This window comes from Pseudomonas sp. PA-6-3C, from assembly GCF_021605825.1.
GTDB lineage: Bacteria > Pseudomonadota > Gammaproteobacteria > Pseudomonadales > Pseudomonadaceae > Aquipseudomonas > Aquipseudomonas edaphica.
This window is the reverse complement of the sequence record NZ_WKDV01000019.1, coordinates 57672-112150: the sequence shown is the minus strand read 5'-3', so window position 1 is coordinate 112150 and position 54479 is coordinate 57672. Positions and strand designations below refer to the sequence as shown.

The window sequence follows — 54479 nt, the reverse complement described above, 5'->3', positions numbered from 1 at the left end:
AACTAGGGGGGGGGGCAGGTAACCCCTGGTGGGGCGAAGGCCCCCCTCTAAACCCGTTCCATCCGTGCAGCCCAACGGGAGCAAGCTCCCTCGCCACAGTGATGGTGTTGCGCCTTGCGTCAGTAATTGGCGTTGGGATTTCCCACGTCCACCTTCTCGCAGTGTGTCTTTCACGCCACTCTGGGAAGGATTATTGGAGCGTAAGTGCAACAGTCTTGTTACAAACAAAATAATTAGGCGCGCGCAAGCATATCGCCACTACTGATGGCGACTTAGAAGTATCAACATGGATATATATTTATTGATATCAGCTTAAAAAATCCGCCGCAGAGCCTGCGGCGGCAAACCAAAGGTTTTGTCGAAGCAGAGCGGCTAAGACCCTGTCAACGCTACACCCATGGGACATTAAAAGAGGTGAAGTTTAATTAATCGAGTTTAATCCTCGGCACCGCTGCAGCCCTCGAAAAATATGATAAAAATCAGCTTCGACAACCACGTCGAGCACAATAAAAACAGCATTACGCTCACCTGAAACATCTGCCATACAACCTTAAGCGCTATCCAAGCATGCGGTGTTTCTGTGCACGCGTTAATTATTCCGGGGAACTAACAACATGATCAAACAGTGGAGCCTGTTAACGCTGGCGGTGTGCGCCAGTATCAGCCAAGCGGCCCTCGCCGAGTCAGTCAGCGACCAGGCCGATTCCAAAGGTTTTATCGACGGCAGTAGCATTACCGGGTTATTGCGTAACTATTACTTCGACCGCGACCGCCAAAGTGGCAAGGCCGACAACCGCGACTGGACCCAAGGCGCGATGCTCAACTACGCCTCGGGCTTTACCCAGGGCACCATCGGTTTTGGCGTGGATGCCTACGCCTACGGCGCGATGAAACTCGACGCCACCCACGCCGATGCCGGCACCGGTGAATTACCGACCAACCGCAATGGCGACCCGGAAAATGGCTATGGCTCAGTGGGCGCTGCGGTAAAGATCAAGGTTTCCAAAACCCAGCTTAAATTCGGTGACATGCAACCCACCGCGCCGGTATTCGCCACCGGCGGCACGCGCATTCTGCCGCAGACCGCCACCGGATTTGACCTGACCAGCAGCGAAATCGCAGGCCTGGACCTGGAAGCCGGGCACTTCACCAGCACCAACAGCGGCATGACCAGCAACCATGACCACGATATCTACGCGACCTACGCCAACGTGGCGGCCAACAGCGCAAGTTTTGTCGGCGGCAAATACACCTTTACCCCATCGTTGAGCGCGACCCTGTATGCCGGTGAGCTGGAAGACATCTGGCGCCAGTACTACACCAACCTCAACTACGTGATCCCACTGGGGCATGACCAGTCACTCGCGCTGGACGGCAACCTGTACCGCACCCTCGACACCGGCAGCGCCAAGGCCGGGGCCATCAACAACACCACCTACTCGGTGGCGGCGGCCTACTCGTTCCTGGCGTCGCATACCCTGACGCTGTCGTTCCAGAAAGTCCACGGCGACACGCCGTTCGACTACATCGGTACCGGCAACAACGGCGCGGGCGAAGGCGGCGACTCGGTGTTCCTGGCCAACTCGATCCAGTGGGGCGACTTCAACGGGCCGGGCGAGCAGTCGTGGGGCATCCGTTATGACCTGAACATGGCCAGCTACGGCGTACCGGGCCTGAGCTTCATGACCCGCTACGTCAACGGTTCGGACATCAATGGCACCCACACTCCGACCAACAGTGCCTACGCCGGCGACTATGGCGCCGACGGCGACCACCACGAGACCGATGTGGAAGCCAAATACGTACTGCAAAGCGGCCCGGCGAAGAACCTGTCGTTTCGTGTGCGTGACGCCATGGTTTCATCCAACGCCGACCAACGCGACGGCAAGTTGAATGAGCTGCGGGTGATCGTCGACTATCCGTTTACTCTGTTGTAAGTGACTTGGATGCGCGGGCCGATGGTTTCGTGGCCCGCGCAGACCGGTCTGGGGCTGTGCAGCACGTTTTCAAACGTCTCACGACCTGACAATGAACCCGCTGTAATCGGTGGACGGCTGCATTTCATAGTAAGTCTGCTGAGCATTGAGCGTAGGAACAGGACCATGCAGGAATAATCTCACGTGCTGGCCACTGGTCCAGCCTTCAGCCACAGGGTCATTGGGTTTGATTTTCACACGGATGGGCACGGGCTTATTGGCTGTCTCGAACTTCAGCCAAGTCACGACCAAGATGGCTTTGTCCAGGACAGTGGCAGTCGCTTGGGCATACATGACCTTCTGATCACATCCCAGCAGCGCAATGTTCTTTTGGGATGCGTTCATCTGAGCGAAAGCATCGAAGTAAGTCAGTTGTTGCCCGGCGATCGATAACGGCACTTGCTGATGTTTACTCACTGACATTGCGGACCATGCGTCGACCACTTCGGCCAATGTGCCCGGGTGCATGGCAGGCGCCTTACTTACCTGCGCTACCAAAGCCTGCTTTTGCATCTGCGAAGGCTTGGCTCCTTTACGTCGCTTGGCCAGTTTGCCCAGATGACTGGGAATCAACGGCGGCGCTATATGGGCAGGTCTTGGAGTGAGTTGCACAGGAACGTCGGACGCTTGAGTTTTCTCCTTTTCGTGGGCGCAGCCCGGCTCGTGTGAATTCAGGGCTTTGAAAAAAAAGTTATTCCTTTTCGAAATTGAAGCTACAACTTCTTCGAGGCAACAATCGCAAAAATAGAAGAGTTCTCTGTCGCTATGGGCAAAGCTGGCTGACACCTTCGCATCCATGTCCCAACACACTGCCACCGTCATCAGTTCTTTTGCCATTAGGTGTGCTTCCGTTCACTTAACGTTGTTTAGCACACCAGCTTACCCATCAACGTTGTGAACGACCACCGCAACGGACGCCGTGACCTTGCCGTCCCCTGTGTTTAAACTGCGCGCCAACGTTCGTTCAAACTTTTATGAGGCGCCCATGGCCAACCACGACCTGTCCTTCACCCCCGACCCGGATGCCGACTCCATCTCCAGCGACGTCATCGGCTTCAATGGCATCCTGGTTTCCACCCAAATCCCGACGCACGCCGACGGCAGCCTGGAACTGGGCGATATCACCCTGCAAAGCGAATGCACCCTGCAAGCGCTGAAGGTCGCGCTGGAGAAAGCCGGCAGCTCCATGGACCGGGTGATGCACCTGACCATCTACCTCACCGACATGGCTGACCGCGCGGCATTCAACGAAGTCTACAAACGCTTTTTCGCCAAGCCCTGGCCCGTTCGTGCCGCCGTTGGCGTGGCTGCCTTGGCGGTAGAAGGCATGCGCGTGGAAGTCACCGCGATGGCCGCCAAAGCCTGAGTTCCAAGCCTCAGCACACATCCACTGTGGGAGCTGGCTTGCCTGCGATGGCATCACCTCGGTATGCCTGATGTACCGGGTTGCCTGCATCGCAGGCAAGCCAGTTCCTACATGACAGCCCTGCGGTAGATGCCGGTCAGGCATTTCACAGCTACAATGCGCGCCTCAACCGTGACAAGCCTGACTAAAAAAACTATGTCCTTGCCCAAGCACCACCTGGAATTGCTCAGCCCTGCCCGTGATGTCGCCATTGCGCGCGAGGCTATCTTGCATGGCGCCGACGCCATCTACATCGGCGGCCCAAGCTTCGGCGCGCGCCATAATGCGTGCAACGAGGTGAGCGATATCGCTCAACTGGTGGAATTCGCCCGCCGTTACCACGCCCGCGTGTTCACCACCATCAACACCATCCTGCATGACAACGAGCTGGAACCTGCGCGCAAGCTGATCCATCAGCTCTACGACGCTGGTGTCGATGCCTTGATCGTGCAAGACCTGGGCGTGATGGAGCTGGATATTCCGCCCATCGAGTTGCACGCCAGCACCCAGACCGATATCCGCACCCTGGCCCGCGCCAAGTTTCTCGACCAGGCCGGTTTCTCGCAGTTGGTATTGGCCCGTGAGCTGAACCTGCAAGAGATCCGCGCCATCGCTGACGAGACCGATGCCGCCATCGAGTTCTTCATTCACGGTGCGCTGTGCGTGGCGTTCTCCGGGCAGTGCAATATCTCCCACGCACAAAATGGCCGCAGCGCCAACCGTGGCGACTGCTCCCAGGCCTGCCGCCTGCCGTACACCTTGAAAGATGACCAGGGCCGCGTCGTGGCCTTTGAAAAGCACCTGCTGTCGATGAAAGACAATAACCAGAGCGCCAACATCCGCGCCCTGGTCGAAGCCGGCGTGCGTTCGTTCAAGATCGAAGGTCGCTACAAAGACATGGGCTATGTGAAGAACATCACCGCCTATTACCGCCAGCGCCTTGATGATGTGCTCGAAGACCGCACGGACCTGGCCCGTGCCTCCAGCGGCCGTACCGCGCACTTCTTCCTGCCCGACCCGGAAAAAACCTTCCACCGTGGCAGCACCGACTATTTCGTCAGCGACCGCAAGATCGACATCGGCGCCTTCGACACCCCAACCTTTACCGGCCTGCCGGTGGGTGTGGTGGAAAAAGCCGGCAAGCGCGACTTGCAGGTGGTCACCCATGAGCCGCTGTCCAATGGCGACGGTCTCAATGTGCTGATCAAGCGTGAAGTGGTGGGCTTCCGTGCCAACATCGCCGAAGCCAAGGGCGAGTTCGAGGAAGACGGCCAGAAGCGCTATCGCTACCGCGTCGAGCCAAATGAAATGCCGGCCGGCCTGCATCAACTGCGCCCGAACCATCCGCTGAACCGCAACCTCGACCATAACTGGCAACAAGCGCTGCTCAAAACCTCCGCCGAGCGCCGCATCGGCCTGGCCTGGGTGGCACGCCTGCGTGAAGACCAGCTTGAAGTCACCGCCACCAGCGAAGAAGGCATCAGCGCCAGCGTCATCCTGCCCGGCCCGTTTGGCGTGGCCAACAAGCCGGAACAGGCGCTCGACACCCTGCGCGATCTGCTCGGCCAACTCGGCACCACCGAATACCACGCCACGCACATCGAGCTGGATGCGCCGCAGGCGTTCTTCATCCCCAACTCGCAGCTCAAGGCCTTGCGCCGTGAAGTGATCGAAGCACTGACTGCCGCACGCGTTGCCGCGCACCCGCGTGGCGGGCGCAAAGCTGAAACCTCACCGCCGCCGGTCTACCCGGAAGCGCACTTGTCGTTCCTGGCCAACGTCTACAACCAGAAGGCCCGTGATTTTTATCACCGTCACGGCGTCAAGCTGATCGACGCGGCCTTCGAAGCCCACGAAGAAACCGGCGAGGTGCCGGTGATGATCACCAAGCACTGCCTGCGTTTCTCGTTCAACCTGTGCCCTAAACAGGCCAAGGGTGTGACCGGCGTGAAAACCAAGGTGGCGCCGATGCAGTTGATTCACGGCGACGAAGTGCTGACCCTCAAGTTCGACTGCAAGCCATGCGAGATGCACGTGGTGGGCAAGATCAAGGGGCATATCCTTGGGTTACCGCAGCCGGGCAGTAAGGTGGAGCATTTCAACCCGGAAAACATCATCTTTCAGGGCACGCACTAGCCCTTGGGGCGCGGGGCCACCACCAGCCCCGCTGCAACCCCGCTGCCGCCAGCAGGATTGCGGCCACGCCCAGCCATTGCAGCCAGCCCAGGCGATGGCCGAACGCAATCCAGTCAACAAAAATCGCCGCAATCGGATAGATAAACGACAGTGCCCCGGTGATGGCGGTGGGCAGTTTCTGGATCGCGCCGTACAACAACACGTACATCAAACCGGTGTGCACCACCCCAAGCGTCACCAGTGCAGCCCACGCATTGGTTGACACCGGCAAGCTGTTCCAGGGCACCAGCGGCGCGAGTAACAGTGCGCCGGTTGTCACCTGGATCAACGCCATCAAATGCGGCGGCACTTCCTTCAGGCGCTTGATGATCAGCGCGGCAATCGCATACAAAAATGCCGCGCCCAAGGCCAGCGCAATACCTGCCAGGTAAGCCTCGCCACCGCTTTGCTGCTCACCATGGGCGGTGACAATCGCCAACATGCCGAGGAACGCGACGCTCAACCACGCCATTTTCTGCACGGTGATTTTCTCACCGAGAAATACCGCGGCCAGCATCACCAACATAAACGGCTGCACGTTGTAGACCGCCGTGCTGATGGCAATTGAGGCGTGGGAATAGGATTCGAACAACAGCAGCCAGTTGCCGACGATGGCCACGCCACTGAGCATCGCCAGGCCGAACTTGGCCCAGGTGAGCAATTCCAGGCGCAGATAACCCAACAATGCGCAGACCAGCAACAAGGCCAGTGCGCCGATCACGCAGCGCCAGAACACCACCTCGATCACCGATACACCAGAGACCAATACAAACCAGCCGATGGTGCCCGAAATCAGCATGGCGGCGACCATTTCCCACGACCCGCGACGGATAGATGTGTCCACGATGAAAGCTCCTCAAGTGAGGCGCAATTATGGCAATCTGCTGGTCAGCGGCTCCAGCGACTAAAAAAGGCAAAACCCTTTATTCACCTTTTGTTATTAGGCAGGCAGCATGATTGACACCATCGACCAGCAACTGATCAGCGCCTTGATGGACGACTCGCGCCTGTCGCTCAAGGCCTTGGCGGGCATTACCGGGCTGTCATCGCCCAGTGTCGGCGAGCGCTTGCGGCGCCTTGAAGAGCGCGGCGTGCTCACCCACTACACGGTTGACATTGACCCCAAACACTTCGGCTACCTGCTGCAAGCCATCGTGCGTATCCGCCCCCTGCCCGGCAAGTTGCAGGAGGTGGAGCGCCAGATCCAGGCGATCCCCGAGTTCACCGAGTGCGACAAGGTCACCGGCGACGACTGCTTTATCGCGCGCCTGCATGTGCGCACCATGGACCAACTCGACAGCCTGCTCGACCGCCTTAACGTGTATGCCGAAACCAACACAGCCATCGTCAAGAAAACCCCGGTAAAACGCCGTTTGCCGCCTCTCGCCGATTAGTGATTTTGCGTCATTAAAGCAGTGACGCAATCGCTATTCTGTCATCACTGGCCGATCTTTATGCTGGGCTCCACTCAATGGAAACCACAGGTATAAAGCTCATGTATGTGATTACGGGTATTACCGGCAAAGTCGGCGGCGCACTCGCGCGTAACCTCATCAAAGCTGGCCAGCCGGTGCGCGCGGTGATTCGCGATGCGGGCAAAGCAGCTTTTTGGGCCGATCAAGGTTGCGAAGTAGTGTTTGCGCAGATGGACGACGCACAGGCATTAACCGAAGCGTTCATGGGCGCAACCGGCGTGTTTATCCTGCCGCCTCCCGGGTTTGATCCGCAGCCGGGTTTTCCCGAAGCCCGTGCGGTGATTGCCGCAGTCAGCCAGGCGTTGCAGGCAGCTGCGCCGAACAAGGTGCTGTGCCTCTCGACCATCGGTGCCCAGGCTACTGAGGTCAACTTGCTGACCCAACGCACCCTGATGGAACAGGCCCTGAGCGCGCTGGACCTCCCGGTCACCTTCCTGCGCCCCGCGTGGTTTATGGAAAATGCGGCGTACGACCTGATTGCTGCGCGGGAAACCGGCGTGATCCACAGCTTTCTGCAACCTCTGGACAAGTCGGTGCCGATGATCGCCACGGCGGATATCGGCACCCTCGCCGCGCAGTTGCTGCAACAGGCGTGGGCCGGCCATCGGGTGGTTGAACTGGAAGGCCAATGGGTCAGCCCCAACGACATCGCCCAAGGCTTGTCACAGGTGCTCGGCCGCGACGTGCACGCTGAAGGGGTGGCGCGTGACACCTGGGAAGCCTTGTTGCGCGCCCAGGGCGCTCAGAACCCACTGCCACGTATGCGCATGGTCGATGGATTCAATGAAGGCTGGATCTGTTTTGAGCATGAGCAGGTGCTTAAGGGGGAAACATCGTTGCTGACCGTACTGCGCGAGCTGGTGGATAACACCCACTGAGTATTGCAAACAGGCTTCCCGTGGCGAGCAGGCTTGCCCTGCGTTGGGCTGCGCAGCAGCCCTAAAACAGTCACCGCGTATTTCCAGGTGTATTGCATCGTCAGATGCAGGGGCCGCTTCGCGCCCCAACGCAGGGCAAGCCTGCTCGCCACAACACGCCAATTCAACACAGGGGGATGGGGGTAGAAATATCGGGACATGCAAGTCTCCCGGGCTGGGCCAATTGCACTGCTAGCGTCAAAGTCTCTTATTCATGCAAGGAACAACGGCGTGTCTCCTCAACCCAACTCCCATCTGTTACGTCGTGGCCGCTATTCAGAAACCGGTCGTGCTTATTTGGTCACTGCCGTGGTACATCAGCGTCTGCCCTTGTTTCGAGATTTCCAGCTAGGCCGTTTGTTGGTCGCAGAATTTAAACGAACTCACGAAGCGGGCCAGGTCAACTCACTGGCGTGGGTGGTGATGCCGGATCATTTTCATTGGTTGTTCGACCTGAACAACTCAACTCTGCGCGATGTGATGCGCCAGACCAAGTCGCGCAGCACACTCAGCATCAATCGAGCCCGAGGCAGTCGAGAAAGATTCTGGCAGCGTGGTTACCATGACCGCGCCGTTCGAGCCGATGAAGATGTTCTGAAAATGGCCCGCTATATCATTGCTAACCCGCTAAGAGCCGGGCTGGTGGAACACATTGGCGATTATCCGTTATGGGATGCGGCCTGGTTATAAAAAGCTTACTGGATGCACCGACCTGTTCTACCAAACAGGCTCCCTGTGGCGAGCAGGCTTGTTGTGGCAAGCAGGCTTGCCCTGCGTTGGGCTGCGTAGCAGCCCCAAAACAGTCACCGCGTATTTCCAGGTGTATTGCGTCGTCAGTTATAGGGGCCGCTTCGCGCCCCAGCGCAGGGCAAGCCTGCTCGCCACAAGAGCTGTGTTCGCAGTGTTAGTCGTGCAACGCTTTTGCAGCAGTCAGCAAGCCTTGGAATTTGCAGTATCGGGCCTTCAGCGTCATTTGTTGCCGGGTATCCGGGATGTAGCGCATTTTCACCCTCATCCCTGCGGCCAACAGGTCTATGCCAATCGCCATAAACCCCAGCTTCGCCGCCCCCACAGACGCGCTCAATTCACTGCCGTGCAGCGTGAAGATCTCCCGCTGGAGGATATTGGCCAGCAACTGCGCCCAATACGCACTCCGGGCCCCGCCGCCGACCAAGGCGCAGGCGGTCACGTCGGCACCGGTCGATTGCACCGCACGCAGCGCATCGAGCAAGCCGAAACCTACGCCTTCCATCACCGCATAACCGAGCATCGCCGGGGTGCAGTCATGCCCCAGGTTCATAAACCCACCGCGCAATAACGGGTCGTTGTGCGGCGTGCGTTCACCGGCCAGGTACGGCAGAAACAACGGCGTCGACAGCGGCGCCGGCTGCTCGATGGGCAGCTGCGCCTGCACCTGATCCAGCAATGTTTGTTCATCCGGCTGGCCAGTCAAGCGCGTCACCCAGCGCAAGCAACTGGCGCCGGCGAGCATGGCGCCCATGGTGTACCAGCGGTTGGGCAAGGCGTGGCAGAAACTGTGCACGGCGCTGGCCGGGTTGCCGGCGGCGTGGTCGGTGATGGCGACGATAGCCGCGCTGGTGCCCAAGGTGATAAAGCCGTCACCGGCATTGACCGCACCGATGCCGACCGCCGCCACCGGGTTATCGCCACCACCACCGGCAATCACCACCTCGGGCGACAGGCCCAACCCGCTTACATTCAGTACACCGCTCGCCGCACCGCCTTCCACCAGCCGGGGCATGTGTGCCAACGTCAGGCCGGTGGCGTGGAGCATCGGCGCAAACCATTCGCGCTGCGCGACGTCCAGCCACAGGGTGCCGGCGGCATCCGACATATCGCTGATGCGCTCGCCTGTCAGGCGTAACCGCAGGTAATCCTTGGGCGACAGCACACACTCAATCGCCTTGAATACCTCGGGTTCATGCTGTTGCAGCCACAGCAGTTTGGGCGCCGTCAGCCCGGCCATTGGCAGGCTGCCGGTGGTTTCGGCAAACCCGCTGCCCAGTTGCGCGGCCTGGGCCACTGCGCGCGCGTCATCCCACAGGATGGCCGGGTACAACACGCGGTCATATTTGCCCAGCAATACCGCGCCATGCATCTGCCCGGACAGGCCGATGCACGCCACACGGGCAAACGCCGCATGCTCGCGCAGCTGCGCCAGCGCTTGCAAACAGGCTTGCCACCAGTCTTCGGGGGCCTGTTCGGACCAGCCGCTGTGGCGCCGTGAAACGCCAAGGCGCACACCGACGTGGGCCAGCACGCTGCCGTCGACGTCCATCAAAATCGCCTTGAGCTCTGACGTGCCGAGGTCTATGCCGAGGGAAACAGGGTTGCGCATACGTAGATTATTCCACTTCAATACAGCCACAAGAGTCACGCCGTTGCAGGCTCGGCGCCAGGCGCACGCTTTGGGTGGGTGCGCCGGGCGTGGCCATGCGTTGCAGCAGCATATGCACCGCGCGGGCGCCCAGTTCCTTGACCGGCTGGGCGATCAGGGTCAGGCGTGGCACGAAGAAGTCCGCCCAGTCAAAATCATCAAAGCCCACCAGGGCCATCTGGCCTGGCACCTCGATGCGCGCGTCACGCAGAGCGTGCATGGCGCCCAGCGTCATCAGGTTATTGCCGGCCATGATTGCCGTGGGTGGCACCGGTAACGCCAACAACTGCGCGGTTGCTTGTCGCGCAGGCGCGCTGTTGGAACCGCCGTTGACCAGTAACTGTGGGTCGAACACCAGCCCCGCTGCCTGTAACGCCGCACGGTAACCGGCCACGCGTTCATCGGTAGTGCTCAGCCCTTCGCGCCCGGCAATAAAGCCGATGCGCCGGTGCCCATGTTCAATCAAGTGTGCGACCAGCGCCTGGGTGGACTGGGTGTTCTCCACCCCAACCTGATCAAACTGCTCGCTCATCATGCGGTCCACCAGCACCGTCGGCATCTCGTTGGCCTGCAGATATTCCAACGCGCTGGAGCCGGTCGACGGCGCCAATAAAATCCCGTCGACCCGCCGGTGATGCAGCGCCGTGACCACCCGCAATTCCTGCTCCGGGTCGTCGTGCGGGTCGGCAAACAGCATCATGTAGCCGTGGCGCACGCACTCGGTTTCAATCGCTTGCACGGTTTCGCTGAAGTAATGGTTGGACAGCGCCGAGATCGCCACGCCAATGGTATTGGTGCTCGAGCGCGCCAGCGAGCGCGCCAGGGTATTGGGGATATAGCCCAACGCCTGAATCGCGCGCTGCACCGCCTGCACCGTGGCCGGGCTGACCTTGCGGGTGCCGTTCAACACGTGGGACACGGTCGAGGTGGACACCCCGGCCCGGCTTGCCACGTCATCCATGGTGACCACGACGCTTTCCCCTTTAACTCAATGTTTACTCGACCAGCCGCTGTACGTCGCAACGTTGTCGCGGGTGATCAGTTTTGGCGTGAGCAGGGTAACCGCTTCGGCCGGGGCTCTGTCATTGAGAATGTCATTGCCGACGTTGACGGCAGTCTGGGCCATGGCCCAAGGGTCCTGGCTGGCAGAGGCCTGGATCTGGGTGTCGGTCTTCAGCGCGTTTTCGATATCCGGCGCACCGTCCACCGAAGTAATAATGATGCCGCTGCGCTTGAGCTGTTTGGCCGCCAGGTCGCTGCCGATGGCTTGTGGGTCATTGATCGCGAACAAGCCGTCGATTTTCGGGAAACGCGTGAGGTAACCCTGCATCACATTCAAGCCACCTTCGCGTGAGCCTTTGCCGTCCTGGTCATCGGACAGCACCTTGATGTCCGGTGCACCGGCCAATGCCGCCTTGCAGCCTTTGACGCGGTCGGTCACGGCGGTCACTTGCGGGCCGTTCTGGATAATCACATTGCCCTTGCCCGCCAGCTTGTCCACCAGGAACTGGCAGGCCAGCTTGCCAGCTTCGACATTGTCGGTTTGCACCGTGGCGTTTACGCCTTTGGCGTCCACATCCACCGCCACTACCACAATGCCGGCATCCCTGGCTTTCTTGATCGCCGAGGCCATGGCCGATGGGTCGACGGCATTAAGCAGGATCAGGTCAACCTTGGATGAGATGAAGTTGTCGATCTGGGAAAACTGCTTGCTCAAGTCATAGTCGGCCGACACCGAGGTGACCTTCACAGCAGGGTTCAGCTCTTTGGCCCGCGCAGTGGCGCCGTCGGCCAGGGTCACGAAATACGGGTTGCCGAGCGAGCCCATGCTGATGCCCAGGGCTTTGAGTTCGCGGGCTTCGACGCCATGGGACATCAGGGCAGCCAAGGCCATAACGGGAAAGATACGTTTGAAGTTCATACCGGTCTCTCTTGTGATTGTTGTTGAGGTGAATCAGGTTCGTGCGCCGGACTGGCGATAGCGATCCAGCGCCACCGCGCCGATGATCACGATGCCCTTGATGATGTACTGCCAGATATCCGATACCCCCAGCAGCACCAGGCCGTTGGTGAGTACCGCGATAATCAGTGCGCCGATCAGCGTGCCACCGATGGTGCCCACGCCGCCGGTAAAACTGGTGCCACCCAGGATCACCGCCGCAATGGCATCCAGCTCATAGGATTGCCCCAGTTGCAGGCCGTTGGCGGCGAACAGGCGCGAGGCGCTCATCACGGCGCCAAGCCCGGCCAAAGCGCCGGACATGGCATACACAAACAGCAGCACTTTCCACACCTTGATGCCCGACAGCCGCGCCGCCTCCGGGTTGCCGCCCACCGAATAGATCTGCACGCCCATCACGGTGCGGCGCAATATGAACCAGGACAGCAGCACCACAGCCACGGCGATGATCACCAGCCACGGCACGCCGAGCACGGAGTCATTGCCGATAAACGCAAACGGCAGGTCGGGGTTGAACACGGTCTTGTCATCGGCCAATAACCGCGCCAGGCCACGCATGGCGGTCAGCGCCCCCAGGGTGACGATAAACGGCGGCAGCCGCATGAAAGCGATCAGCCCGCCGTTGACCAAGCCCAGCAACAGGCCAAAACCAATGCCCGCCGCAATCCCGAACATGCCGAACTGCGGCGACATCGATGCCTGCAAGGCCACCACTGCAGACGCCGCCAGAATCGCGCCCACCGACAGGTCAATACCCGCCGTCAGGATCACAAAGGTCATGCCCGCCGCCAACACCACATTCACCGAGGCTTGCTGGGTGATGATCGACAGGTTCTGCACCGTGAGGAAGTTTTCGCTGGCCAGGGCAAAGCCCACCAGCAGCAAGACCAGCACGGGCAGCATGCCGACGGTGCGCATCAGCTCACGCACGCGTTCGGCCTTGCCAGTTGTTGCAATCATTGAATCAGCCATGGGCAGCCACCTGATCGCCACCAGTGGCGAGGTCGATAATTCGTTCCTGGGAAATGACGTGGCCCGAAGCCCCGCCGACTTCGGCCACTAACTGGCCTTCGCGCATGATCAGCACACGGTCGCAGGTGCCGATGATTTCCGGCAGCTCGCTGGAGATCACCACAATGCCCACACCGGCCAGCGCCAGTTGATTGATGATGCGGTAGATCTCGGACTTGGAGCCGATGTCCACGCCGCGAGTCGGCTCGTCGAGGATCAGCACATGCGGCTTGACCTCCAGCAGCCGCGCCAACAGCACCTTTTGTTGATTGCCGCCGGACAGTGCGCCGACATTGACCTTGCCCGACGCCACGCGAATCGACAGTGACTTGATCGCATCATTGGCACGTTGCGCCGCGTGCCCACGGTCCAGCACGCCACCGGCATGCGCATCCGGCACACAGGCGCACACGTTGATGTTGTCGGCCACGCTCATGTCCAGGAACAGGCCTTGAGCCTTGCGGTCTTCGGTGAGGTAGACGACACCTGCGCGAATCGCATCCGCCGGGTTTCGCAGTTGGGTGACGGTCTTGCCGACCACTTCCAGGGTGCCGCAAGTGCGCGGGTCGGCGCCGAAGATCAGCCGTGCCAGTTCCGTGCGCCCTGCCCCGACCAGCCCGGCAATGCCCAGCACTTCACCGGCATGCAGGTCAAAACTGCACTGGCGCACGCGTTTGCCGTCGGCCATGTCGCGCACACGCATCACCACGTTGCCGGGGTTGTACGCGGCGTGTTCCTTCTTGTAGAAGCCTGACAGATCGCGGCCGACCATCATCTTCACCAGCACTTCGGCCGACAGCGCATCGCGAGTCAGTTCGCCGATGTACTGGCCGTCGCGCAGCACCGAGACCCGGTCCGACAACTCGTAGATCTCGGCCATGCGGTGGCTGATATAGATGATCGCCAGGCCCTGGCTGCGCAGTTGTTTGATCAAGGCAAACAGGCGGTCGGTTTCGCGCGATGACAGCGGCGTGGTCGGCTCGTCCATCACCAGAATGCGTGCGTGGGCATGCAGGGCGCGGGCGATTTCAACCAATTGGCGCTCGGCAATCGACAGGTTGCTGACGGGCGTGGCGGGTTTGAACTCGGCGCCCAGGCGTTGCAACACTTCGATGCAACCTTCCTGCATACCTTTGCGGTCGATGGTCCAGCCACGCCGCAGTTCGCGGCCCAGGTAGATGTTCTCGGCCACGCTTAGGTTTGGGCACAGGCTCAGTTCCTGGTAGATCACGGCGATGCCGAGGGTCTTGGCTGTGGCGGGGTCGAAGGTGGCGACGGGCTGGCCGTCGATGCGGATTTCGCCGCCGGGGTCGGCCTGGTAAGCGCCGGAAAGGATTTTCATCAAGGTTGACTTACCGGCGCCGTTCTCACCCATCAAGGCGTGGATTTCACCGGGGTAAACCTTCAGGCCGACATTCTTGAGCACGCGCAAACCATTAAAGGTTTTGCTGATGCCCTGCATCTCAAGCAAGGGTTCAAGGCTCATGGATGAGCTCCTGGATTTATTATTTTTGTAATCGAGTGTTCCCGACTCTATGCCAGATGCATTTCCGTACGCAAGCGCTTGCGCGTGCATTTTTTTGTTTGATTAAACGTTTCATCAAGCGCAAAACGAAGAAATTCGCCCTGCGCGCCCGAAAATGATTACCCGATCACGCCGGCGCTCCACGCCCACATTTGACCGGCTCGAGCCAATAGCCTTCAGCCGCGCTCACGCGGGATCAGGCTCTGCAGTTGCGTGGCCAGGAAGTTGGCATCGAAGGCAAAGGTGTCCGGGTCTTTCAAACCATTGGTTTTCTTCCACAGCCAATCGTTTTTATCGGCCGGCAGCACCAGCGACACACTGCCGTGCCGAGCAGCGGTAAGGCCCATCACCGACACCGATATCAAACCACCGGCCCCCATCACTTCCGGGACAAACTCCACGGGCTTGCCGGTGATATGCACGGTGAGTTTTTCGGTCTTGAAGGTCGAACTCTCGGCCGGCAGGCCCGGGCCGCTGGCGACGTAGGCTTCACGCTGAACCTCGAGCAAACCAACGCGCTTGACCGGTTCCAGCCACTGTTCGATCTGCCCGAACAACTCACCGAGCTTTTGTGCCCAGCGCGCTGACTGCAGGTCAAATTGCTGTTTTTTATGCGCTTCGCTGTCGGCGTAATGACGAAGCATCTCGCCCAGTTGCTGTACATCGTCCATTGCCATTTTCCTTGGGTTAACCAGGTTGCGAGCGGTGATCATGGCAGATGCGGCGGCTGACCGTTTGATTAACGCCTGCGCAACTGCACCGGTGATTTCGCCGGCAACTGCGTATGACTAATCCGTGGCCTGTGGGTAAGGTGAGGCAACATTTCTGTTCCGGAGCATCGCATGCGCACCATCGGCCTTATCGGCGGCATGAGCTGGGAGTCCAGCGCCGAGTATTACCGCATCATCAACCAGCGGGTGCGCGACCAGCTCGGGCCGCTGCGCTCGGCGCAACTGTTGATGTACAGCGTGGACTTCGGTCCGGTGGAACAAGCCCAGCACGCCGGGCGCTGGGATGACACCGCGCTGATCCTCGAAGACGCCGCGCGCCGCCTGCAAGCGGGTGGCGCCGACTGTGTGGTGCTGTGTACCAACACCATGCATTTGGTGGCGCCGCGTATCGAGGCGGCGGTGTCGATTCCGTTCCTGCATATTGCCGATGCGGCGGGAGCGGCAGCGGTCGAAGCCGGCACCCTGACGGTCGGCTTGCTGGGCACCGCGTTCACCATGGAACAGGACTTTCTCAAGGCCCGCCTGGCCGCGCAGGGCTTGACCGTACTCGTGCCCGACGCGCGCGAGCGCGAGGCCGTGCACCGGATCATTTATGAGGAGTTGTGTGTCGGGGTGATCAGCGAGGCTTCGCGCCAGGTTTATCAACGCGTGATCGAGTCATTGGCGGCACAGGGTGCCCAGGCGATCATTCTTGGCTGTACGGAAATCGGCCTGCTGATCAAGCCACAACACAGCCACCTGCCGTTGCTGGACACCACCGAGCTGCATGCGCAGGCTGCGGTGGCGTTTGCACTGGCGGATTAGGCCGATTGGCGCAGGCGCGCCATGCTGACGGTGTCGACAAACTTGCCATCACGCAAAGCGTAATCGCGCAACAGGCCTTCGACTTCGAAGCCGAACTTTCGGTACAGGCCTTGCGCGGCTTGATTGTCGGCGTACACCGTGAGTTCCACGCGGTGCAGGTTCATCCAGTTGTCCGCCACGTCCAGCGCGGCCGCCAACAACCTGGAACCTACACCCTTGCCCTGCCAGGCCGTGGCCACGCCCATGCCGAACGAGCCGACATGGCTGCGCCGCACCCGCAGGGTCTGCTCCAGGCCAAGCTGGCCGATGACCTCGCCGCCATGCACCGCCACCAGCTGTAGCCGCCGCTCATTATCCAACGCCAGCTTGTTGCGCCAGGCCTCCACCGATTGGTAAGGCATTTGCAGCACCTGACGGCACACGGCCGGTTCGTTATAGAGCGCAGCGACGCCTTCGAGGTGGGCTTCGGTAAAGCGCTGGATCACGATATGGGGTTCAGGTGTGTGCATTGCGTTTCATCCTATGAAAGACAAGTGGCCGGCCAGTGTAGGCGGCAAGGTTGCATGCTGGCTAGGGTGGGAGCTGGCTTGTTAACTGCGCTGGCTGAACGCTGTGCGCCATACCCGCGCTATGTCCGCCGCGCGCTCGCGCAACAGACGCGGCGCCTCGCTGCAAGCCTGTTCCAGGCTCATCGGGCCTGACGGCAAGGCGAAGGCGGCGTCAACACCATGGGCGTACATTTGCTCATAGCCTTCGCCCAAGGTGCCGGCAATCACGATGACCGGCACGCCATGACGTTGAGCAATCCGTGCCACACCAAAAGGTGTTTTGCCGCGCAAGGTCTGGGCGTCGAAGCGGCCTTCGCCAGTGATGACCAGGTCCGCACCACGCACGGCCGAGTCCAGGCCGACCAGCTCGGCGACCACCTCCACGCCTGCACGAAACTGTGCGCCGAGAAAGGCCTTGGCGGCAAACCCCAAACCGCCTGCCGCGCCGCTGCCCGGTTCATCGCGCACGTCTTTGGGCAGCACCTGGGCGCAGTGATCGGCAAAGTGCCCAAGCGCCGCGTCAAGCTGTTCGACTTGCTGTGGGTTGGCGCCTTTTTGTGGGCCGAAAATGGCAGAGGCGCCCTGCGGCCCGCACAGTGGATTGTTGACGTCGGCCGCGATTTCAAAACGCACCTGGGCCAAACGTGGGTCCAGGTGTTCCAGGCTGATGCTCGCCAGGTTTGCCAAGGCCAGGCCGCCGGGCGCAAGGGCCAGACCCTGAGCGTCGAACAACTGCACGCCAAGCGCCTGCATCGCGCCCGCGCCGCCGTCGTTGGTGGCGCTGCCGCCAATCGCCAGGATGATGCGCTGCGCACCGGCATCCAGGGCGGCGCGGATCAGCTCGCCGGTGCCGAATGTGCTGCTGATGCAAGCATCACGCTGGCCCGTCGGTACACGTTGCAAGCCACTGGCTTCAGCCATTTCGATCATCGCAGTATGGCTGTCGGCAAGCCAGCCCCAGCGTGCCTCCACCGCCTCGCCCAGTGGCCCGCTCACCGTTTCGCGACGCAGCTCGCCATGGCAGGCGGCGAGAACCGAGTCCACCGTGCCTTCACCGCCGTCGGCCATCGGGCACTGGACTACCTGTGCATCCGGCCACACCTGCGCGAGGCCGTCGGCAATCGCCTGGGCTACGCCTTCGGCACTCAGGCTGTCCTTGAATGAGTCGGGGGCGATGATGATTTTCATGGGCTTTCTCCGGTTTTTATAACGCCCATGCTGCCAGTTGCCATCGGCAATGACGCCGGTCCGATGCACAAGTGCGGGAGAGGTTTGTTGTTCATTGCGACAAAGCCTGGGGCAATAGCTGCACGCCAAGGTACAGCGCGAGCATGCCGTCAAGGGTCAGCGGGTCGACGCCGCTGAGTTCGGCAATGCGTTCCATGCGGTAACGCAGGCTGTTGCGATGAATGCCCAGGGCGTCGGCACAGGCCTGGCTTTGGCCATCGTGTTCACACCAGCTGCGCAAAGTAGCCAACAGCTGGCCGTTGGTGTCCCTGGCCAGGACTTTGCGCAAGGGGTTGAGCAGTTCGTCCAAGGCATCGTCGTTGCGATGACGCCAAAGCATCACCGGCAGGCGGTAGCGATTGAGGGTCAACAGCTGCGATTGCGGCAGGATATCGCGACCATAGGCCAGCAAATCCCCCACACGCCGGTAACAACGACGCAGCCCGGCGAGGCCATCGGCCTGCCCGCCGACGGCGACCCGCAAGATATTCCAGCCCAGACCCTGAAGCTTTTCCAGCAGCCTTGGGTTATCCACTTGAGCCAACGCAGGCCGGCACCACAACAACGAGAATTGTGCGGAACTCACGCACCAGCTGTCCGGGTAACGGCTGGTCAGCCAGGCACTCAATGCCTCCGCCGATTGGCCTGCGCCTAACTCGAACAGGTAGGGCGTGCGGGCCAGCTGAGGCTTGAGCCCCAACTGCTGGGCTTCATCCACCAGGCGCGGCGAGTTACCGCTGTCGGCCAGCAGCAAGGCCAGCAGGTCATCACAGCGTTGGCGCCGCCATTGCTGCTCGGCTTGCTGATGGCGATGGCTCACCAGCATTTCGGCGGTCATGCGCACCAGTTGCGCATAGGTGCGCAGCAACGCCGGCTCGCCGGTAATGCCCAGCACGCCGATCAGGCGCTGGTCGTGCATCAACGGCAAGTTGATACCGGGCAGCACGCCCTTCAGGTGTTTGGCGGTCTGGCCGTCGATTTCCACTACGCGACCATTGGCCAGCACTAACTGCGCGCCTTCATGGCGAGTGTTGATTCGCTCCGGCTCGCCACTGCCCAGAATCAGCCCCTGGCTGTCCATGACGTTGACGTTATAGGGCAGGATCGCCATGGTGCGATTGACGATATCCTGCGCCAGGTCATGATCGAGCTCGAACATGAGGCTAAGTTCCTTGAAAGGCGCGGTTGTTCATGGGGTGTTCATGCTGTTGTTCATGCTGTTGTTCAGAGGCACAGCGCAAAGCCTGCTTGACTGTGCGCGGGCACAAAGACAGCACCCAGCAAGGTGGCCGAGACTCTTTGGGCGATCAACGTTACCCTCGCATCGCGAAAAATCATAATAAAGAGAGACTGCCATGTCACAGAGCGCCGCTGCCACACTGGCCACCGATGACGATAAAAACGCCATCTACAAGCGCATTACCCTGCGCCTGATCCCCTTCATTTTTATCTGCTACTTGTTCAACTACCTGGACCGGGTGAACGTTGGCTTTGCCAAGTTGCAGATGCTCGATGCGTTGAAATTCAGCGAGACCGTGTACGGCCTGGGGGCCGGGATCTTCTTTATCGGCTACGTGCTGTGTGGTGTACCGAGCAACCTGGCGCTGACCAGGTTCGGCCCTCGGCGCTGGATTGCACTGATGATGATCGTCTGGGGCACTCTTTCCACCTGCCTGCTGTTCGTCACCACTCCCAGCCACTTCTACGGCTTGCGCCTGTTGACCGGTGCCGCAGAAGCCGGGTTCTTCCCCGGCGTGGTGCTGTACCTCTCGCAGTGGTTCCCGACCTTTCGCCGTGGGCGGATCATGGCGTTGTTCATGTCGGCAATTCCGGTGTCCGGCCTGCTGGGCAGCCCATTTTCCGGCTGGATCCTCAACCACTTCGCCGCCGGCCAAGGCGGCCTTGCGGGCTGGCAGTGGATGTTCCTGCTGCAAGGCATTCCCACGGTGATCCTGGGCGCCCTCGCCTACTTCCTGCTCAGCGACAGCTTTGCCAACGCCAAGTGGCTCACGCCCCATGAACGTGCAGTGCTGGAAGCCGATCAGGCGACGGACTTGGCCAACAAACCGAAAACCACCACCGATTCGCTCGGCGAAGTGTTCAAGAACCCGGCGATCTGGGCGTTCGGCCTGATCTACTTCTGTATCCAGAGCGGCGTGTATGCCATCAACTTCTGGCTGCCATCCATCATCAAGAACCTGGGCTTCAGCGATAACCTGGTGATTGGCTGGCTGAGTGCGATTCCGTACCTGCTGGCCGCCGTGTTCATGCTGTTGGTGGGCCGCTCCGCCGACTTGCGCAAGGAACGTCGCTGGCACTTGGTGGTGCCGATGTTGATGGGTGCGATTGGCTTGGTGATTGCGGTGAACTTCGCCACCACCCCGGCGCTTGCGATTCTCGGCCTGACCATCGCCACCATGGGTGCCCTTACCGGCCTGCCGATGTTCTGGCCGGTACCCACTGCCCTGCTCAGCGCGGGTGCGGCGGCTGGCGGCCTGGCGCTGATCAACTCCATGGGGCAGATGGCAGGGTTCTTGAGCCCGTATATCGTCGGCTTTGTGAAGGATGCCACCGGGTCCACGGACATGGCGCTGTACCTGCTGGCGGCGGTGATTGTGGCCGGCAGTGTGTTGGCGTTGCGCATGACCCGCACCTTGAAGGTATAACGCGGTCTCTTTGAGGGCTGGCTTGCCTGTGATGCGCGTGGGTATCTAGGTAAGTCTTGGCCTCGGCTGGGCTGCTCTATCGCAAGAGTGGCAGGCGTAACCGTTATTGGGGTGATGGCGCAACTCTACGCCGCGGTTACCCCAATACCAGTTATGCACCTCGCCCAACCGCCCACCAGCGCGGCAACAACTGCCGCACACGGGCCTCGCCAAAGCGGTCATCGATCAACATCACCACGCCTTGGTCCTGCTGGCTGCGGATCACCCGTCCCGCCGCCTGTACGACCTTCTGGATACCCGGATACAAATAGGTGTAGTCATAGCCCGCGCCGAAAATCGCGCCCATGCGCGCTTTCATTTGCTCGTTGACCGGGTTCAGTTGCGGCAAGCCCAGTGTGGCGATAAAAGCGCCGATCAAGCGCGTGCCGGGCAAATCGATGCCTTCGCCAAACGCGCCGCCCAGCACGGCAAAGCCAATGCCCCGGCTGTGCTGGGTGAACTGGTCCAGAAACCCTTGGCGTTCGGCTTCGGCCATGCCGCGTGACTGCAGCCACAGCACAATCTGCGGGTGCCGCTCGGCCATCAACTGCGCCACTTGTTGCAGGTAATCAAAACTTGAGAAAAACGCCAGGTAGTTGCCCGGTTGCGTGGCAAATTGCTCGGCAATCAGCTCGACAATCGGCGCCAAGGAGGCTTGGCGATGCACAAAACGCGTGGAGATCGCATCGACGATGCGCACCTGCAGTTGCTCGGCCTGGAACGGTGATTCCACATCGACCCACGCAGTATCGGCAGGCAATCCGAGCAAGTCGGCGTAATAGTGGCGCGGGCTCAGGGTGGCGGAGAACAGCACGCTGCTGCGGGCGGCGGTCAGCCTGGGGCGGATGAATTCGGCGGGCACCACGTTGCGCAGGCACAGGGTCGAGGCGCTGCGCTTGCCGAACTGGCGCTTGCTGATATCGAAGATGAAGTGTTCATTGAACAGCTCCGCCACCTTGGCAAACTGCAACGCCTCGAAATAGAAGGTTTGCAGGTCGCCGCTGAGGGCCTCGGGGTGGTCGTTGAAGTAATCGCCCATGGCGCTGGTGCACAGGCTTAAGGCCTGCAGCAGCTTGTCGGGTTTGCTGGCGTAGGCCTGGTACGGTGCGACTTGGTCCTTGTGCACGGCATTCCATTCGCGGTTCAGGCGCTGCAACGGTTTTTTCAACGGCTCAGGCGCGCTGTCGCGCAGGGTCTTGAGGCTGTACTGATCAAGGCTGGCGCTGTACATCGAGCGGGCGCGCTCCACCAGGTTGTGGGCTTCGTCCACCAGCACGGCGGCGCGCCATTGGTTCAACTGGGCCAGGCCGAACAGCATGGCGCCGAAGTCGAAATAGTAGTTGTAGTCGGCGACCACCAGGTCGGCCCAGCGCGCCATTTCCTGGCTCAGGTAATACGGGCAGACGTCATGGGCCAACGCCACCTCGCGCAGGTTGCGCTGGTCCAACAGGCGCACCTTGGACGCCGCCACGCGTGCCGCCGGCAAGCGATCATAAAAGCCCTTGGCCAACGGGCAGGAATCACCGTGACAGGCTTTGTCCAGGTGCTCGCAGGCCTTGTCACGCGCCACCAGTTCGAGCACGCGCAGCGGCAAATCGGGGCTGCTGGTGTAGAGCACGTGCGCGGCGTCGAGGGCCAACTTGCGCCCGGGCGTCTTGGCGGTGAGGAAGAACACCTTGTCCAGCTGCTGCGGCGCCAACGCCTTGAGCAGCGGGAAGATCGTGCCGACGGTCTTGCCAATGCCGGTAGGCGCCTGGGCCATCAGGCAGCGGCCCGTGCTGACGGCCTTGTAGACCGACTCGGCCAACGCACGCTGGCCGGTGCGAAACTGCGCATGGGGAAACGCCAGCGCCCGCGCGGCGTCGTTGCGCGCCGCGCGGTGCTGCATTTCCTGGCGTGCCCAGCCGAGGAACAGCGCACATTGCTGGTTAAAGAACTGCTCAAGGTCGGCCGCTTGAAAGCGCTGGTTCAGCAAGGTTTCACCTTCGCCAACAATATCGAAGTACACCAACGCCAGGTCGATCTCTTGCAGGCCGAGTTTGTGGCACATCAGCCAGCCGTACACCTTGACCTGCGCCCAATGCAATTGGCGATGGTTGGCGGGTTGCGCGTCGAGGTCGCCGCGATAGGTTTTGACTTCTTCCAGGCGATTGCTGTCCGGATCGTAGCCGTCTGCCCTGCCCCGCACTTTGAGCTGCTGGTATTCGCCTTCCAGGGCCACTTCATTCTGGTAATGGGCACTGCGTCGTGAGGCCACCGTGCGATGGCCGATAATGCCTTCCTGGGCGCTGGGCGATGGCGTAAAGCGCAGGTCCAGGTCGCCGACCTTGGCCGTGAACTCGCACAGCGCACGCACCGCAACGCTATAGCTCAAGCGGTTTGCGCCCAGCGCACATAACAGACAGTCACCGGCATCTGGTATTCGCCGCAGAACTCCAGCCAGCGCAGTTGGTTGTCCTGCAGTCGGTCACCAGGGCCTTTGACTTCGATCATGCGGTAGGTCTTTTGCGCCGGCCAGAACTGGATCAGGTCCGGCATGCCGGCGCGGTTGGCGCGGATATCCAGCAGCAGGCGTTCAAACCAGTAACGCAGGTGTTCGGCCGGCAGGCACGTCAGGGCTTGCTCCAGCAGCTCTTCGCTGAGCAGGTTCCAGAACACGAACGGCGACTGGATGCCCCATTTGTCCACGTAGCGCTGGCGGATGGTGGTTTTGTAACGCTCATCCGTAAGCTGTTCGAAGCACGCGGCGAACAACACAGCCCGACGTTGATGAAAGTCTTCGCTGTGCAGGTCCACCGGCCCGCGCTGGAACGGGTGGAAAAACGACCCTGGCAGCGGCGCGAAAATCGCCTCCCAGCACAACAGCCCGAACAGCGAATTGATCAGCCCATTTTCGACGTAATGCACCGGCGCATCGGGCGCGCTCAGGTGCGCCTGCACGCAGGATTCCACCGACATCAGCGGCGCCTGCACCAGCGCCAGGTCCAGGCGCGTGACCTCACGCGGCTTGACCTTGGGCAGCGCCGGTTCACCGAGCTTGCGCCGCAGGCGTGGCAGCACGCGCAGCAGGTGTTGCTGTTCGGCAGCGCTTTGCGGTGCTTGCTGCGCCGCGCACGCCAGGGCCATGGCTTGAGCGTAATCCTCCTGGCGTTCGAGCACGCGAATCAACCGCGAGCGCGCGCCGGGATAGGTGCAATCACGGTAGATCTGCGCCGCCAATTCCAGCTCGGCACTGCGTTCGCAATAGTGGCCGATCTGGAACAGCAATTTAGCCCGACGTTTTTCCAGCCACGGGTTATCGGTGGCAAGCAGCACGATCTGCGCCAGTACCTCGTCCAACGCCTGGCCGGCTTCGAAGGCCTGCTGGCATTGGTGCAGGAACAGAAAACCGTGCACATCGTCACGGCTACGCAGGCCACGGGATTCGGCGCAGAACTCGACTTTTTCGTAGGTGTAGATGCCCAGGTCAGCCAGCACGAACTCCGACCAATCCTGGTGCAGGTTGCCGAAGAACATCAGCCGCAGGCGGTCGCACAGGTCCATCACGGTGAGGCTGTAGAGCGTGTCGCTCAGTTCGGGGCACCACTGGGCAAAGCTGCGTGACTCAGTGAACTGCGCCGCCAGCCCTTCCAGCCAGTCGGCCTTCTTGCCTTTGGGCTGGTCAATCCACGGCGCGAAGGCGGCGAGGATTTCGCCTTTTTGCAGCAGTGCGAACAGCTCATCAAAACCCAGTTGGCTCTGCTGAGCCACCCAGCCCTGCTGCACCAGTGCAAGCGCCGCCGCGTGAGTGCAGCCAATTTCGAGGTAATTGAGTTTGCTCGCACGAAAATGCGCGCCCTTGCGCATCACCATGCGCACCAATAACGCCTGGGACGGCTGCGGTAACCTGTCAAATTGCTGAATAAACTGCATTTCATCCGGGTCGAGCAAATCGGCATAACGCTGCCCCAGCCACAGCAGGACTTGGCGGAAGTTATGCAGGTAATACAAGGGATCGTCGAGGGGATTGGCCATGTCGCGCACTGATCAAATACTGGTTATGCATACAGAGTGCCGCCAGCGGCGGGCTGTTGCAATCAGTAATAGATAAATGGCCCACGCAACTTTTTGTATAAAAGTGATCAGATAGGACAGTTGATGGCGTAACATTTGTGGCCCGAAGCCTTAGGCGCGGGACTTTTCAGGGTTAAAGGTAAGGGTAATGAACATGAAGAATTTGGGTCTGCCGCTGGTTGCACTCACTTTTCTGCTAATGGCCGGTTGCTCCACGCAAACCGTAGTGACATTGCAAAATGGCACGCAGTATTTGACCAAGGACACCCCCAAGACCAAGACAGCCGATGGGTTCTATGAATTCACCGACATCGCCGGCAAGCACATCCGCATCAAGGCTGATGACGTTGCGACGGTACGCAGCGAAAAGTGAAAGCAATCGCCTGAACATAAAAAGCCCCGCAATGCGGGGCTTTTTGTTTGATCGTTCCCACGCTCCGCGTGGGAATGCAGCCCAGGACGCTTCGCGTCCCAAAGCGTGACGCAGAGCATGGGAACGATCAGTACCGGTAGTACGGGTGGTAATACGGGTGATAGTAGGGATGGTAGTAATACGAGTGGTAGTACGGCCGGTAGCAGCATGGGCCAGGATAGGCCGGGTACACCGCGCACCCGCCCAAGCCCAGTAGCACCAAGGCGCACAGCAGCAATCGAAGTCGGGACATGTTCGGTTCCTCACATGACGCGCGAAACAGCTCGCGGGTAGTGATTAAACGCGTGAGGCCTGCCGGACCCGTCGCAGCGTTGCGCCGCTGGTCGGTGAAGATTTATTTACCGAAGGATTTTCGCCAACCCGGCGTTCAACCGATAAGCCGCCTTCATCTTCGAAGGCGGTAGAACGGAGAAAGACGGCCATGGCACTCATGTCCCGGACGGTACGCGCGCTGTTACTCATCCCCCTGAGCCTGGCGGCGCTGGCCAGCGCGCCGGCGTTTGCCGATACCATCATCATTCGTCAGCCGCCGCGGGTCATCGTAGTTGCTCCCCCGCCGCCGCCGGTTTATTACGGGCATTGGGGTTACGCCCCACGGCCTTATTACTACCCACATCATGTTTACAGCTATGGCTACGGCTACCCCCACCGGCCGTACTATGGTGGCGGCTGGCGGGGGCAACACTGGCACTGATCAGCCGATGCTGACGCCATCCGCCCACAGGCCGCCGTGCCCGACGCCGACCAGGGTCACCGAGTCGGCGCCAAAGGTCAGCACCGTGTCTGCGCCGACCACTTTGGCATGGTCACGCAGGTCGGTGCTGCCCTCCACATTCTGGAACACCAGCTTGTCCGTGGTTTGGTAGCCAATCACCCGATCATTGCCAAAATGGCCGCTGAACAGGAAGGTGTTATGCCCGCTGTTGTCGCGGATTGTGTCATTGCCTTTGCCACCTTCGATAAAGTCTGCGCCCTTGCCGCCCTGGATCAGGTCATTGCCGTGGCTGCCGATAATGAATGTGTTGCCCTTGTGCGGTTCGGCATTGCGGTTAAGGTCCTGCACCCAGGTGGTAGCCCGCGCCGGGTCGGACAGGTTGGCGACAATCACTGTGGAGTCGCGGGTCATCTGGTCGTAAAAGCCGGACTCGAGGATGCGCGTCATGCCGTCGCCATAACCGGTGGGCAAATGTGAGACCCAGGTCGGCAGGTTGACGATCGAAAACGGCAGGATATTCCACAACGTCGAGGCGTAGTGGTCGTTGAAGCTGACGATATTGTCGGTGGTCGACTCGTGGGGTTTGTCGTGCACGCCCAGGGACGACAGGTTGAAGGATGAGCCGTCGAGCGCGCGGAACACCGGGTCGTTTTCGTAGCCGATATTGAGCACTTTATCGCCCGCGCTCTGGGTCGGTGAGGCATAGGCCACGTAGTTGGCGTCCTTGTAGAACCCCGACCATTTGTTGTTGCTCAAATCCGCCATGCTGTTGACCGCCAGCCCGCCCAGGCTGTGGCCGCTGACCACCACGTCCTTGCCGCTCAGGCCATGGGCGCCGGCATAGTCGGCGACATTCTTGAGCAAGCCGCCAAAGGCTTCGCCCGCATAGTTCTTTGCATAATCCTTGGGGCCGAAGGCCGCCAGCAGATCGCTGATCACGTCGCCGATGGAATCTGTGATCAAGCTTTCCCGTGGCCCCGACGTGCCACGAAAGCCGATGCCGATTTCGAGCAGTTTGCCGGCGTCATCGTACTTGCCCAGCACCTCGACCTGGGCGGTGGTGTAACCGGCTTTTTCGCCAAAGAAGGTGCCGCGCGCATCGACCTTGCCGCCATAGCCCAGGTCACTGGCGCTGATAGGCGTCCAGCCGGCTTTTTGCACCGCCTCAAGCGCGGCCTTTTCCGAGTCGGGGTTCCAGGGAATCCCCGGGATCACCCCTTGCGAATTAGTACTGCCCAGCAACGCCCCCACCAGCGTGGCCGGCAAGCCAAGCCCCAGGCCGTTGTGCTGGTAACCCACGGCAAAGCCGTTGTCCAGGTTGTGGTAGGAATACAGCGTGATCGCCATGGCATCGGCGAACAGTGTTTTGGAGCCCTCGGTGCCGAGGTTTTTATAGTCAAAGATACCCATGGTAGTGCCTCTCTGTTGTTGGATTTGTAGAGAAAGCGAAAACACGTGTGGCCCTCGTGGTGAGTGAGCCTATGTGGGAGCTGGCTTGCCTGCGATAGCCTCACCTCGGTACAACTGACCGACCGAGGTGTCTGCATCGCGGGCAAGCCCGGCTCCCACATAAGCCCAAACCCATACAAGGTGTGAAGCCTTTTAGAACGCCCAGTCGAGGCTCAACCCCACCCCGTGGACCTTGTCCTTGCTGGCCAACAGGCCGTTGTAATCAAAATTGACCCGTGCATCCTTGCTCAGCGCCAGGCTGACCCGCGCACCGACCAACGCGGCGTCGCGCACCATCGGCGCACTTTCCACTGCGAACGCAGGGCCGCCCGAGGCGAACGCCAGGTGCTGCTCGGAATCGGTGCTGCTCAGGTTGTGCTGCCAGCCCAGGGTGCCGGACACTTCCAGTTGCTGGTGATCGTTCACGTTAAAGGTCTTCAAGGCGCGCACGCCCAGGGTGCTCAGCACCACATCGCGGGTGTCGTCATGGCCTTTGAGCGCGGCGGCGTCACCCTTTTCGGTGAACCCATCAGTGTCCAGATGCACATAGGCCAGGTTGGCGAATGGCTCCAGGGCCAGCGGTTGCAGGTTGACGCGGTAAGCCGCCTCACCAAACACCTGGGTGCTGCTCGCGTCCACTTTGACCTTCTGCTTGCCGGCCACATCACCGTATTGCAGGTCACGCTTCACATCGGCGCGATGCCAGCTGTAGGTCGCCCCACCGCTCAGGCGCAAGGCACCGATTTCATGCCCGGCATAGGCACCGAAGTGGTAGCTGTCGACCGAGGCACGGGAATGGGTGTCGTTGCCCATGTTCAAGGAGGTGTCACTGTAGCCAGCGACCAAACCGATACGCGTCGAGTCATCCAGTGCGCCATCCACACCGGCGAGCATGCCGCCCAGCGACGTGGTGTAGCCCGCGGTGTCGCTGCGGCTGTCGGTCTTGCCCCACGCGCCCAAGGCCTTGACCCACACGTTGCCACGGCTGTCGATGGTTTCGCTGCTGGCGCCCATCTCGCCATTGCGCAGGCGTTCGCCAACGGCTTCGCGCACGTAACGGCTGTCGTTGATTAACGCACTTTGCAGCGCCGGGTAGATTTCGCCGGAGAGCTGCTGGAACGCGCCTTGGGCCGAGGCCGCATTGGGCGCCAGCAACAGGCTTTCATACACCGCATTGCCGGCGCCCAATTGGTCCGCCGCTGCCGCGACCGCACGCTGGTTCGGCGTGACCGCCACACTGGCGAAGCTGTTGGTGCGTGCCACGTCCAGTTGCACGCCGTTGGCGGCATAGTTCAGCGTGCCGCCGATAAACAGGTAGTTCGGCAGCACCGCGCCGAAGCTGCCGGTAATACCGCCTGCGGCTTGCAGGATGTTGTACTGGCGGCCAATCAGGCTTTGCGCCTGTGCGTTGGTTAGCAGCGTCGGGCTGTTCTCCAGGGCCAGGGTCACGGTACCGCCATTGAGCGTGGCGGTGCCGCCGGCCACAATGCGGTCGCTGCTGGTGGGCGACAGCTCAACCGCGTAGGTCGAACCCGCATCAAAGGTGACATTGCCTGCCACATTCAAGGTGCCGATGGAGTTGCCCGGCGCCACGGTGCCGCCGCTTTTGGCAGTCAGCGAGCCGATACGGCCCGAGCCACCGAGCACGCCGGCCTGGCTGACGGTAACGTCGGAAGTGACCGAGCCATTAATCGCCAGCAAGCCCTGGTTGACCAGGGTCGGCCCGCTGTAGGTGTTGGTGCCGCTCAGCACCAACGTACCGATGCCTTGCTTGGTCAGGCCGCCATGGCCGGAAATGTCATTGCTCCACACATCCAGGCCGCAATGCACGTCGGTGCACAGACGCTGGGTCGGTTTACCGGCATCCACCACCGCACCAATGCCTGGCAGGTCGGCGACAAACTGGCTGCTGCCATAGGCGCCATCGATACGGAACTCAGCAGGAATATCCTCAGCGGTCACGAACATCCCTGGCCCGTTGACTGCTTTGCCCAGGTTGATCATGCCCCAGCCATACAGCGCGTCGATGCCCGGCGCGCCAAGGTCGGTGGCGGTGGTTTTGAGCACGGTGGCGACCTGCTCGCCGCTCATGTACGGGAAGCGCTCCATCAGCACCGCCGCTGCGCCGGCCACATGGGGCGCAGCCATGGAGGTGCCGTTTTTGTTGGCCCAGTCGGTGGTCAGGTTGCTCAGGTCGGTGCCGTTGATGATCGAACTGAAGATTTTGGTACCGGGTGCCGACACACAGAAGCTCGCCGCATAACCGCAACGTGACGAGAAGGTGCTGATCACATACGGGTTGGCACTCGCGGTGTCCGGGTTTTGCTGCAAGGCGGCTACCGACAGCCAGTTCGGTGCAATTTCCGGCACAAAGTACGCAAGACCCGACATCGCGTCCGGGTTGTTGCGGTTGTAGTCGTTACCGGCGGCAAAGATGGTCAGCACGCCGCTGCGGGCCGCATCGATTGCGCCTTGGTAGGCGCCGCCGGCAAGCGTGCCGAGGATCGGCCGGATGTTGTTGAACTGCGCCTGGGCTTCATTGACCGTGAAGTTGGGGTACGCCGGATCGCGGCCGCCCTTGGCGTATTGATCGCCAATGCCGATGCCCCAGCTGTTGTTGATGATGCGTGCGCCGCTGGCCACCAGCCCATCCCAACCGGCCTTGTACACCGCGCCGTCGTTGCCGAGGATGATCCCGTCTTCCGGGCCTGGGTCGCCGTTTTCGGCGCTGAGGATCTGCGCATTGAACGCCACGCCATGCATCGGCCCGCCGTCACGGTTACCGGCGGCAATCCCGCCGACGTGGGTGCCGTGGTTACCCAGCTTGCCGTTGGAGTCCTTGGACGGCGTGCCGTCATAGCGGAACGCATCGCCGGCCTTCACCGGGATATACGGGTCGGTGTATTGGCGGATGCCCTCGGTGACAATCGTCACCACCTTGTTGGGGCTGGCGAACTCCGGGTGCTGCGCATACACCGGCTGGTCAAAGATGCCCAGCTTGACGCCTTTGCCGGTGTAGCCGGCGGCATACGCAGTGTCTGAATGGATGGCGCCCAGCCCCCAATCGGCCTTGAACTCGTTGCTGCGCCAACTGGCGGCATCGCCCAGTTTGCCGGTTTCCACATAGGGTGCGGCCTGGGCGGTCCCCAGACTTGCCAGGCAGCACAGCAACGCGCCGTATGGCACGCAGCTCAAAGCCTTGAGCGGGTAGCCCGGGCCTGTGTGAGTGGCGGTATTTAACCCTGGTTTGCGTTTGTTCACGGTGACCTTCCTTAGTTTTCTTATTGCACTTTTTTGGAAATCCAACCTGATCGTTCCCACGCTCCGCGTGGGAATGCAGCCCAGGACGCTCTGCGTCCAAAGCGTGACGCAGAGCGTCACAAGAGGCATTCCCACGCAAAGCGTGGGAACGATCATCGCTGCGGCGTGTTTAGAACTGCCAGTTCAGGCTCAGCCCCACGCCTTGGGTGTTCGCACGCCCACCCAACTGGCCGTTGTAATCCAGGTTGACCCGCGTGGCCTTGCTCAGCGCCAGGCTGGCCTGCACACCGACCAGCGCGGCATCACGCAACAACGGCGAACTGCGCACGGCAAAGGACGGCCCGCCGGCGACAAACGCCAAGTGTTCTTCGGATTCAACCGCCGTCAGGCTGTGCTGCCAGCCCAGCGAACCGGACAGTTCGAGCTGCTGATGGTCATTCAGAGGCAGGGTTTTCAAGGCCCGCACACCGAGGGTGCTGAGCACCGCATCGCGCCGATCGCTGCCACGTTCCAGCGCCGCCGCAGCGCCTTTTTCATGAAAGGAATCACTGTCCAGGTGTACATAGGCCAGGTTGGCGAACGGCTCCAGCGCCAGCGGTTGCAGGTGAATGCGGTACGCAGCTTCAGTGAACAACTGCGCCGTGCGCGCATCCAGCTTGGTCTTTTGCTTGCCGCTGACTTCGCCGTACTGCAGGTCACGCTTTACGTCGCCGCGATGCCAGCTGTAGGCACCACCCACGCTGACGCGCCAGTCGCCCAGTTCACGCCCGGCATACGCGCCGAAGTGGTAACTGTCGATGGACGCCGACGAGTGCGTGCCACTGCCCATGTTCAGCGAACTGTCGCTGTAGCCGGCAACCACACCCACGCGGGTCTGCTCGTCCAGCGCGCCGTCCACACCGGCGAGCAAACCGCCAATCGAGGTGGTCGAGCCTGCCGTTTCGCTGCGGCTGTCGGTCTTGCCCCAGGCGCCAAGGGCCTTGATCCACAGGTTGCTTTCGCCGTTCACGGGCACATGGCGCAGGCGTTCACCTACAGCATCGCGCAGTTGTAGGCTGTCGTTGATCAGCATCGCGCCAATCGCCGGGTAGATCTCACCCGACAGTTGCTGCAAGCCCTGGCGGGCCGTGACCACCGAGTCCGACTGCAACAGGCTTTCATACACCGGGTTGCCGGCGCCCAACTGCTCGGCCGCCGCCGCGACACTGCGCTGGTTGCGCGTGGCGGCAACGCTGGCGAACGCAGCGTTATTGCGCCCCACATCCAACTGCACGCCGTTGGCGGCGTAATCAAGGGTGCCGCCGAGGAACAGGTAGTTCGGCAGCACCTGGCCAAACTGGCCCTGAACGCCGCCCGCCGCCTGGAGGATGGTGTACTGGCGGCCGATCAGGCTTTGCACTTGGCTCTGGCTGAGCAGTGTGGGGCTGTTTTCCAGCGCCAGGGTCACGGTGCCGCCGCCCAGCACGGCTTTGCCGCCTGCGACGATGCGGTCGCTGCTGGTGGGCGTGAGTTCCACCGCATAGGTGGAGCCTGCGCCCAGGTTCACATCACCGGCTACCTGCAAGGTGCCTACCGAATTACCCGGTGCCACGGTGCCGCCGCTGTTGACGCTCAAGGCGCCGATGCGCCCGGAGCCGCCGAGGGTGCCGCTGTTGTTGACGGTCACCGCCGAGGTCAGCGAACCGTTGACTGCCAACAGGCCGCCATTCACGCTGGTGGCACCGCGATACGTGCTGTAGCCGCTGAGCACCAGGCTGCCGGCGCCGGATTTGATCAGGCTGCCTTCATACACGCGGTTGGCTGCGGCCTGATCACGGGCAGTGCCAACGGCGTAATCGGTCTGGTCCTGTTGGCTGGCATTTGCGCCCACGCCGTTCTGCCAGCCCTTGTCGATCAAGGTTTGCTGCCAGGCACTGTGCTCGGCGCGGTCTTCGGCCTGGCGTTGAACCAACGCTTGGTCGGAGATGCCGTTGCTCCACACATCGCCCTGCCCGGCCGCGAGGTTGACGTTCATGTTGCCAAGCAATTGCCCCGGGCCATGCATCGCTCGGCCAAGGTCCGGCACGCCCCAGCCGACGATGGTATTCGGTGCTTGAGTGGCAGAGCCATCGAGTTGCGTGGCAGTGGTCAACAGTACCTGCAACGCCTGCTCATTGGTCATGTACGGGTAGCGCTCCATCACCAGCGCCAGCGCGCCGGTGGCATGCGGTGCCGACATCGAGGTGCCGGACTTGACCCCATAACCGCCATCGGGAATGGTGCTGTTGATCAGCGCGCCAGGCGTAGAGATGCACCAGTATTTGGCGATTCCGCACTTGTTGTATTTCTGGTTATTGGCTTTATCCAGGCCGGACACCGCCAGCCAGTGGCCTTCTAGTTCCGGCTGGAAATACGGCAAGGCCGAGCGCACGCTGGCATTCGCATACCCGCTGTTGCCGGCGCTGAACACGTTGATCACCCCGGCCTTGGCCACATCCGCCGCGGCATCCAGCCAGGTGCCCTGGTTGTAATGCTGCGCATAGGCGGCGTGCAGGTCGCCGAGGGTCTGGTAACTGACATCCTTGGGCTGGCTGCCCCAGCTGTTGTTGATGGCGCGCACGCCGGAATCCACCAGCGCGGTGTACACCGCCTTGAAATACTTGGGGTCCGGGGTCGGGCCAAACAGGAAGCTGTCGTTGGCGTTGGTGTTGCCCACGTAGATTTGCGCGTTGTAGGCCACACCGTGCATGCCCACGCCATCACGGGCTGCGCCCATGGTGCCGGTGACATGGGTGCCGTGGGAATCATTGTTGGGGTTGAGTGCGCCGGTGGTGCTGAACGGCTTGCCATCGACGTAGGTGCCGCTGGCGGTGACAGCGTGGTAGCGGTCTTTGGAAGCTTCAGGGTGGTTGGGGTCAAAACCCGAATCCAGCGCGCCGACTTTGACCCCGCTGCCGGTGATACCGGCCGCATAGGCTTCATCCGCCTTCATGCGCCCCAGGCCCCAGTCGCTCTGGAACTCGGCGGAGCGCCAACTGGCGGGGTTACCCGCTTGGCCGTTTTCGGTATAGGCCGCCTGTGCCGCAACGGACAACAGGAGTAACGAGCCTGCGGTAAACGGTTTGAAACGTGGTGAATGGGTGATCATCTAACCCCTCCTTATTCTTCTTATGGATGCTCATTTCACCGGGCCGAAAGCCTCATCGACTTTCGCCAGGTCGGTGTCGCGCAAGTTGCCCGCGTAGTAGTGCAATTTGGTCCAGGCCATCAGGTAGTCGTAGCGGGCCTGGGCCAGGTCGCGACGGGTGCTGTACAGCTGCTGCTCGGCGTTCAGTGCGTCGAGGTTGACCCGCTCGCCACCGAGGATGCTTTGCTTGGTCGACACCACCAGCGCTTCGGCCGAGGTCAGGGCCTTTTGGTACGCACGCAATTTGCTCACCCCCGACAGGCACGCACTGAACTGGCGGCGCAGTTCGATCAGGGTTTCGCGGGTCTTGCCTTCCAGTTCGTACTCGGCCTGTTCCATGCCACGGCTGGCCTGACGGGTGGAGGCGGAGATACCGCCACCGGCGTACAGCGGCAGGCTTACTTCGACACCGATGGTGTTGGTGTCGTAGCGCTGGTTGTAGGTGTTGCCGCTGTCGGACTCCTGTTTACGCGAGCTGGCATACGCGGTGATCTTGGGCAAATGCCCGGCGCGGTTGCGCTCCACTTCATAACGCGCGACTTCCACGGCCTGGCGCTGGGACGCCAGCGTGGGGTTATTGCTCAGCGCCAGTTCATGCCAGGTGTCGTAGTTGGCCGGGGTCAGGATGAAGGCAGCAAAGCTCTGGTTCAGCGGCGCCAGGTCGTGGATGTCGACGCTTTGCACGCCGATCAACGCCCCCAGCTCGCGCAACGACGCGTCCTGCTCGTCCAGCGCCTGGATCTCTTCGGCGGTAGCCAGCTCATAGCGCGACTCGGCTTCGAGAATGTCGGTGCGCGTGCCTTCGCCCTGTTGGAACAGGTGCTGGTTCTGCTGGAACTGCTGCTCGTAGGCCTTTTTCTTGGCGCGGGCGATGTCGATCTGGTCCTGGGCAAACAGCGCCTGGGTGTAATAGCTCAGCACCCGCACCAGCAGCGCCTGGCTCTTGTCGCGAAAGCTTTCATCGGCGAACAGCGCCTGGGCCACGCCCTTGCGATAGTTGGCATAGGCTTCGTAGTCGAACAACGGCTGTTGCAAGCTGAAGGTCGAGCCATAGCTGTTGTAGTTGCGGTCGTCGCGATAACTGCCGCCGCGCCCGTCCGGCAGGTGCGCCTCGGAGTTGTTGCGGCCCTTGTTGTAGTTGTACGACAGCCGCGGCAGCAGCCCGGCACGGCCAATGGTGCGGTTTTCCAGGCCCGCGTCGCGTTCCTTGATGGCGCCCAGAAACACCGGATCGTTACGCAATGCCTGCTCGTACACATCAAACGGCCCCATGGCTGCCTGGGAAACGCCGCACACCAACATCAACGAAATGAACACAACGCGCATGCTCATTCCTCAGTCAACGCAGAACCGGCGCGATCGAGCAGCGGTTTGAACAGGTAGTTGAGCAAGGAGCGTTCGCCGGTGCGTACAAACATCTCGGCGGGCATGCCCGGTTTGATCACCAGGCCGTGGAGTTTTTCCAATGCAGCCTCGCTGACCGTGGTGCGCAGCACGTAGTAAGGCTGGCCGGTCTTTTCATCGAGCATCTGGTCGGCCGAAATCAGGCTGACTTCGCCCGGCACGCGCGGGGTGCGGCTCTGGTTGAAGGCAGTGAAGAGGATATCGACCGGCAGGTGGGTGCCCACTTTATCGACTAGATGCACCGGCAGGCGCCCTTCCACCTCCAGGCGCGTGCCCTGGGGCACGATCTCCAGCAGAGTCTCACCGGCGCGCACCACGGCGCCCTCGGTGTGCACACTGAGGTTGACTGCAATGCCATCGGCTGGCGCATTGATCTCGCTGTGCTGCAAATCAAAGCCCGCCGAGGTCAGTTGCTGCTCCAGGGTCAGGCTGCGCAGTTGCGCGTCGGCCAGTTGGCTGCGCACCTCTTTTTGATATTCCTCACTGTGCTGTTGCAATTTGAGGCGTGACTCGAGAATGCCCTGCTCCACGCGTCCGCTTTCTCCGCTGTTCTGCGCCAGGTCCTGTTGCACCTGGGACAGTTGGCGCTGGTAGTCCAGCAAGCGGTTGCGCGGGATATAGCCGTTGTCGGCCAACGGTTGCAGGTTGGCGAGTTGATCACGCAGCGATTGCGCCTGGGCGGACAGGTCGGTGCGCGCGCGGCGCATGCCACTCAGTTGCGAGGTGGCGCCATCGATATTGGCGCGGATCCCGGCCTGCTCGCGGGCAAAGGCTTCGCGGCGGCTGCTGAACAATTGGCGCTGGCCTTCCAGCACCAACGCCAAAGCCGGATCGGGATTGGCGCTCAGCTCAACGGGAAAGGTAATTGCTGCCTGGTTATCACGCTCGCTCTGCCAGCGTGCCACGCTGGCCCAGGCCATGCGGTACTGGGCTTGCAGCGACTGCACGTCGGCCTGGTTCTGGGTCTGGTCGAGGCGAAACAGCGGCTGGCCCTGTTTGACCAACTCGCCCTCCTTCACCAGGATCCGGCTGACCACCCCAGGGCTGAAGGTTTGCACGGCCTTGCGCTTGCCCGAGACCACCACCGTGCCTTGCACCGGGATGCCCTGGTCCAAGGGCGCGAGGCTGGCCCAAAGGAAAAAACCACCGGCGCCGACAATCGTCAACCACCAGCCCATCTTTACGAAAAAACCGGCATCACGTTCTTTAAAGCGGGGCTCTACAGTAAGGCTGCTCATGCGCCTGGATTCCTTCCGGTCTGGTACTGACGGCTAAGGCTCACACCGGCCTTTTCCCGTGGCGCTTCCTGCTGTTGCTGGCCCGACAACGCGCGCAGCACTTCCTGGCTGGGGCCGAAGGCCTGCAATTGGCCTTCACTGAGCACCAGCAACTTGTCGGCCTGGGCCAACGCCGAGGAGCGGTGGGTGACCAGCACCACGCTGCTGCCCTGGGCTTTCATCTGCACGATGGCACTGGCCAGGGCGGCCTCGCCCACGGTGTCGAGGTTGGAGTTGGGTTCATCCAGCACGATCAAACGCGGCGCGCCATACAGCGCACGCGCCAGGGCCACCCGCTGCTTCTGGCCGCCGGAGAGGCCGCCACCGTTGTCGCCCAACACGGTGTCGTAGCCTTGCGGCAGACGCAGGATCAACTCATGCACACCGGCCTGTTGCGCGGCTTTCACCACCAGCTCCGGGTCGGCTTCACAAAAGCGCGCAATGTTGTCGGCGATGCTGCCGCTGAACAGTTCGATGTCCTGGGGCAAGTAGCCGATATGCGGGCCGAGGTCGTCGCGGTTCCAGCGATGGATATCCGCGCCGTCCAGGCGCACGGTGCCGGCCAGGGTTGGCCACACGCCAACCAGCACACGGGCCAGGGTCGATTTGCCCGAACCCGAAGCACCGAGCACGCCCAGCACTTCACCGGCGCCGAGGTTGAAACTGACCTGTTGCAAGGTCGCCACACGCCGCCCCGGCGGGCCGGCGCTGACGTGCTCGAAACTCACCTGGCCCTTGGGCGCCGGCAACGCCATTTGCTCGGCTTCGGGTGGGTATTCACGCAGCAGGTCGTCAAGGCGTTGGTAAGCCAGCTTGGCCGAACTCCACTGCTTCCACACCGCAATCAATTGGTCGATAGGGCTGAGTACACGGCCCATCAGGATGGACCCGGCGATCATCATCCCGGCGGTCATCTCGCCCTTGATCACCAGAAAGGCGCCCAGGCCCAGCACCAAGGATTGCAGGCACAGGCGCAGGGATTTGCTCAGCGAGGTAATCACCGAGCCGGTGTCGCTGGCCCGGTTCTGAAACCCGAGGAACTGCGAATGCACCGCGAACCAGCGTTTACGCAACGCGCCGAGCATGCCCATGGCCTGGATGGTCTCGGCGTTGTGCAGGTGGCTGGTAGCCAGCTGGGTTGATTGTTGGGAAAAAACACCCGCCTCGCCCAGTGGTTTTTTGGTCAGGTATTCATTCAGGCACGCCAGCGCGATCAACAACACAGCGCCCGCCGTGGCCAACACGCCCAGCCACACGTTGAACAGGAAAATCACAAACAGGTAGATGGGAAACCACGGCGCATCGAAGAACGCGAACAACGCAGGCCCGGTGATGAATTGGCGGATCACGGTCAAATCGCCCAGCGATTGCCCGGCATGCCCCTGCCCGCGTTGCAGGTTGCGTTCAAACGCGGCTTTGTACACGCGCAAGTTGAAGCGCCGCTCCAACTGGCTGCCGATGCGAATCACGACAAAACTGCGCAGTACTTCCAGCGTGCCGATGAAGACAAAGAAACCCACGACCATCAGCGTCAACATCACCAGGGTGGTTTCATTCTGGGAGGACAACACACGGTCGTACACTTGCAGCATGTAAATCGACGGCACCAGCATCAACAGGTTAATCAAGGCGGTAAAGCAGCCGATGCTGATCAAAATACCCTTGTATTCACCCAGCGCCCTAAATAAGGGCGCAACCACATTGGACTTCGCCATAGTGTCTGTTCTTCCCCGAAGCCAATGACGCGCAATAGTTGCCCGTGCCCTGAAGTGGGCGGCCAACTATTAAACTCTTGTTATAAGCTTATAACTTTTTAATTAAGGTGTTCGTTGCAGCACAACTTCCGGTATTGAAGGCGTGCGCCCTTTGTATTCACCGTCTTTCTCGCGATTCAAATGAATAATCCCGCTGCCCTCTGCATTAAACAGCCAGATACCGTCCGGGGTCGGCGACCAAGTCAGGGGCTTTTCCCTCAGCCATAGCTCGGCGCAGGCGACATCACCGGCCACGGCGTTGGGCTCATCCAACAGGTCGAGCGCACACACTTGGTCCTGTTGCTGCAATTGCCAATGGCCGGCCAATTGCGCGGTGGTGGGTAAAACCAGACTGCTCGCCATGACGTGGGCTCCTGCCGAAACGAACAACACCTGTGAAGCACAGGCGATCAAATGGGAAAAACGCGGCATCTGCTGCTCCATCCTGAGAGCGCGGCGCCGGGGCGCCGCGCGCTTTACATCAGGCTACGATGTCGCTGGAGACTGCCTGGCCGACGGTGGTGACGAGGAAGTCCGCCACGCCGTGCCCGGAGAAGTCCACCGCCAAGGTGCCCAGGTTAGTACCCGAGGCATAGCTCAGTACAGCATCGCCGGCATGCCCGGTGAATGCATTGACGAAGCTCAAGCCTGCACCTTTGGTGATGCCGGACAGGTCGATCTTGTCCGAACCGGAGGTGAAGTCAAAGATCTTGTCCGCCGCACCCGGCTTGGAGTCGGAACTGGCACCGTACACGAAGGTGTCATTGCCGGCGCCGCCCCATAGTTGGTCCGCACCGCCACCGCCGTAGATGATGTCGTTGCCGGCACCGCCTTTGATGATGTTGGCGGCGTTGTTGCCGATGATCAGGTCATTGCCCGAACCGCCGAACGCGTTCTCGATGGTAACGCCCTTGGCGATGGACACGTTGCCCACCAGGCCGCCAACGTCGGAGAACGAGGCCTCATTGAGGTTGATCTTCTGGTTTTGGGTGAAACCGGAGAAGTCCAGGGTGTCGTTGCCGCCACCGTCCCATACCGAGAACACCAGCTTGTCGGCATTGGACGTGGCGCTGAGGAAGTCACGCCCGGTGTTGGAGTTGAAACCGTAGGTGGTGTCGCCGGCGCGGGTGGCGTAGTTGGCGCCGTAGAGCTTCTGGATCGCGGCAATGTCGTCGATCAGCGGGCCGGACGAATAGGCTTCGACCCCGCCTTTACTGAAGTTCTGGTTGGTGTTGCTCTCGCTCCAGTAACTCATGACGCTGTAGCCACGCGTGTCCTGTCCATAGTCCGCGTCTTTGTACGAAGGGTTGCCGGTCCCGGCGTTGTAGTCGCCAGGGTGATCGAGGCCCAGGGTGTGCCCGATTTCGTGGGTCAGGGTCTGCCGGCCATAGTTGTTCAGGTCCGGGGTCTTGTTCGGTGTGTAACTGTTGTTGGTCAGGTACCAGGAAGTACCGTCCAGCCCGCTCTCGTTGTACTTGGCATTGGTGCCAGGCAGGTAAGCGAAGGCCGCTGCGCCATCCTGGCCGCTGCTGTAGTTGCCAAAGGTCATGTGGAAGTCACCGCCCGAGGATTTCTCGGTGAAGGTGACGTTGGCCACATCCGCCCAGGATTGCATGGCCAATGCGGCCTGTGCTTTCTGCTGGGTGTTGAACTGGCTGAACCCGGAGATGCCATGTTTGTTCATGGTGGCCGAGGAAGCCGAGGTCAGGAAGGTGTAGGTGAGGTCGATCTTGCCGTTGCCATCAATGTCCCGATACGCAGCATTCTCGCGCAACAGGTGGTCGGCGGCCTGGTCCACTGTGAACGAGGGCTTTCCATTGACCGTGAGGTTACCGCCACGGTCATACAGATGGCTGAAGCTATCGATTTGCGAGTAAGCAGTGCTGGCTTGCGCGGCAGATACAATAGCTTTGTCTTTTACTTTTGACATAAACGTACTTCCTTGTTTGCAAGTGCATCAGTCTTTGTTCGATAGGAACCTCGCGGGCGAGGATCGTCCTATCACTCGCCTCTTTTGAAGGCGTATCGAAACTGACACAACTTGAAATCTTTCGTCTACAAATATTTCCGCAACAAAAATGTGACGTAGATTCAACTTAAGGAAGTCGCACACAGCGTTTGCTGGGGGTAATTGCGCTAGCGCCGCAAATCGCCGCCGACTGTTATTTAAATATTAAATAGCGGTAAAGCCGCTCTTGCTGAGCGGCCCTCTTTAATAATGGATCCAATATATTGACACGGTGTCATAGTTCAATATTAAAGAGCCATCACCCGCACTATTAAAGTGCGTGCCCCCCATTACCGGGACAGACTCCAGCCGCACTTGTTTAACGCGCCGATTAATACTTCGTCGGCAAGTCCGGGCACCGTGATGCCGTCTTCCGTCGTCATGTCCTCGCCCGCCAGGATCGCGTTGATAATCGCCTCCTCCACCGCCTCTGCGGCGGCACTGAACAAGGGCGAAATATGGTCGTTGTTGACCATGCGCAATACGCTGCTGAGTGCCAGGTCCTTGCGCCCGTAATCTGCCGGTGGCAGGCCGTGATTGCCGGTGGCGAAGGCCAGGAACAGGTCGCCACTGGAATCCTCGGTACCGCCACCCGTGCGCGCGATACCGATGGAGGCGCGTTGCGCCAGGCGCTGGCATTGATGGGGCAGCAACGGCGCGTCGGTGGCGATGATCACCACGATCGAACCCATGCCCGGCGTGCCGCGCTCGGCGAAGGGTGATGGAATGTCCATCAACTGGCGCCCGACCGGGTAGCCATCCACGCGCAGCTCCTGGCGCTTGCCATGGTTGGCCTGCACCAGCACGCCGACGGTCCAACCGCCCTGCTCCTCTGGCACACGCCGGGATGCGGTGCCGATGCCGCCCTTGAACTCATGGCAGATCATGCCGGTGCCCCCGCCGACTGCGCCCTCTTGCACCGGGCCGCCCTCGGCCGCGTCCAGCGCCTGGCGCACATGTTCAGGCTTGACGTGCTGGCCCCAGATATCGTTGAGCAGGCCGTCGTAGGTTTCCATCACCACCGGCATGCACCAGTACACCGCCGGGTCCGCCAGGCGCTCGCGCTCCAGGGCGATCAGGCTGTCACGCACAATCCCGATGCTGTGGGTGTTGGTGATAGCGATGGGTGTGGTCAGCAGCCCCGCTTCGCTGATCCACTCAAGGCCGGTGGCGTCGCCATTGCCGTTGAGCACGTGGTAGCCGGCGAAACACGGTTGCTGTCGCGCCTCCCCGGCGCGCGGCTGGATCACGCTGACGCCGGTGCGCACCTGCTTGCCGTCGATGCTGGTCTTGAGCGTGGCGTGCCCCACCCGGACACCGGGAACATCGGTGATGGCATTCAATTTGCCGGGCGTGCCCAGCCCTAACGTAATGCCCAGTTGACGTGCTCGCATACCCACTCCTTACAATTTCTGAAACGCCGGACTCGTCCGGCCAGTGATGCAATACAAAATCACCGACAAGGCCAGCAAGCCGATGATGATCATGATGTCGCGCACCGACGCCGCGGCGATCAGGGTCACCAGCAGGTAACCGGCGCCCAGTACCGCCAGCACTGCCGGCAGCGGCCATAACGGCATGCGATAAGGGTGCTCGCGATCACGCAGCAGCACCCGGCTCATCAGCGCGCTCAACGCCACCACCAGGTACACCAGGATGATCAGCAATACACTGAAGGACGTCAGGTCCGCCAGGTTCGAGCTGAAACTCAACAGCGCCGAAGGCACCGCCAGGAACAGCGTCGCCAGCCATGGGGAATCCCAGCGCGGGTGAATACGCGTGAACAGCGCGTTGATGCGCGGCGTCCACAGCGCATCGCGGCCGCTGCTGAACACCACTCGACCAATCTGGATGACGATGGCGACAATCGCGTTGAACACCGACAGGAAGATCCCGGCGCTGACCAGGCGTGACAGGGTTTCATTGCCGTGGCTGGTCAGCAGATAGCCAATCGGGTCAGGGCTGCTGATCATCGCGCTCAGCGACGGCGCGCCGATCAGCAGTGCCGTGATCGGCACCAGCTCGATCACCACCACCAACCCCAGCGACCACAGCACCGCTTTGTGCACGCCTTTGCCACCGCACTTCATGTCTTCGGCCAGCAATACCGCAGGACCATACCCATTGAACGAGAACAGGCCGATGCCGACGGCGCCAATCACCAATGCCCAGGGCGCCAGGTGCAGCACGCCGTTTTCGACGATCTGCGGCTGGAACAGCACGCTGGCGGGCTGCACGGGATTACCAAAGCCGATAAACACGATCACCAGCAACGCCGCCACTTCCAACAGCAGGCAGGTGCCGGTAATCCAGGCATTGAGCTTGATATTGAGGATGCCCAGGGCGTAGCTGCACACCACGATCACCAGGGCGACGGTTTGCGAGTCGAATTTTGTGCCCAGGGCGTTATTCAGGTACGTCGCGGCCCCTGTGGCCAAGACCGGCGGGATAAACAACAGCATCACCAGCACCGTCAGAAACGTCGCATAACCGGCCATGCCGCCAAACACTCGCTTGGCATACACATATTCACCACCGGCGCTGTTATGGGCGCGACCGAGTTCGGCGTAACAGAAGGCGAACATCAGCGCGAGCAAGGCCGCCATCACAAACGCCATGAACACACCACTGCCCGCCTGCTGGATGGCAAACGGCGCAATCACGAATACGGAGCTGGCCGGCGTGACCGCCGAAACCGTGATGGCCACCACATCGAAAACACTCAGCGTTGGCTTGAGCACGCCGTCTGGCGCGGGGGAAGCACTCATATCGTTATCCTCTGTCGTTATTTTTGGTAGGAGGCAGAAACGAAAAAAGTCGGGCGGTTGCGAGATATGTTTCTCGCTGGATGACGGCAAAGTAAACGCTGTGTTTATGCGGGCCAATTCCCCTATTGGCGTACTCCCCTTGACGATACTCGGCAAAAGCCGAACCCTTGGCTGATCTATTGAGGGCTGGAGCCGTGTTTATGAGCCTGTTCAGAGAGGTCGGCATGCACGCAGGCCTGGGCCGCACCGTCGCACACCTGGGCACCGAGCACTTCTGGAAGCAGTTGGTGCTGTTGCTGCACCAATGCCTGCCGTTCGATAACGCCCTGGCGATTTTTTACCCCCTCGATGGCCCGCCCGTGGCCCTGGAAGAATACGACGCCCAGCCCAGCAGTAAACCGGCCTCGATGCTGGTGTACCTCAATGGCCTGTACCTGATCGACCCGTTTTACCAGGCGTACCGCGAAGGTTATGCCAGCGGCGTGTATCGCCTGGAGGAAGTGGCACCGGACCATTTTCGCCAGAGTGAATACTTCCTCAACTACTTCCACGACAACGTGTTGGAAGACGAGGTGCAATTCATTCTGCAGTTACCGGGTACAGGCACGCTGTCTTTGTCGCTGGGCATGCAGCGACGCTTCAACTTTGAAGAGACCGGGTTGATGACCACACTGGCGGCCTGGGTGCTGCCGCTGATGCAGCAGCACTGGCAGCAAAGCACCCAGCGTGTACCGGCGATGGACACGCAGATTCGCGATGCGCTGAGCCATTTTGGCAGCGGTGTACTGTCGGAGCGCGAGCTGGAAGTGGCGCGCCTGGTGCTGCGTGGGTTCTCGTCCAAGGCCATGGCCGAGCGTTTGAAAATCTCGCCGGACACGGTCAAGGTGCATCGGCGGCACCTGTACGCAAAGCTGGATATTTCGTCGCAGCCGGAACTGTTTTCGTTGTTTATCCAGTCGTTGGGGCATGATCTGGAAAACCCCTGAAAACCGGCATTGCACAGTCAAAATGTGGGCTTGCCCGCGATAGCGGTGTGTCAGTCACCCACTAGCCTACGGACAGGTCGCAATCGCAGGCAAGCCAGCTCCCACAGGGGCTCGGTGTAACCCCTAGCGCCCGGTACGAATGGTGTTCCACACCCGCGTGCGAATCCGGTCGATGTTCAGCGGCATTGCTTCCAGGGCAAACAACTTGCCCATCATTTCCGGGCTTGGGTACACCTTGGTGTCGGCCTTGATTGCAGGGTCTACCAGGCTGTCAGCCGCCGCGTTGCCGTTGGCGTAGTGCACGTAGTTGGTGATGCTGGCCATCACCTCCGGGCGCAGCAGGTAGTTCATGAACGCGTAACCGGCTTTTTCATCCGGGGCATCGGCCGGCATGGCGACCATATCGAACCAGATCGCGGCGCCTTCCTTGGGAATGTTGTAGCCGATATTCACACCGTTCCTGGCTTCCTTGGCGCGGCTTTCGGCCTGCAGGATGTCGCCGGAGAAGCCGACAGCCACGCAGATGTCGCCATTGGCCAGGTCGGCGGTGTACTTCGAGGAATGGAAGTAGGCCACATACGGACGCACTTTCATCAACAGGCCTTCAGCCTTTTTGTAGTCCTCGGCCTTCTTGCTGTGGGGCGGCAGGCCCAGGTAATTAAGCGCCGCCGGCAGCAGTTCCGGGCCGTTGTCGAGAATCGCCACGCCACATTTTTGCAGCTTGGCCATGTTCTCGGGTTTGAAGATCAAGTCCCAGGAATCCACCGGCGCGTTGTCGCCGAGCACCGCCTTGACCTTGTCGATGTTGTAGCCGATGCCGGTGCTGCCCCACAGGTACGGGAAACCATGCTCGTTGCCCGGGTCGTTGTTTTGCAGAGCCTTGAGCAGCACCGGGTTGAGGTTTTTCCAGTTGGGCAGCTGGCTCTTGTCGAGTTTTTTAAGGGCGCCGCCCTGGATCTGCCGAGCCATGAAGTGGTTGGACGGAAACACCACGTCATAGCCGGATTTGCCGGTCATCAACTTGCCGTCGAGGGTTTCGTTGCTGTCGTATACGTCGTAGGTAAAACCGATACCGGTTTCTTTCTGGAAGTTCTTGGTGGTGTCCGGCGCGATGTAGTCCGACCAGTTGTAGATCTTCACCGTCTCGGCGGCCTGACTGATAGAGGCCACCAACATCATGGGCAACAGGGCAATGGCTTTCATGGTTCGATTTCCTGGCGGTTTTAGGGCTGTTTTTATGGCAGGCGATCAAGGATCAAAGCGTTACAGAATCAACACGTAGGTCTTGCGCACGGTCTCGTGGATGTCCCAGATACCGGTGCTGTTGGCCGGCAACATCAGTGCATCGCCGGCGTGTAGGTGAACGACTTCACCGTTGTCGGGGGTGAAGGTGCAGCGGCCCTGGATAAAGTGGCAAAACTCCTGGGATTTGATCTGCCGACGCCAGCGGCCTGGGGTGCATTCCCAAATGCCGGTTTCGACGCCATCGTTGCGCTCAACACTTAAGGTCGAGGCTACGGCGATAGGCTCGCCCAAGGGCACGGCCACCGGTGACGAGTCCGGCAGGTGGGCGTTCAGCGCGTCTTTGAAGTGAGTGATGCTCATGGGTTTTCCCGTGTGAGTGAAACGTCTCAGTGCATGAAACCTTCCATGAACCCGGCCACGCCGGTCGCCAATTTGCGCCGCCACGGCGCGCTGTTGGGGTTGGCCAGCACCTGGTCTTCATGGACAAAACTGCGAATGATCGCGTTGTAACCCAGCCAGCGGCAGGGTTCGGGCTCCCAGGCCTTGAGCGCGTCCAGGCCACGCTCGCGAATCACCCAGGGCTGGGTGGTCAGCGGCGTATCGAGGCCCAGAATCATGTCGGCCAGGGTGCGGCCTCCGAGGTTGGTGGCACCTACGCCCTCCCCGCCATAACCACCGGACAGCGCGATGCCGGTGGTGTGATCGCAGAGCATGTGCGGCCGGAAGTTGCGCGACATGCCGAGGTTGCCGCCCCAGGAGTGGGTAATCCTGACGTGTTTGAGCTGTGGGAAGAGTTCGCTGAACAGGTAGCGGCGCAGCTCCACTTCGTCGGTGGTCAGGTCGAAGTTATGGCGCAGCTTGCCGGCGAACTGATAGCCGCCCCGGGCACCGAATATCAGGCGGTCATCCGCCGAACGCTGGCCGTAGGTGACCTGGCGGCTGCTTTCGCCAAAGGCCTGGCCTCGGCTCAAGCCAATTTCATCCCAGGTGCTGGCCGGCAACGACTCAGTGGCGACAATCAGGCTTTGCACCGGTAACTGATAGCGCCCCAGCGGCGGCAATGTGGTGGCGTAACCCTCAACCGCCGGCACTACCCACGCGGCGCGCACGCTGGCATTGGCCGTGCGCACGCTGCCGGACTGCCAATGGGTGACCGGGCTGTTCTCATAGATCGTCACGCCCATGCTCTCCACCACCCGCGCCAGGCCGCGTACCAGTTTGGCGGGGTTGATGGTTGCGACATGGGGCGCATAGATACCGCCATACGGCTTGGCGATGCGGATTTGCTCGGCCAGCTGTTGCGGGCTCAGCCAGCGGTAGTCCGCTTCGGTAAGGCCCTGGGCGTGGAGCGTGTCCAGGTAACGGCGCAGGCTGCCTTCCTGCTCCGGGTAACGCGCCGCGCAGTACAGCACGCCGCCTTTGCGGTAGTCGCAGTCGATGCCTTCACGGGACAGCACCCGGGCGACCTCGTCGGGGATGCCATGCAACAGGTCAAACGAGGCGCGCCGTTGTTGCGCTGACAGGCCGGCCAGCAGGCGGTCTTCGCCCAACAGGTTGCCCATCAGCCAGCCGCCATTGCGGCCAGACGCACCGAAGCCTGCTGTCTGCGCTTCGATAATCGCAATCTTCAGCTCCGGAGCCTGGCGCTTGAGGTAGTAGGCGGTCCACAACCCGGTGTAGCCGGCGCCGATAATCGCCACATTGACGTCCAGGTCGTGCGCAAGGGACGGCCGCGCCACCAGCGGGTCGTCCAACTGGTCCATCCATAAACTGATGTTGCGCCATGCCGGCATGCCAAGCTCCCCAACCTCATTTCGATAGGCTGGATCCTAGAGCGCGGCGTTATGGGCTGTCTTGCGCGCGTGCACGCAGAGAAATTTGTTTGACGTAGGCCTTGGGCGATTGCCCGGTGTGCTGGCGGAACGCGCTGTAGAACGCCGACAGCGAATTAAAACCGGCGGCAAAGGCCAGGTCATCGACCTTTATCGGCGGCACAGCCTTGTCCAGCGCAGCCAGCAGGTGTTGGAGCCGGGCCTGGTTGACGTAACGGTAGAAGCTCTGCCCCAGCACCTGGTTGAGCAGGTAGGAAATCTGGTTGCGGCTGTAGCCACACTCATTGGCCACACGTTGCAGGTCCAGCTCCGGGTCGAGATAGGGTTGCTTGAGTTCGAAGTACTGCTGCAGATCGTTGGCCATATGCCCCAATTGTTGGGGCGACAGGCCCAGGCGGCTGACTGTCGGGCGCAGGGTTTGGGTCGGCTGCTCATGCACCAGGGAGGCGTACTCGTTGACGCGCCAGATCAACCCATCGCGCACGGTAATCGCCTCACTGGTGCGAAATGACACCAGGCCCTGGCCGCCGCGCAGCGTAATGCGGTACTGGATAAACGCGGTATCGCCGTCGGCGCGAATACGGTCGATGTGCTCAATCGCCTCGTCGGCGCCACGCGGCATGCTGGCTTGCAGGTACTCGCGCAACTCGGCCTGACCCACCACGCGGTTTTGGAAAAAGTCGTGGTACTGAATGTCGGGGTGGTAGTAGGACATCACGCCATCCAGGTCGCGATGGCGCCAGCACAGGTGATGGCGCAACACCAGATCGCCGGTGGCTTGGGTTTGTTCGTACTCTTCACTCAAGACGGGCTGCATGGAAGGCTCTGCGGCGGGAATGCCTGGGAGATTGCCGAATTTGCCGGCGGCATTCAATGGTCAATTGGAACTTCTGACTAATGGCCTTTTGCCTGGTTTTGAGTAAGAAATGATCCACGTCATATGATCGCTAAAGAACTGCCGAACGGCCCCTAAAAAGTCACCGCGCGCTTGCGAACGAATGCTATTTTGAAGGTCTTGATGCCACGACCAGTGAAGGCCATGGCCCCCTGCCGCGAGCTAAAGGAAGCGCTCAATGAACAAGGTGGGCAACATGAACAAAGTGACATTTCCCAACGCCTGCCAGCTGATGCGCTGGCATTTTCATCCGATGGGCTTCGAGGGGAGTATGGACGCCCCCGGCAGTATGGTTGCGCGCCTGTTCGACCGGGCCAGTGGCGAGACGTTGATTGCGATTGCCGGCATTCCTTGCGCCACGGTGATGAATGCGGCCGATGTGGAGCGCATCATCGAAGCGGTGGAGGATGAGCTGGAGTGTTTTGTGCCGCCGCTATCGTTGCGGGCGTGAACCCTATTTAACAGGTAAATCTTAACCAATGTGGGAGCGGGCTTGCCCGCGATGGCGGAGTGTCAGTTTGCAAAGTTGCCAACTGATCTACTGCTATCGCGGGCAAGCCCGCCCACACATTGGGTACTGTGTTTAGCTGCTAGCTGCGTTGGTCATCAAAAAACGCCTTGCGCCCATCGACCCGCTCCGAAGCCCTGGGCACATTCACGCCCTGGCCTTCCGGCTTCTCCACATACCAGTAGCAATGGCTCACCGCCCGGGTAATCCCGACATAGGCCAGGCGCAGCACTTCGTCTTTCTGCGCGCTGTCGTAGGGCTCGCTGTCGCCGTCCTTGCCCAGGCCCGCCATGCGGTAAACCTGGTTTTTGTAAGGCGAGCTGGTGACGTGCTGGCAATCCCCGAGCAGGAATACCGCGTCTGCTTGCAGGCCCTTGGCACTGTGATAAGTCAGCTGTTTGAGTCGGCGATCCTGTGGATTCAAGCTAGAATCCACATTAACTACAGACTGAATGTGCTCTTGTATCAATAACTTATCGCTACTTTTTCGATAAAGCATTAGCACTGTATTACCGCGCTGATAGTGCTCCAGCAACTGCCGCCCCAGTGCGGCGTCGTCCCGTTCCAGCACCACGACGGGCACCAAAGCCTTGGGCTCGCCACTGGCCTTGGCCTTCTTGCCGGGAATCGCCGGGGCCGTGCGTACCACATGTTCGGCGGCGTCGATGATGTGCTGGTGGCTGCGGTAGTTCTCGCTGAGCATCACGCGGGTGGTGCTGGGTGACGGGAATTCCTGGTTGAACGCCATGAAGTACTTGGGTGAACTGCCGCGCCAGCCGTAGATCGACTGCCAGTCATCACCCACGCACAGCAACGACGAGCGTTGCGCCCCGCGCCCTACGTGCATCGCCGGGCCACGGCTGCGAATCTCGCGCAGGCTGGCGCGGATCCACGAGACGATCTGCGGCGATACGTCCTGGAACTCGTCGATCATCAGGTGCGACATCGGCCGTAGCAGTGGATCGCTGAGCAGCTTGAGGTTCTCCGGGGTGTTCTCACCGAACAGCGAAAACATGCGGTTATAGGTCATGATCGGCGGCGATTGATCGAGCAAATGATCTTCCAGCGCCTTCCAGTAAATGCTCAAGGCTTCAAAGTAGCCCCGGTCCGGGTCGTCCTTGGCGAAGCTCATTTGACCCACAGCCGTTGGCACATCCAACCCGAGATTCTCGATAAACCCGGCCGCCATCACGAAACTGTCCAACAGCGGCGCCGAGGCCAGCTCGCCCTTGACCTTGTAATCAAATCCAGGCCCGGCGCTGGCATCGCCCGCCAGGCTGCTTAAAAGGCGCTTTGATGATTCGTAGTTATCGATCCATATCAATGGCTTGCGACAGAAAGCTTGAAACAAGGTGCGCTTTACCGCCCACTCAGCGCGCACTGAAAGCTTTGAATTTGGCCGGCTGATCTGAGCGTTTTCCCGCGGATCAAAACCCAGTACTACCCAGGTATCCAGTTCCGGGATGTAGCCGTGGCAGTGAAATTGCGCACCATTGATTTCGAAGGTCTGGCGACTGGGCTCTATGCCCTTGATCGGCCAGGCGCCGGCGCGAAACCACAGGTCCTCGATCACGTCGCAGAGTTCTTCATCGCGCTTGGCTGCCAGTTCGGTGACAGCGATGCGTTTCTGCACGTCGGGGTGGTCGCGCTCCAGTTCCTTGAGTTGCAGGCCATGGCGGGCCAGTGGTGCGATCAGCTCGCGAAAGCGCGCATGGCGGCCATGCAGCCGGTGATAACAGGTGTTCATCTGTTGGCGCTGGGCGTCGCTGATACGCAGGTCGAAGGGGTTGCTGTCGGCATCGTCGAAACCGCTGCTGAGGTTTTCAAACGCTTGCAGCCGCTCGAAGCCCGGCAGGCTGCGCACCATCGGCAGAATGCGCGAATGAAAGGTACGCACCACGGCCTGGGCTTCTTTGAAACCAAGGGGCTGGCCCCACAGGCCGAGAATTTCCATGAGCTTATTGATGAAGTCTTTGCGCGATTCGCGGGTGAAGGTCACCACGGTCATCGAACTCAGCTCAAAGCCCAGATAGTGGTTAAGCAAGAGGATGCGCAGCACCAGCGAGGTGGACTTACCCGCCCCGGCACCGGCAATCACTGAGGTCGATGGGGTGTCACTGAAGATCATCTTCCATTGCGCGGCACTGGGCTGGGCGTGGGCCGGTAGCAGACGTGCTACGTCAGCCTTCATGCGCTTCTTCACGTCGGCCGTGAGTGGCAAGCGCCAATCGTCGAACAAGCTGTCATCCACCCCCGGTGCGCGGTGCTCGTCGGGGCGAAAGTCGCGGATCAGCAACACCTGCCGACCTTCCTCGAGGCCGTCGGCCTTGCCTTCGCGATAGCCATATTCCACGCCGGCTTCGTGCCCGCTGCGAAAGCCGTCCGCCTGGCCGTGCAGCCAGGAAAACCGATGCTGGGCACGCAAACGCGTCAGGCCATGGCCAAACAAACGGGCGGCGAGCCGTTTCAGCAGGGGCATTTCTGCCAGGGGACGCAGTTCGGGGGGCAGATCGGGCGTTTGTTGCGGCACGCGGACTCCAGCGATGAGGTTGGTTCTGGCGAAGGTGCCATGGTCGCCGGAATCGGCGCGCAGTTCCAGCCAATTGCTTTGTTGTCATGCAGTTAGGCGATGAAGTAAAAGTCAAAACGCCAGCAATCAATCGAATAAACAGATTGGAATCCGGCATTTTTTACGCTTTTTATCGATCATGTACTGCTGGATGATAGCCACCATCCACAGGAGACCCATCATGCTTGAACTTCGACCTTTCACTACCCTGGGCGGCGCCCATCATGGCTGGCTCGACGCCCATCATCACTTTTCCTTTGCCGAGTACCACGACCCCAAGCGCATGCACTGGGGCAACCTGCGGGTGTGGAACGACGACATCATTGCGCCCGGCACGGGCTTCCCGCAGCACCCGCATCGCGACATGGAAATCATCACCTATGTGCGTGAAGGTGCCATCAGCCATGCCGACAACCTTGGCAATAAAGGCCGCACCGAAGCGGGCGACGTACAGGTCATGAGTGCCGGCACCGGGATTGCCCACAGCGAATACAACCTGGAAGCCATGCCCGCCAAGATTTTCCAGATCTGGATCATCCCGAATGAAGCCGGGCTGCCGCCTTCCTGGGGTGCCAAGCCGTTTCCCAAGGGCAATCGCGAGGGTTTTGTGACCCTGGCCAGCGGCAAGGCCGGTGACACTGAAAGCTTGCGCATTCGGGCGGACGCACGCCTGGTGGCGGCTAACCTGAAGGCTGGGGAAAGCGCCGAGTATCGGGTGGACAGCGGGCGCCGGGCGTATCTGGTGCCGGCGACGGGAATCATTGAAGTCAATGGCCTGCGTGCGCAAGCGCGAGACGGTGTGGCGGTGGAAGATGAGCAGGTGTTGCGGGTAACAGCAGTTGAAGACAGCGAAATCGTGTTAGTAGACCTGGCCTGACCTTCAGCCCGAACCCAATCAACTGTGGGAGCTGGCTTGCCTGCGATGCGCACAACTCGGTACATCAGGTACACAGAGTTGATGCAATCGCAGGCAAGCCAGCTCCCACATTGCGTCAGTTAGAACTGATGGCGCCGTCTACCAGCACCTGCGCCTCTTCCACCAACTGCTTGAGGTGGTCTTCACCCACAAAGCTTTCAGCGTAGATCTTGTAGATGTCCTCGGTGCCCGATGGCCGTGCGGCGAACCAGCCGTTTTTGGTCATCACTTTCAAGCCGCCGATTGCCTGGTTATTACCCGGCGCGTGGCTGAGGATCTGCTCGATGCTCTCCCCGGCCAGTTGCGTGGAGGTGACCTGCGCAGGCGACAGCTTGCCCAGCAACGCTTTCTGCGCCGGGGTCGCCTTGGCGTCGACACGAATCGCGAACGGCTCGCCCAGCGCGTCAGTCAGGCCACGGTAGATCTGGCTGGGGTCCTGGCCTTTGCGCGAGGTCATTTCGGCGGCCAGCAAGGCCGGGATCAGGCCATCTTTGTCGGTGCTCCACACCGTGCCGTCCTTGCGCAGGAACGACGCGCCGGCGCTTTCTTCGCCGCCAAAGCCCAGTGAGCCTTCGAACAGGCCATCGGCAAACCACTTGAAGCCCACTGGCACCTCAAACAGGCGACGGCCGATACGCGCCGCAACCCGATCAATCAAGCCACTGCTGACCACGGTCTTGCCCACCGCAGCATCGGCGCGCCACTGCGCACGGTTCTGGAACAGGTAATCAATCGACACGGCGAGGTAGTTGTTCGGTGCCAGCAGGCCACCCGAGGGCGTAACGATGCCGTGGCGGTCGTGGTCCGGGTCACAGGCGAAGGCGACGTCGAAACGGTCCTTGAGGCCGATCAAGCCTTGCATCGCATAGCTGGAGGACGGGTCCATGCGGATCTGGCCGTCCCAGTCGACGCTCATGAAGCGGAAAGTCGAGTCGACCTCGGTGTTCACCACGTCCAGGTTCAAACGGTAGTGCTCGGCAATCGCCGACCAGTAGCGCACCCCTGCTCCGCCCAACGGATCCACGCCCAGGCGCAGGTCGGCGCTGCGGATGGCGTCCATATCGATCACATTGACCAGGTCGGCCACATAGCTGTTGAGGTAGTCATGGCGATGGGTGGTGTCGGCCTTGAGTGCCTGGCCGTGGGTAATGCGTTTAACCCCGGCCAGTTTGTTGGCCAGCAGCTCGTTGGCCTTGGCTTCGATCCACTTGGTAACGTGGGTATCGGCCGGGCCGCCATTGGGCGGGTTGTACTTGTAACCGCCACTTTGTGGCGGGTTGTGCGACGGCGTAATCACGATGCCGTCTGCCAGGCCGCTGGTACGGCCACGGTTGTAGCAAATGATGGCGTGGGAGATGGCCGGGGTCGGCGTGTATTCATCGCCTTCAGCCAGCATCACGTGCACGCCGTTGGCGGCCAGCACTTCCAGGGCACTCGCGCCCGCTGGAGTCGACAGTGCGTGGGTGTCCAGGCCGACGAACAAGGGACCATTGATGCCCTGGGCTTCACGGTACAGGCAAATAGCCTGGCTGATAGCAAGTACGTGCCATTCGTTGAAACTCAGCTCGAACGAGCTGCCACGGTGACCGGAAGTACCAAAGGCCACGCGCTGGGTGGAGATCGCTGCATCAGGCTGGCCGGTGTAATAGGCCGTGACCAGTCGCGGGATATCCACCAGCAACTGAGCTGGCGCCGGCTTGCCCGCAAAAGGACTGATTGTCATGCATAAACCTCGAGAAAGAAGGATTCGGAAAAAATGACAGTTTACTGAGAGTTGGACTACTGCGCGACGGTATTGATCCTACAAGACACAGAGAAATTTCATGCATCTAGCTGATCTGTGCATCACGCAGCGCCTCGCCCACCAAGGCCAGGGCAATGTCCAGGTTGGGCTGCCCATGGAAGGTGCTGCTCAACCGCAGATGCTGGTGATGCAAGCCGCACAGGCTGAACAACTCACCGGGCGCCACGACTACCTGACGGGCCAGCAAGGCGTGGAAAGCCTTGCGCATGTCCACCGCCCGGGAGGCGCCCAACCAAAAGGTGGCCCCGCCCGCCGGCATTCGGTAAGTCACTTGATCACCCAGGTGCCGACCCACAAGTTCGCCCATTTCGCGCGCCTGCTCACGCAGCAGAAGGCGTAAGTGGTGCAAGTGCTGGTCGATCTTGCCGCTGTGGTACAGGCGCGCAATCGCGCGCTGGCGAATTGAGGATAGCCGGAACGAGCGCAGCAGGAACTGGCGCTGCAACTCACCGCTTAAGTGCCGCGACAATACGTAGCCAAACGGCGCCTCTGGCCCGAGTATTTTCTCGAAAGAGGCAAACACCACCAACCGCTCAGGGTTGACCAGATCGCGCAGGGCAACCGGTGCCGGCTTGAATC

44 protein-coding genes (1 of these 44 only partly in view) are annotated in these 54479 nt (G+C 60.9%); 13 read left to right on the top strand and 31 right to left on the bottom strand.

Going from position 1 to position 54479, the window contains the following annotated elements; genetic code table 11:
• Nucleotides 1-614 precede the first annotated feature (614 nt).
• Nucleotides 615-1937, top strand: coding sequence for an OprD family porin (locus tag GIW48_RS15005; protein ID WP_236460636.1), 1323 nt, complete (start codon nt 615-617; stop codon nt 1935-1937).
• 78 nt (nt 1938-2015) lie between these two features.
• Here the strand turns inward: GIW48_RS15005 and GIW48_RS15000 are convergent, their stop codons facing one another.
• On the bottom strand, nt 2016-2813 hold the full coding sequence (locus GIW48_RS15000) for a hypothetical protein (RefSeq protein ID WP_170037199.1): 798 nt from the start codon (nt 2811-2813) through the stop codon (nt 2016-2018).
• Between the two features lie 148 nt (nt 2814-2961).
• Here GIW48_RS15000 and GIW48_RS14995 point away from each other — a divergent pair, with 148 nt between their 5' ends.
• Together GIW48_RS14995 and GIW48_RS14990 are read left to right on the top strand one after the other, a co-directional pair.
• Nucleotides 2962-3342 (top strand): RidA family protein, encoded by a 381-nt coding sequence (locus GIW48_RS14995; protein ID WP_017135617.1) that lies wholly within the window; start codon nt 2962-2964, stop codon nt 3340-3342.
• A 195-nt stretch (nt 3343-3537) separates the two neighbouring features.
• On the top strand, nt 3538-5517 hold the full coding sequence (locus GIW48_RS14990) for a peptidase U32 family protein (protein WP_170037196.1): 1980 nt from the start codon (nt 3538-3540) through the stop codon (nt 5515-5517).
• Here GIW48_RS14990 and GIW48_RS14985 read toward each other — a convergent pair.
• The gene (locus tag GIW48_RS14985; RefSeq protein WP_138449487.1) at nt 5495-6400 is read right to left on the bottom strand and encodes a DMT family transporter; all 906 of its coding nucleotides are present in this window, start codon (nt 6398-6400) and stop codon (nt 5495-5497) included. The two genes, GIW48_RS14990 and GIW48_RS14985, sit on opposite strands and share 23 nt — an antisense overlap.
• A gap of 109 nt (nt 6401-6509) precedes the next feature.
• Here GIW48_RS14985 and GIW48_RS14980 point away from each other — a divergent pair, with 109 nt between their 5' ends.
• The 3 genes from GIW48_RS14980 (at nt 6510) to GIW48_RS14970 (ending at nt 8638) form a co-directional block, all read left to right on the top strand.
• Nucleotides 6510-6950 (top strand): Lrp/AsnC family transcriptional regulator, encoded by a 441-nt coding sequence (locus GIW48_RS14980; RefSeq protein ID WP_099549775.1) that lies wholly within the window; start codon nt 6510-6512, stop codon nt 6948-6950.
• A 101-nt stretch (nt 6951-7051) separates the two neighbouring features.
• The gene (locus GIW48_RS14975; protein WP_186616899.1) at nt 7052-7909 is read left to right on the top strand and encodes an NmrA family NAD(P)-binding protein; all 858 of its coding nucleotides are present in this window, start codon (nt 7052-7054) and stop codon (nt 7907-7909) included.
• 270 nt (nt 7910-8179) lie between these two features.
• The gene (locus GIW48_RS14970; protein WP_170037187.1) at nt 8180-8638 is read left to right on the top strand and encodes an REP-associated tyrosine transposase; all 459 of its coding nucleotides are present in this window, start codon (nt 8180-8182) and stop codon (nt 8636-8638) included.
• A 214-nt stretch (nt 8639-8852) separates the two neighbouring features.
• Here GIW48_RS14970 and xylB read toward each other — a convergent pair whose 3' ends face one another.
• From xylB to GIW48_RS14940, 6 genes are all read right to left on the bottom strand, one after another.
• On the bottom strand, nt 8853-10307 hold the full coding sequence (gene xylB / locus GIW48_RS14965) for a xylulokinase (protein ID WP_236460635.1): 1455 nt from the start codon (nt 10305-10307) through the stop codon (nt 8853-8855).
• Between the two features lie 7 nt (nt 10308-10314).
• Nucleotides 10315-11316: a LacI family DNA-binding transcriptional regulator gene (locus GIW48_RS14960; RefSeq protein ID WP_186616901.1), complete on the bottom strand. Its 1002-nt coding sequence runs from the start codon at nt 11314-11316 to the stop codon at nt 10315-10317.
• 18 nt (nt 11317-11334) lie between these two features.
• Nucleotides 11335-12267, bottom strand: a complete 933-nt coding sequence (locus GIW48_RS14955) for an ABC transporter substrate-binding protein (protein ID WP_170037178.1) — start codon at nt 12265-12267, stop codon at nt 11335-11337.
• A gap of 33 nt (nt 12268-12300) precedes the next feature.
• Complete coding sequence (locus tag GIW48_RS14950; RefSeq protein WP_017135608.1) at nt 12301-13278, bottom strand: ABC transporter permease subunit; 978 nt, start codon at nt 13276-13278, stop codon at nt 12301-12303.
• Complete coding sequence (locus tag GIW48_RS14945) at nt 13271-14803, bottom strand: sugar ABC transporter ATP-binding protein (RefSeq protein WP_138449494.1); 1533 nt, start codon at nt 14801-14803, stop codon at nt 13271-13273. Before GIW48_RS14945 ends, GIW48_RS14950 begins: the two co-directional genes overlap by 8 nt.
• Nucleotides 14804-15018: 215 nt before the next feature.
• Entirely contained in the window at nt 15019-15513 is a 495-nt protein-coding gene (locus GIW48_RS14940) for a hypothetical protein (protein ID WP_169985987.1), read from the bottom strand.
• Nucleotides 15514-15684: 171 nt separating this feature from the next.
• On the opposite strand from GIW48_RS14940, the gene GIW48_RS14935 reads away from it, so the two are divergent.
• Complete coding sequence (locus GIW48_RS14935) at nt 15685-16377, top strand: aspartate/glutamate racemase family protein (protein ID WP_017135605.1); 693 nt, start codon at nt 15685-15687, stop codon at nt 16375-16377.
• Here GIW48_RS14935 and GIW48_RS14930 read toward each other — a convergent pair.
• The 3 genes from GIW48_RS14930 to GIW48_RS14920 all read right to left on the bottom strand — a co-directional run bounded on the left by GIW48_RS14930 (nt 16374) and on the right by GIW48_RS14920 (nt 19311).
• Nucleotides 16374-16886 (bottom strand): GNAT family N-acetyltransferase, encoded by a 513-nt coding sequence (locus GIW48_RS14930; RefSeq protein ID WP_017135604.1) that lies wholly within the window; start codon nt 16884-16886, stop codon nt 16374-16376. The genes GIW48_RS14935 and GIW48_RS14930 overlap by 4 nt on opposite strands.
• An 81-nt stretch (nt 16887-16967) precedes the next feature.
• Nucleotides 16968-18113, bottom strand: coding sequence for a glycerate kinase (locus GIW48_RS14925; RefSeq protein WP_186616903.1), 1146 nt, complete (start codon nt 18111-18113; stop codon nt 16968-16970).
• A 91-nt stretch (nt 18114-18204) separates the two neighbouring features.
• Nucleotides 18205-19311, bottom strand: a complete 1107-nt coding sequence (locus tag GIW48_RS14920; RefSeq protein ID WP_236460633.1) for a sugar diacid recognition domain-containing protein — start codon at nt 19309-19311, stop codon at nt 18205-18207.
• Nucleotides 19312-19507: 196 nt separating this feature from the next.
• Here GIW48_RS14920 and GIW48_RS14915 point away from each other — a divergent pair, with 196 nt between their 5' ends.
• Nucleotides 19508-20818 carry an MFS transporter gene (locus tag GIW48_RS14915; RefSeq protein ID WP_017135601.1) on the top strand — a complete coding sequence of 437 codons (1311 nt, stop codon included), beginning with the start codon at nt 19508-19510 and terminating at the stop codon, nt 20816-20818.
• A gap of 151 nt (nt 20819-20969) precedes the next feature.
• On the opposite strand, the gene GIW48_RS14910 is transcribed toward GIW48_RS14915, so the two are convergent.
• On the bottom strand, nt 20970-23231 hold the full coding sequence (locus GIW48_RS14910) for an ATP-dependent DNA helicase (RefSeq protein WP_177033007.1): 2262 nt from the start codon (nt 23229-23231) through the stop codon (nt 20970-20972).
• Complete coding sequence (locus GIW48_RS14905) at nt 23228-24871, bottom strand: VRR-NUC domain-containing protein (RefSeq protein ID WP_236460681.1); 1644 nt, start codon at nt 24869-24871, stop codon at nt 23228-23230. The genes GIW48_RS14910 and GIW48_RS14905 overlap by 4 nt, the downstream gene beginning before the upstream one ends.
• Before the next feature lie 187 nt (nt 24872-25058).
• Here GIW48_RS14905 and GIW48_RS14900 point away from each other — a divergent pair, with 187 nt between their 5' ends.
• Nucleotides 25059-25283, top strand: a complete 225-nt coding sequence (locus GIW48_RS14900) for a YgdI/YgdR family lipoprotein (RefSeq protein ID WP_017135598.1) — start codon at nt 25059-25061, stop codon at nt 25281-25283.
• Nucleotides 25284-25410: 127 nt separating this feature from the next.
• Here the strand turns inward: GIW48_RS14900 and GIW48_RS14895 are convergent, their stop codons facing one another.
• The gene (locus GIW48_RS14895) at nt 25411-25575 is read right to left on the bottom strand and encodes a hypothetical protein (RefSeq protein WP_164487936.1); all 165 of its coding nucleotides are present in this window, start codon (nt 25573-25575) and stop codon (nt 25411-25413) included.
• A 198-nt stretch (nt 25576-25773) separates the two neighbouring features.
• Here GIW48_RS14895 and GIW48_RS14890 point away from each other — a divergent pair, with 198 nt between their 5' ends.
• Nucleotides 25774-26037, top strand: coding sequence for a hypothetical protein (locus GIW48_RS14890; RefSeq protein ID WP_236460682.1), 264 nt, complete (start codon nt 25774-25776; stop codon nt 26035-26037).
• Here the strand turns inward: GIW48_RS14890 and GIW48_RS14885 are convergent, their stop codons facing one another.
• The 10 genes from GIW48_RS14885 to GIW48_RS14840 all read right to left on the bottom strand — a co-directional run bounded on the left by GIW48_RS14885 (nt 26038) and on the right by GIW48_RS14840 (nt 43145).
• The gene (locus GIW48_RS14885) at nt 26038-27468 is read right to left on the bottom strand and encodes a polyurethane esterase (protein ID WP_169985975.1); all 1431 of its coding nucleotides are present in this window, start codon (nt 27466-27468) and stop codon (nt 26038-26040) included.
• 192 nt (nt 27469-27660) lie between these two features.
• Nucleotides 27661-30768: an autotransporter outer membrane beta-barrel domain-containing protein gene (locus GIW48_RS14880; protein ID WP_170037154.1), complete on the bottom strand. Its 3108-nt coding sequence runs from the start codon at nt 30766-30768 to the stop codon at nt 27661-27663.
• 169 nt (nt 30769-30937) lie between these two features.
• Nucleotides 30938-33895: an autotransporter serine peptidase EprS gene (gene eprS / locus GIW48_RS14875; protein ID WP_236460683.1), complete on the bottom strand. Its 2958-nt coding sequence runs from the start codon at nt 33893-33895 to the stop codon at nt 30938-30940.
• Between the two features lie 30 nt (nt 33896-33925).
• Nucleotides 33926-35260 carry a TolC family outer membrane protein gene (locus tag GIW48_RS14870; protein WP_236460684.1) on the bottom strand — a complete coding sequence of 445 codons (1335 nt, stop codon included), beginning with the start codon at nt 35258-35260 and terminating at the stop codon, nt 33926-33928.
• A 2-nt stretch (nt 35261-35262) separates the two neighbouring features.
• On the bottom strand, nt 35263-36576 hold the full coding sequence (locus GIW48_RS14865; RefSeq protein ID WP_236460685.1) for an HlyD family type I secretion periplasmic adaptor subunit: 1314 nt from the start codon (nt 36574-36576) through the stop codon (nt 35263-35265).
• On the bottom strand, nt 36573-38330 hold the full coding sequence (locus GIW48_RS14860) for a type I secretion system permease/ATPase (protein WP_236460686.1): 1758 nt from the start codon (nt 38328-38330) through the stop codon (nt 36573-36575). The genes GIW48_RS14865 and GIW48_RS14860 overlap by 4 nt, the downstream gene beginning before the upstream one ends.
• A 102-nt stretch (nt 38331-38432) precedes the next feature.
• Nucleotides 38433-38801 carry a protease inhibitor Inh/omp19 family protein gene (locus tag GIW48_RS14855; protein ID WP_026013573.1) on the bottom strand — a complete coding sequence of 123 codons (369 nt, stop codon included), beginning with the start codon at nt 38799-38801 and terminating at the stop codon, nt 38433-38435.
• A gap of 49 nt (nt 38802-38850) precedes the next feature.
• Nucleotides 38851-40299, bottom strand: a complete 1449-nt coding sequence (locus tag GIW48_RS14850) for a serralysin family metalloprotease (protein WP_099549789.1) — start codon at nt 40297-40299, stop codon at nt 38851-38853.
• A 368-nt stretch (nt 40300-40667) separates the two neighbouring features.
• Nucleotides 40668-41771: a DmpA family aminopeptidase gene (locus tag GIW48_RS14845; RefSeq protein ID WP_099549790.1), complete on the bottom strand. Its 1104-nt coding sequence runs from the start codon at nt 41769-41771 to the stop codon at nt 40668-40670.
• Between the two features lie 9 nt (nt 41772-41780).
• Nucleotides 41781-43145 (bottom strand): APC family permease, encoded by a 1365-nt coding sequence (locus GIW48_RS14840; protein ID WP_017135587.1) that lies wholly within the window; start codon nt 43143-43145, stop codon nt 41781-41783.
• A gap of 200 nt (nt 43146-43345) precedes the next feature.
• Between GIW48_RS14840 and GIW48_RS14835 the strand changes: the two genes are divergently transcribed.
• A complete protein-coding gene (locus GIW48_RS14835; RefSeq protein ID WP_017135586.1) occupies nt 43346-44131 on the top strand; it encodes a helix-turn-helix transcriptional regulator in 786 nt (261 codons plus the stop codon).
• 123 nt (nt 44132-44254) lie between these two features.
• On the opposite strand, the gene GIW48_RS14830 is transcribed toward GIW48_RS14835, so the two are convergent.
• From GIW48_RS14830 to GIW48_RS14815, 4 genes are read right to left on the bottom strand one after another with little or no spacing between them, the layout of a single operon-like run.
• The gene (locus GIW48_RS14830; protein ID WP_186616915.1) at nt 44255-45334 is read right to left on the bottom strand and encodes a polyamine ABC transporter substrate-binding protein; all 1080 of its coding nucleotides are present in this window, start codon (nt 45332-45334) and stop codon (nt 44255-44257) included.
• Nucleotides 45335-45394: 60 nt separating this feature from the next.
• The gene (locus GIW48_RS14825; protein WP_017135584.1) at nt 45395-45736 is read right to left on the bottom strand and encodes a cupin domain-containing protein; all 342 of its coding nucleotides are present in this window, start codon (nt 45734-45736) and stop codon (nt 45395-45397) included.
• Nucleotides 45737-45762: 26 nt separating this feature from the next.
• The gene (locus GIW48_RS14820; protein ID WP_236460687.1) at nt 45763-47169 is read right to left on the bottom strand and encodes an NAD(P)/FAD-dependent oxidoreductase; all 1407 of its coding nucleotides are present in this window, start codon (nt 47167-47169) and stop codon (nt 45763-45765) included.
• Between the two features lie 49 nt (nt 47170-47218).
• A complete protein-coding gene (locus tag GIW48_RS14815; protein ID WP_099549795.1) occupies nt 47219-48025 on the bottom strand; it encodes a helix-turn-helix transcriptional regulator in 807 nt (268 codons plus the stop codon).
• Between the two features lie 256 nt (nt 48026-48281).
• Between GIW48_RS14815 and GIW48_RS14810 the strand changes: the two genes are divergently transcribed.
• Nucleotides 48282-48554: a DUF1652 domain-containing protein gene (locus tag GIW48_RS14810; protein ID WP_026013572.1), complete on the top strand. Its 273-nt coding sequence runs from the start codon at nt 48282-48284 to the stop codon at nt 48552-48554.
• 139 nt (nt 48555-48693) lie between these two features.
• Here the strand turns inward: GIW48_RS14810 and GIW48_RS14805 are convergent, their stop codons facing one another.
• Complete coding sequence (locus GIW48_RS14805; protein ID WP_236460688.1) at nt 48694-51141, bottom strand: UvrD-helicase domain-containing protein; 2448 nt, start codon at nt 51139-51141, stop codon at nt 48694-48696.
• 220 nt (nt 51142-51361) lie between these two features.
• Here GIW48_RS14805 and GIW48_RS14800 point away from each other — a divergent pair, with 220 nt between their 5' ends.
• Nucleotides 51362-52057, top strand: coding sequence for a pirin family protein (locus tag GIW48_RS14800; protein WP_236460689.1), 696 nt, complete (start codon nt 51362-51364; stop codon nt 52055-52057).
• Between the two features lie 115 nt (nt 52058-52172).
• Here the strand turns inward: GIW48_RS14800 and pgm are convergent, their stop codons facing one another.
• Both pgm and GIW48_RS14790 read right to left on the bottom strand, forming a co-directional pair.
• The gene (gene pgm / locus GIW48_RS14795) at nt 52173-53819 is read right to left on the bottom strand and encodes a phosphoglucomutase (alpha-D-glucose-1,6-bisphosphate-dependent) (RefSeq protein ID WP_236460690.1); all 1647 of its coding nucleotides are present in this window, start codon (nt 53817-53819) and stop codon (nt 52173-52175) included.
• A 106-nt stretch (nt 53820-53925) separates the two neighbouring features.
• A protein-coding gene (locus tag GIW48_RS14790; RefSeq protein WP_236460691.1) for an aminotransferase-like domain-containing protein crosses the window boundary here: on the bottom strand, nt 53926-54479 show its 3' end. It continues 853 nt past the right edge of the window; 554 of the gene's 1407 nt are visible here — the last part of the coding sequence; its start codon lies beyond the right edge, outside the window — the gene reads right to left on this strand; it ends in the stop codon at nt 53926-53928.

Coding starts and splice junctions, on each gene's coding strand:
- GIW48_RS14935 (WP_017135605.1), top strand. CDS start 15,685: ATGCGCACCATCGGCCTTATCGGCGGCATGAGCTGGGAGTCCAGCGCC.
- GIW48_RS14860 (WP_236460686.1), bottom strand. CDS start 38,330: ATGGCGAAGTCCAATGTGGTTGCGCCCTTATTTAGGGCGCTGGGTGAA.
- GIW48_RS14895 (WP_164487936.1), bottom strand. CDS start 25,575: ATGTCCCGACTTCGATTGCTGCTGTGCGCCTTGGTGCTACTGGGCTTG.
- GIW48_RS14995 (WP_017135617.1), top strand. CDS start 2,962: ATGGCCAACCACGACCTGTCCTTCACCCCCGACCCGGATGCCGACTCC.
- pgm (WP_236460690.1), bottom strand. CDS start 53,819: ATGACAATCAGTCCTTTTGCGGGCAAGCCGGCGCCAGCTCAGTTGCTG.
- GIW48_RS14990 (WP_170037196.1), top strand. CDS start 3,538: ATGTCCTTGCCCAAGCACCACCTGGAATTGCTCAGCCCTGCCCGTGAT.
- GIW48_RS14865 (WP_236460685.1), bottom strand. CDS start 36,576: ATGAGCAGCCTTACTGTAGAGCCCCGCTTTAAAGAACGTGATGCCGGT.
- GIW48_RS14820 (WP_236460687.1), bottom strand. CDS start 47,169: ATGCCGGCATGGCGCAACATCAGTTTATGGATGGACCAGTTGGACGAC.
- GIW48_RS14945 (WP_138449494.1), bottom strand. CDS start 14,803: ATGAGCCTTGAACCCTTGCTTGAGATGCAGGGCATCAGCAAAACCTTT.
- GIW48_RS14975 (WP_186616899.1), top strand. CDS start 7,052: ATGTATGTGATTACGGGTATTACCGGCAAAGTCGGCGGCGCACTCGCG.
- GIW48_RS14955 (WP_170037178.1), bottom strand. CDS start 12,267: ATGAACTTCAAACGTATCTTTCCCGTTATGGCCTTGGCTGCCCTGATG.
- GIW48_RS14840 (WP_017135587.1), bottom strand. CDS start 43,145: ATGAGTGCTTCCCCCGCGCCAGACGGCGTGCTCAAGCCAACGCTGAGT.
- GIW48_RS14980 (WP_099549775.1), top strand. CDS start 6,510: ATGATTGACACCATCGACCAGCAACTGATCAGCGCCTTGATGGACGAC.
- GIW48_RS14830 (WP_186616915.1), bottom strand. CDS start 45,334: ATGAAAGCCATTGCCCTGTTGCCCATGATGTTGGTGGCCTCTATCAGT.
- GIW48_RS15005 (WP_236460636.1), top strand. CDS start 615: ATGATCAAACAGTGGAGCCTGTTAACGCTGGCGGTGTGCGCCAGTATC.
- GIW48_RS14825 (WP_017135584.1), bottom strand. CDS start 45,736: ATGAGCATCACTCACTTCAAAGACGCGCTGAACGCCCACCTGCCGGAC.
- GIW48_RS14940 (WP_169985987.1), bottom strand. CDS start 15,513: ATGGACGATGTACAGCAACTGGGCGAGATGCTTCGTCATTACGCCGAC.
- GIW48_RS14835 (WP_017135586.1), top strand. CDS start 43,346: ATGAGCCTGTTCAGAGAGGTCGGCATGCACGCAGGCCTGGGCCGCACC.
- GIW48_RS14890 (WP_236460682.1), top strand. CDS start 25,774: ATGTCCCGGACGGTACGCGCGCTGTTACTCATCCCCCTGAGCCTGGCG.
- GIW48_RS14815 (WP_099549795.1), bottom strand. CDS start 48,025: ATGCAGCCCGTCTTGAGTGAAGAGTACGAACAAACCCAAGCCACCGGC.
- GIW48_RS14800 (WP_236460689.1), top strand. CDS start 51,362: ATGCTTGAACTTCGACCTTTCACTACCCTGGGCGGCGCCCATCATGGC.
- GIW48_RS15000 (WP_170037199.1), bottom strand. CDS start 2,813: ATGGCAAAAGAACTGATGACGGTGGCAGTGTGTTGGGACATGGATGCG.
- GIW48_RS14885 (WP_169985975.1), bottom strand. CDS start 27,468: ATGGGTATCTTTGACTATAAAAACCTCGGCACCGAGGGCTCCAAAACA.
- GIW48_RS14900 (WP_017135598.1), top strand. CDS start 25,059: ATGAACATGAAGAATTTGGGTCTGCCGCTGGTTGCACTCACTTTTCTG.
- GIW48_RS14870 (WP_236460684.1), bottom strand. CDS start 35,260: ATGCGCGTTGTGTTCATTTCGTTGATGTTGGTGTGCGGCGTTTCCCAG.
- GIW48_RS14810 (WP_026013572.1), top strand. CDS start 48,282: ATGAACAAGGTGGGCAACATGAACAAAGTGACATTTCCCAACGCCTGC.
- GIW48_RS14845 (WP_099549790.1), bottom strand. CDS start 41,771: ATGCGAGCACGTCAACTGGGCATTACGTTAGGGCTGGGCACGCCCGGC.
- GIW48_RS14930 (WP_017135604.1), bottom strand. CDS start 16,886: ATGCACACACCTGAACCCCATATCGTGATCCAGCGCTTTACCGAAGCC.
- GIW48_RS14855 (WP_026013573.1), bottom strand. CDS start 38,801: ATGCCGCGTTTTTCCCATTTGATCGCCTGTGCTTCACAGGTGTTGTTC.
- GIW48_RS14925 (WP_186616903.1), bottom strand. CDS start 18,113: ATGAAAATCATCATCGCCCCCGACTCATTCAAGGACAGCCTGAGTGCC.
- xylB (WP_236460635.1), bottom strand. CDS start 10,307: ATGCGCAACCCTGTTTCCCTCGGCATAGACCTCGGCACGTCAGAGCTC.
- GIW48_RS14850 (WP_099549789.1), bottom strand. CDS start 40,299: ATGTCAAAAGTAAAAGACAAAGCTATTGTATCTGCCGCGCAAGCCAGC.
- GIW48_RS14915 (WP_017135601.1), top strand. CDS start 19,508: ATGTCACAGAGCGCCGCTGCCACACTGGCCACCGATGACGATAAAAAC.
- GIW48_RS14920 (WP_236460633.1), bottom strand. CDS start 19,311: ATGTTCGAGCTCGATCATGACCTGGCGCAGGATATCGTCAATCGCACC.
- GIW48_RS14905 (WP_236460681.1), bottom strand. CDS start 24,871: ATGGCCAATCCCCTCGACGATCCCTTGTATTACCTGCATAACTTCCGC.
- GIW48_RS14950 (WP_017135608.1), bottom strand. CDS start 13,278: ATGGCTGATTCAATGATTGCAACAACTGGCAAGGCCGAACGCGTGCGT.
- eprS (WP_236460683.1), bottom strand. CDS start 33,895: ATGATCACCCATTCACCACGTTTCAAACCGTTTACCGCAGGCTCGTTA.